The 57,671-nt window shown below is 38.3% G+C and carries 54 protein-coding genes; 34 read left to right on the forward strand and 20 right to left on the reverse strand.

Annotated elements, in window-relative coordinates; translation table 11 throughout:
* Nucleotides 1–542: 542 nt before the first annotated feature.
* The 10 genes from HDE68_RS18985 to HDE68_RS19030 all read right to left on the reverse strand — a co-directional run bounded on the left by HDE68_RS18985 (nt 543) and on the right by HDE68_RS19030 (nt 7,640).
* Nucleotides 543–965, reverse strand: a complete 423-nt coding sequence (locus tag HDE68_RS18985) for a virulence RhuM family protein (RefSeq protein WP_221300815.1) — start codon at nt 963–965, stop codon at nt 543–545.
* A 496-nt stretch (nt 966–1,461) separates the two neighbouring features.
* Complete coding sequence (locus tag HDE68_RS18990; RefSeq protein ID WP_221300816.1) at nt 1,462–1,899, reverse strand: GNAT family N-acetyltransferase; 438 nt, start codon at nt 1,897–1,899, stop codon at nt 1,462–1,464.
* A 312-nt stretch (nt 1,900–2,211) separates the two neighbouring features.
* Entirely contained in the window at nt 2,212–2,871 is a 660-nt protein-coding gene (locus HDE68_RS18995) for an NAD(P)-dependent oxidoreductase (RefSeq protein ID WP_183883816.1), read from the reverse strand.
* Between the two features lie 8 nt (nt 2,872–2,879).
* The gene (locus HDE68_RS19000; RefSeq protein ID WP_183883817.1) at nt 2,880–3,710 is read right to left on the reverse strand and encodes an SDR family NAD(P)-dependent oxidoreductase; all 831 of its coding nucleotides are present in this window, start codon (nt 3,708–3,710) and stop codon (nt 2,880–2,882) included.
* A gap of 97 nt (nt 3,711–3,807) precedes the next feature.
* Entirely contained in the window at nt 3,808–4,734 is a 927-nt protein-coding gene (locus HDE68_RS19005; protein WP_183883818.1) for a helix-turn-helix transcriptional regulator, read from the reverse strand.
* A 150-nt stretch (nt 4,735–4,884) separates the two neighbouring features.
* Nucleotides 4,885–5,073, reverse strand: a complete 189-nt coding sequence (locus HDE68_RS19010) for a hypothetical protein (RefSeq protein WP_183883819.1) — start codon at nt 5,071–5,073, stop codon at nt 4,885–4,887.
* A gap of 64 nt (nt 5,074–5,137) precedes the next feature.
* Entirely contained in the window at nt 5,138–5,545 is a 408-nt protein-coding gene (locus HDE68_RS19015; RefSeq protein ID WP_183883820.1) for a DoxX family protein, read from the reverse strand.
* A 60-nt stretch (nt 5,546–5,605) separates the two neighbouring features.
* Complete coding sequence (locus HDE68_RS19020; RefSeq protein ID WP_183883821.1) at nt 5,606–6,601, reverse strand: helix-turn-helix transcriptional regulator; 996 nt, start codon at nt 6,599–6,601, stop codon at nt 5,606–5,608.
* A gap of 39 nt (nt 6,602–6,640) precedes the next feature.
* Nucleotides 6,641–6,994 (reverse strand): DUF6122 family protein, encoded by a 354-nt coding sequence (locus HDE68_RS19025; protein WP_183883822.1) that lies wholly within the window; start codon nt 6,992–6,994, stop codon nt 6,641–6,643.
* Nucleotides 6,984–7,640, reverse strand: a complete 657-nt coding sequence (locus HDE68_RS19030; protein WP_183883823.1) for a competence protein — start codon at nt 7,638–7,640, stop codon at nt 6,984–6,986. Before HDE68_RS19030 ends, HDE68_RS19025 begins: the two co-directional genes overlap by 11 nt.
* 502 nt (nt 7,641–8,142) lie before the next feature.
* On the opposite strand from HDE68_RS19030, the gene HDE68_RS19035 reads away from it, so the two are divergent.
* From HDE68_RS19035 to HDE68_RS19090, 12 genes are all read left to right on the forward strand, one after another.
* On the forward strand, nt 8,143–9,402 hold the full coding sequence (locus tag HDE68_RS19035) for an imelysin family protein (RefSeq protein WP_183883824.1): 1,260 nt from the start codon (nt 8,143–8,145) through the stop codon (nt 9,400–9,402).
* A 98-nt stretch (nt 9,403–9,500) separates the two neighbouring features.
* Nucleotides 9,501–10,970, forward strand: coding sequence for a di-heme oxidoredictase family protein (locus tag HDE68_RS19040; RefSeq protein WP_183883825.1), 1,470 nt, complete (start codon nt 9,501–9,503; stop codon nt 10,968–10,970).
* Nucleotides 10,971–10,979: 9 nt separating this feature from the next.
* Nucleotides 10,980–12,083, forward strand: coding sequence for an imelysin family protein (locus tag HDE68_RS19045; RefSeq protein WP_183883826.1), 1,104 nt, complete (start codon nt 10,980–10,982; stop codon nt 12,081–12,083).
* A gap of 9 nt (nt 12,084–12,092) precedes the next feature.
* Nucleotides 12,093–13,463, forward strand: a complete 1,371-nt coding sequence (locus HDE68_RS19050) for an HTTM domain-containing protein (RefSeq protein WP_183883827.1) — start codon at nt 12,093–12,095, stop codon at nt 13,461–13,463.
* The gene (locus tag HDE68_RS19055; RefSeq protein ID WP_183883828.1) at nt 13,464–15,869 is read left to right on the forward strand and encodes a TonB-dependent receptor domain-containing protein; all 2,406 of its coding nucleotides are present in this window, start codon (nt 13,464–13,466) and stop codon (nt 15,867–15,869) included. It begins immediately after the preceding gene.
* Between the two features lie 79 nt (nt 15,870–15,948).
* Nucleotides 15,949–16,257 (forward strand): hypothetical protein, encoded by a 309-nt coding sequence (locus HDE68_RS19060; RefSeq protein ID WP_183883829.1) that lies wholly within the window; start codon nt 15,949–15,951, stop codon nt 16,255–16,257.
* Nucleotides 16,258–16,418: 161 nt separating this feature from the next.
* Complete coding sequence (locus HDE68_RS19065) at nt 16,419–16,766, forward strand: YciI family protein (RefSeq protein ID WP_183883830.1); 348 nt, start codon at nt 16,419–16,421, stop codon at nt 16,764–16,766.
* 4 nt (nt 16,767–16,770) lie between these two features.
* Nucleotides 16,771–18,027 (forward strand): RNA polymerase sigma factor, encoded by a 1,257-nt coding sequence (locus HDE68_RS19070; protein ID WP_183883831.1) that lies wholly within the window; start codon nt 16,771–16,773, stop codon nt 18,025–18,027.
* On the forward strand, nt 18,017–18,403 hold the full coding sequence (locus tag HDE68_RS19075; RefSeq protein WP_183883832.1) for a DoxX family protein: 387 nt from the start codon (nt 18,017–18,019) through the stop codon (nt 18,401–18,403). The genes HDE68_RS19070 and HDE68_RS19075 overlap by 11 nt, the downstream gene beginning before the upstream one ends.
* A gap of 538 nt (nt 18,404–18,941) precedes the next feature.
* Nucleotides 18,942–19,892, forward strand: coding sequence for a helix-turn-helix transcriptional regulator (locus tag HDE68_RS19080; protein ID WP_183883833.1), 951 nt, complete (start codon nt 18,942–18,944; stop codon nt 19,890–19,892).
* A 66-nt stretch (nt 19,893–19,958) separates the two neighbouring features.
* A complete protein-coding gene (locus HDE68_RS19085) occupies nt 19,959–20,885 on the forward strand; it encodes an alpha/beta fold hydrolase (RefSeq protein WP_183883834.1) in 927 nt (308 codons plus the stop codon).
* Nucleotides 20,886–20,971: 86 nt separating this feature from the next.
* Nucleotides 20,972–22,183, forward strand: a complete 1,212-nt coding sequence (locus HDE68_RS19090; RefSeq protein WP_183883835.1) for a TCR/Tet family MFS transporter — start codon at nt 20,972–20,974, stop codon at nt 22,181–22,183.
* A gap of 20 nt (nt 22,184–22,203) precedes the next feature.
* Here HDE68_RS19090 and HDE68_RS19095 read toward each other — a convergent pair whose 3' ends face one another.
* The 5 genes from HDE68_RS19095 to HDE68_RS19115 all read right to left on the reverse strand — a co-directional run bounded on the left by HDE68_RS19095 (nt 22,204) and on the right by HDE68_RS19115 (nt 25,017).
* On the reverse strand, nt 22,204–23,052 hold the full coding sequence (locus HDE68_RS19095; protein WP_183883836.1) for a VOC family protein: 849 nt from the start codon (nt 23,050–23,052) through the stop codon (nt 22,204–22,206).
* On the reverse strand, nt 23,049–23,465 hold the full coding sequence (locus tag HDE68_RS19100) for a VOC family protein (RefSeq protein ID WP_183883837.1): 417 nt from the start codon (nt 23,463–23,465) through the stop codon (nt 23,049–23,051). Before HDE68_RS19100 ends, HDE68_RS19095 begins: the two co-directional genes overlap by 4 nt.
* Before the next feature lie 74 nt (nt 23,466–23,539).
* Complete coding sequence (locus tag HDE68_RS19105; RefSeq protein ID WP_183883838.1) at nt 23,540–24,115, reverse strand: Crp/Fnr family transcriptional regulator; 576 nt, start codon at nt 24,113–24,115, stop codon at nt 23,540–23,542.
* 63 nt (nt 24,116–24,178) lie between these two features.
* A complete protein-coding gene (locus HDE68_RS19110) occupies nt 24,179–24,544 on the reverse strand; it encodes a DUF2784 domain-containing protein (RefSeq protein ID WP_183883839.1) in 366 nt (121 codons plus the stop codon).
* A gap of 11 nt (nt 24,545–24,555) precedes the next feature.
* Nucleotides 24,556–25,017, reverse strand: coding sequence for a GNAT family N-acetyltransferase (locus HDE68_RS19115; RefSeq protein ID WP_183883840.1), 462 nt, complete (start codon nt 25,015–25,017; stop codon nt 24,556–24,558).
* Between the two features lie 78 nt (nt 25,018–25,095).
* Here HDE68_RS19115 and HDE68_RS19120 point away from each other — a divergent pair, with 78 nt between their 5' ends.
* On the forward strand, nt 25,096–26,001 hold the full coding sequence (locus tag HDE68_RS19120; protein WP_183883841.1) for an AraC family transcriptional regulator: 906 nt from the start codon (nt 25,096–25,098) through the stop codon (nt 25,999–26,001).
* 140 nt (nt 26,002–26,141) lie between these two features.
* On the opposite strand, the gene aqpZ is transcribed toward HDE68_RS19120, so the two are convergent.
* Both aqpZ and HDE68_RS19130 read right to left on the reverse strand, forming a co-directional pair.
* Nucleotides 26,142–26,843 (reverse strand): aquaporin Z, encoded by a 702-nt coding sequence (aqpZ, locus tag HDE68_RS19125; RefSeq protein WP_183883842.1) that lies wholly within the window; start codon nt 26,841–26,843, stop codon nt 26,142–26,144.
* Between the two features lie 148 nt (nt 26,844–26,991).
* Nucleotides 26,992–27,450, reverse strand: a complete 459-nt coding sequence (locus HDE68_RS19130; protein ID WP_183883843.1) for a GNAT family N-acetyltransferase — start codon at nt 27,448–27,450, stop codon at nt 26,992–26,994.
* 154 nt (nt 27,451–27,604) lie between these two features.
* On the opposite strand from HDE68_RS19130, the gene modA reads away from it, so the two are divergent.
* The 7 genes from modA to HDE68_RS19165 all read left to right on the forward strand — a co-directional run bounded on the left by modA (nt 27,605) and on the right by HDE68_RS19165 (nt 35,858).
* Nucleotides 27,605–28,417: a molybdate ABC transporter substrate-binding protein gene (modA, locus tag HDE68_RS19135; protein WP_221300817.1), complete on the forward strand. Its 813-nt coding sequence runs from the start codon at nt 27,605–27,607 to the stop codon at nt 28,415–28,417.
* 15 nt (nt 28,418–28,432) lie between these two features.
* A complete protein-coding gene (modB, locus tag HDE68_RS19140) occupies nt 28,433–29,104 on the forward strand; it encodes a molybdate ABC transporter permease subunit (protein ID WP_183883844.1) in 672 nt (223 codons plus the stop codon).
* Nucleotides 29,101–29,727, forward strand: a complete 627-nt coding sequence (locus HDE68_RS19145) for an ATP-binding cassette domain-containing protein (protein ID WP_183883845.1) — start codon at nt 29,101–29,103, stop codon at nt 29,725–29,727. The genes modB and HDE68_RS19145 overlap by 4 nt, the downstream gene beginning before the upstream one ends.
* A gap of 11 nt (nt 29,728–29,738) precedes the next feature.
* On the forward strand, nt 29,739–30,539 hold the full coding sequence (gene map, locus HDE68_RS19150; protein WP_183883846.1) for a type I methionyl aminopeptidase: 801 nt from the start codon (nt 29,739–29,741) through the stop codon (nt 30,537–30,539).
* 92 nt (nt 30,540–30,631) lie between these two features.
* Nucleotides 30,632–33,226, forward strand: coding sequence for a phosphatidylglycerol lysyltransferase domain-containing protein (locus HDE68_RS19155; RefSeq protein ID WP_183883847.1), 2,595 nt, complete (start codon nt 30,632–30,634; stop codon nt 33,224–33,226).
* Nucleotides 33,227–33,234: 8 nt separating this feature from the next.
* A complete protein-coding gene (locus HDE68_RS19160) occupies nt 33,235–34,668 on the forward strand; it encodes an AcvB/VirJ family lysyl-phosphatidylglycerol hydrolase (protein ID WP_183883848.1) in 1,434 nt (477 codons plus the stop codon).
* Nucleotides 34,668–35,858, forward strand: a complete 1,191-nt coding sequence (locus HDE68_RS19165; RefSeq protein WP_183883849.1) for an anhydro-N-acetylmuramic acid kinase — start codon at nt 34,668–34,670, stop codon at nt 35,856–35,858. Before HDE68_RS19160 ends, HDE68_RS19165 begins: the two co-directional genes overlap by 1 nt.
* Before the next feature lie 21 nt (nt 35,859–35,879).
* On the opposite strand, the gene HDE68_RS19170 is transcribed toward HDE68_RS19165, so the two are convergent.
* Nucleotides 35,880–36,908 (reverse strand): hypothetical protein, encoded by a 1,029-nt coding sequence (locus tag HDE68_RS19170; protein ID WP_183883850.1) that lies wholly within the window; start codon nt 36,906–36,908, stop codon nt 35,880–35,882.
* Between the two features lie 222 nt (nt 36,909–37,130).
* On the opposite strand from HDE68_RS19170, the gene HDE68_RS19175 reads away from it, so the two are divergent.
* From HDE68_RS19175 to HDE68_RS19195, 5 genes are all read left to right on the forward strand, one after another.
* A complete protein-coding gene (locus HDE68_RS19175) occupies nt 37,131–38,567 on the forward strand; it encodes a hypothetical protein (protein WP_183883851.1) in 1,437 nt (478 codons plus the stop codon).
* 85 nt (nt 38,568–38,652) lie between these two features.
* Nucleotides 38,653–39,936, forward strand: a complete 1,284-nt coding sequence (locus tag HDE68_RS19180; RefSeq protein WP_183883852.1) for an NAD(P)/FAD-dependent oxidoreductase — start codon at nt 38,653–38,655, stop codon at nt 39,934–39,936.
* A 16-nt stretch (nt 39,937–39,952) separates the two neighbouring features.
* Nucleotides 39,953–40,627 carry a response regulator transcription factor gene (locus tag HDE68_RS19185; RefSeq protein WP_183883853.1) on the forward strand — a complete coding sequence of 225 codons (675 nt, stop codon included), beginning with the start codon at nt 39,953–39,955 and terminating at the stop codon, nt 40,625–40,627.
* Nucleotides 40,627–41,880 (forward strand): sensor histidine kinase, encoded by a 1,254-nt coding sequence (locus tag HDE68_RS19190; RefSeq protein WP_183883854.1) that lies wholly within the window; start codon nt 40,627–40,629, stop codon nt 41,878–41,880. Before HDE68_RS19185 ends, HDE68_RS19190 begins: the two co-directional genes overlap by 1 nt.
* A 111-nt stretch (nt 41,881–41,991) precedes the next feature.
* The gene (locus tag HDE68_RS19195; protein WP_183883855.1) at nt 41,992–43,176 is read left to right on the forward strand and encodes an aspartate aminotransferase family protein; all 1,185 of its coding nucleotides are present in this window, start codon (nt 41,992–41,994) and stop codon (nt 43,174–43,176) included.
* Nucleotides 43,177–43,182: 6 nt separating this feature from the next.
* Here HDE68_RS19195 and HDE68_RS19200 read toward each other — a convergent pair whose 3' ends face one another.
* The gene (locus HDE68_RS19200) at nt 43,183–43,548 is read right to left on the reverse strand and encodes a PleD family two-component system response regulator (protein ID WP_183883856.1); all 366 of its coding nucleotides are present in this window, start codon (nt 43,546–43,548) and stop codon (nt 43,183–43,185) included.
* Nucleotides 43,549–43,837: 289 nt separating this feature from the next.
* Here HDE68_RS19200 and cls point away from each other — a divergent pair, with 289 nt between their 5' ends.
* A complete protein-coding gene (gene cls / locus HDE68_RS19205) occupies nt 43,838–45,298 on the forward strand; it encodes a cardiolipin synthase (protein ID WP_183883857.1) in 1,461 nt (486 codons plus the stop codon).
* 15 nt (nt 45,299–45,313) lie between these two features.
* Here the strand turns inward: cls and HDE68_RS19210 are convergent, their stop codons facing one another.
* On the reverse strand, nt 45,314–45,517 hold the full coding sequence (locus tag HDE68_RS19210) for a DUF3606 domain-containing protein (protein ID WP_183883858.1): 204 nt from the start codon (nt 45,515–45,517) through the stop codon (nt 45,314–45,316).
* A gap of 220 nt (nt 45,518–45,737) precedes the next feature.
* On the opposite strand from HDE68_RS19210, the gene HDE68_RS19215 reads away from it, so the two are divergent.
* From HDE68_RS19215 to HDE68_RS19250, 8 genes are all read left to right on the forward strand, one after another.
* Nucleotides 45,738–47,330, forward strand: coding sequence for a tetratricopeptide repeat protein (locus HDE68_RS19215; protein ID WP_183883859.1), 1,593 nt, complete (start codon nt 45,738–45,740; stop codon nt 47,328–47,330).
* 251 nt (nt 47,331–47,581) lie between these two features.
* Nucleotides 47,582–50,341 carry a TonB-dependent receptor gene (locus HDE68_RS19220; RefSeq protein ID WP_183883860.1) on the forward strand — a complete coding sequence of 920 codons (2,760 nt, stop codon included), beginning with the start codon at nt 47,582–47,584 and terminating at the stop codon, nt 50,339–50,341.
* A 46-nt stretch (nt 50,342–50,387) separates the two neighbouring features.
* Nucleotides 50,388–51,650: a right-handed parallel beta-helix repeat-containing protein gene (locus HDE68_RS19225; protein ID WP_183883861.1), complete on the forward strand. Its 1,263-nt coding sequence runs from the start codon at nt 50,388–50,390 to the stop codon at nt 51,648–51,650.
* A gap of 25 nt (nt 51,651–51,675) precedes the next feature.
* A complete protein-coding gene (locus HDE68_RS19230; RefSeq protein ID WP_183883862.1) occupies nt 51,676–52,770 on the forward strand; it encodes a phytase in 1,095 nt (364 codons plus the stop codon).
* Nucleotide 52,771: 1 nt separating this feature from the next.
* Nucleotides 52,772–54,163 carry a purple acid phosphatase family protein gene (locus HDE68_RS19235; RefSeq protein WP_221300818.1) on the forward strand — a complete coding sequence of 464 codons (1,392 nt, stop codon included), beginning with the start codon at nt 52,772–52,774 and terminating at the stop codon, nt 54,161–54,163.
* The gene (locus tag HDE68_RS19240; RefSeq protein WP_221300819.1) at nt 54,150–56,024 is read left to right on the forward strand and encodes a cytochrome c peroxidase; all 1,875 of its coding nucleotides are present in this window, start codon (nt 54,150–54,152) and stop codon (nt 56,022–56,024) included. Before HDE68_RS19235 ends, HDE68_RS19240 begins: the two co-directional genes overlap by 14 nt.
* Before the next feature lie 65 nt (nt 56,025–56,089).
* The gene (locus HDE68_RS19245) at nt 56,090–56,884 is read left to right on the forward strand and encodes a M12 family metallopeptidase (RefSeq protein ID WP_183883863.1); all 795 of its coding nucleotides are present in this window, start codon (nt 56,090–56,092) and stop codon (nt 56,882–56,884) included.
* Nucleotides 56,885–57,072: 188 nt separating this feature from the next.
* The gene (locus HDE68_RS19250; protein ID WP_183883864.1) at nt 57,073–57,630 is read left to right on the forward strand and encodes a TetR/AcrR family transcriptional regulator; all 558 of its coding nucleotides are present in this window, start codon (nt 57,073–57,075) and stop codon (nt 57,628–57,630) included.
* Nucleotides 57,631–57,671: the final 41 nt, after the last annotated feature.

A 57,671-nucleotide genomic window follows, 5' to 3' on the forward strand; every position in this document is an offset into this window, starting at 1 on the left:
TAGCATTGCTCTTACCCTAACGAGTACCCGAACAGTACCCGGGCAGTACCCGGCCGATATAGATTGATTATTTAGCTATTTTGAATTTATTTACTGACAGCCCGGCCTTGTTTTGCCTGAGTCATTCCCATGCAAATTGAAAGCTTTCAGCGCAACTTCCACAGGCATAAGCGCATCCGTGATAGCAAAGACTTTCTGTTTAGCGTGTCAAAAATTTATCCTTAAAAAAGAGCCTGCTCCACAAGTTTATGACTTGATCCTTCATTCCTGTGTTATGATCTATATAAACAACAGGAAGCCTATCATAAATTGGAGACATCTTTGGGGACCATTAAACTTGGTTATCATACCTAACTGAGATTGTGTAATCCAGATGGTATGTGTAAATTGCAATATAATTTAGGAGCGATATGAAAAAAGAAACTAAAGACAATCTTAACGAACTTCCAAAAACATGCGTTGCCGAATTATCTGATAATGAGCGTCTAAATAAAGATATATTTCGCTCTGATTTTGATAAACTTAAACTCTTTACCAAAATGTTACGCACAAATAATCTTTTCAAAAACGAAATAGTTACCTCCACCAGCCTGCTTCAATAATTCGTCATTCATTGTAAATCCTTTCACAATATATTCCTTGAGTCTGGCAGTAGCCCATTGACGGAATTTTGTCCCCTGCAGGCTTTTAACCCGGTAACCCACAGATATAATTACATCTAAATTATAGTAATTGGTGGGTTTAGTAGAAAAATCGGAAATTCCGATTTTTCTACTAGAATCGTCCTTAATAAGCTCAAACTCCTTATAGATATTCAGGATATGTTCATTTATTGTTGAACGGGACTTACTGAAAAGTTCAGCCATCTGATCAATTGTAAGCCAAACGCTTTCATCCTCTAAACGGGTTTCTATTTTTGTAGTACCATCTTCAGTTTGATATATAATTATACTTGAATCTTCCATTAACTTACTGTGATAAATGATTTAGCTACTGAGAGCGAAGCAATTACTTACGTAATAAGCTTTGCCTTTAAAGGCGCATACAAATTTACGCTTAATTGTTTTCATCAAGTTAATATTTTAATGTCTATATCTTTTGGAGAAAATATTTTATTACCTTTATGATGAAGCATTTGCAGCTAAAGCGTACCAAACAAAAAGTGAGCGATTCGGTGAGTATCAAATCCCAAACACTCCTCATACTGAATAAACCCTGATTTTCACAAAGGTGTGAATCACAGGCGGGGCACCAGCAAAATAAGACGCTTATAAATTAATCTATACAGTTCGTTATTGATTCTGTGACTTTTAAACAGTCACCTATAAAAGAGTTCGACATTGGTACCATAGGGATCACTTCATACCTCAATGCAAATTGAGGCTTTTCCTTAAAAATATTAGAACTCAATAGGAGATAGGCTACAGTCACATAAGACCGTCTAATACTGCTTCACTCAGATTACAATTTTAGTTTCATTCCTTCGTGGCTGGCTTTGAAACCCAGTTTCTCGTAGAATCTAATGGCGTTCTTCCGTGTTTTATCGGATGTTAATTGAATGACATGGCAGTTTTTACTTTTCGCTCTCTTTATGCCATATTCAATAAGTTTAGTTCCGATGCCCAGGCCTCTGTATTTGGAATTTGTTCTTACAGCTTCGATTTGAGCTCTTAAACCTCCCTGGAAATTAAGATATTGAATAAATGTAAGTTGAAATGTACCAACTATTTCCTCATTGACGATGGCAACAGTCAATTCCTGATTAGAATCGGCCATTATATTTTCAAATGCCAAAAGGTATTTATCTGAGATAATTTCTGAAACGATTTCCCTTTCATTGCCCAGTGGGTCATCCGCCATCATTTTAATTATATCATGTAGATCTTCCTTGTTTGCCAACCGAAATGTTATAGTATTCAAATCCGTAATTTGTCAAAAATATTTATGTTCCTTATTAGCAAATATAAAAACATCAGTATAATAATTTAGCCGAAATCCGTTATCCAAAAAAACTATTATCAATTTTTACATTATTGAGTTTAGCCTCGGAAGCTATACTATATGACTATATAACAGGTTTAAAGCAATATCTATTGTATTATAAGTCTTTAAACCACAGAAAAGATCTTCGCAGCCCTTTTTCATATTCAGATGACAGGTATTCGTGTAAAAGGTCGCGCGCACTAATGAGCTCTAAATAGCGGGTGTTAATTATCTCTCTGATAACATAGGCATTTTGTGAATAAAATCCCCGCTGTATAAATTATCAATAAAGAATTTTGCCAGCAGTTTGCGGCTTATCCGGAAAGGCTTTGGTGTATGGTCATAAGTTATTGCTAACGTTCCGGTTGTATCGTTCTCATTCAGTCCGGCAGGTCTGGCAATAGTCCAGTTGGTCTTAGATGCACTAATTAAATCTTCCTGAGCATTATGGTCGGCAAATATAACTTTGAAATTAGTGAGCCTGATCAGTAGTTTCACGTACCATGGCGTATATTTCCAGGAATTCCCCACGCCAACAGAAGATAAAATTAATAGACGTTTAATCTGATATTCATTCATCACCTGCAACACATTAGTCATGCTTCTTTCAAGAACACGCGGAGCATTTATTTTTCGGAAAGAAATGGCTTCCCCTCTGGTTAAAGGGCTTAACAAACTCAGAACTGCATCACAGCCTTCCATAGCTTTGCGGATATCATTGATGTCTGTAGGAAGGCCTTTTAAAATGGTTAGTCCATCATGTTTAACATTGATTTTTGATGGATTTCTAGCCAATGCAACCACCTGGCAACCTTTTTCCAATGCAAATGGTATAGCGTATTTACCAGTTCTACCGGTAGCACCCAATATTAATATTCTTTTTGACATAGTCTTTTCTATAAATTCAAATGTCCGAGCTTTATGCTCTCATCCCAAAGCTTTGATGCAACATCGGCAGCCAGGTTTATTTTTTCTTTAGTGGCTGGCCTTGCAACCTTTGGATAAAAGTACCCTGAGTGCTGATCATTGGTTTCTACAAGTGCCATTACATTTACAATGGCTTTTTCAATACTGTTACTAACAATTGGGCCCAGAATAAGGAATACAAGCTTCATGGCGCCTTTTACATTTCTGTCGATACCAGTTTTTACAACTCCGGCATTCACAACATTTATAGCTAAAGAACTGCCATATCGTTTACTAAACTCCTGAACATGCATATGAATAGCGAGCATGTTTTGCCCAATGCTTTTCATAAGAGAGTAATTCGTTTTCATGTGCAGATCATCAAAGTTGATAACTGCCTGGTTCCTAAGCGGGCCACCAACAATAATTATCTTTCCTTGCCCGCTTTTCAATTCATCCAATAGGAGATAATCCAGCATGAATTTACAAAAGTAGTTTACAGCAAAACTCTCATATAACCCATCTTTCGTCTCCCGTCTTTCAGAATTGAGTGTGCCCGTAGCTTGAATCAATATATCAATTTTATTTGTCAATTTTTTGATAGCTATAGCAAGGTCTTTCATTCCTGCGATAGAAGAAACATCGGCAGCAATAAATCTTGCAGTAGTGCCATTAATTTTTGAAAGTTCTTCAGCGATCTGCTGACCTTTAACAGTATCACGCCCTTGAAATATAATATCGTTCCCCTGTTTAGCCAGTGCTATGGCAATAGCATATCCAATGCCACCAGTTCCACCAGTAATCACAATTGTTTTGTTCATCCGATAAAGGTAGACCTTACTCAGTGCGATAAATAGCCAGTACAGGTTAAAGAATGGCCCGATCGGGTAATAAAGTTTGATGTGGCAAGTAACCAAACTACCTTTTATAAGCCTGAGAAAACTTACTCAGATTGCTATAACCTATTTTTAAACCTATCTCTCCAATAGTAAATTTCCGTCCTTCTATTAAATTCCGTGCATACTCCAGGCGGTGATACTGATAGAATTCAAAAACAGGCATGCCGAAAACTGAATGGAACAAGGTTTTTAGTTTAGAAGCACTCATTCCGGCTTGTTTTGCTAAAACACCTATCGTTGGATAATTCATGTCATCCATATCAAGCAATTGTTCCCTTATCCTAAAAACAGCTTCGACATCACTCTGATGTTTAAATGCAGATAAATTTGAATTAGCCTGTATATCAAAAGCTGAAAAAAGATGACTTAGTATATCATAGGCAATTGCCTTCATTCGTAAATTGAGCGGGCCTGCATCTATTTTAAGGGTAAACATATTTAGTGCGGATTGTAAAATCGCAGGTTTAATATGCTCGAACTTAAAAAGCGGGAGCTCAAATAATCGCTTGTCAGAAAATATGGAATCAGCATCGAATGTTTTTTTGAGCCAATCAGCATGTATTATAAATGAAACTATTTTAAATCGTTGCCGGATCTTGAATAATGACTTTAATTCTACGTGAAAGTTATATAAAAGAACGCCTGGAGTTGAAATTTGATAATACTCTAAATCGTATTTTACCATAGTATCCAAATGGCAATCTGGCAGGTATAGTTTAATGAACAGGTAGTCCGGAGGAATGTTTAGTTCCAACTTCGAAATACTTGAATTTGATTTTATCTCGGTTAAAGCCATGATCAGGCCTTCTTCCAGAACAAATATTCTGATTGATCCTTCATCCGCAGAACCGTTCAGGATTAAGCTGTTATTTTCAACAATACCACCAGTTTGCGCAGCGATATCTGTCAAATATTGAATGGGATCAACTCCTTGAGAATAAATCATAATCAAAGGTACATTATTATAAAAAAAGGTTTAGACCAAAACGTATACCCCCTGCAAAAAATCCAACACCTCTTGGTAACTCACTGACTTCAGAAAATATTTTAGACATTAAAGTATTCGTCTGCGCTGTTTGTCCAGGCATTTTGATAGCTATTGTGCAATCTTTTCAAGCACTTCCGATCGTAAATTTTTATCTTTTCTCCATGAAGTTTCCAGGAATGCATGCTTTACAGCAAATATACATGCACCGGCCTCCATTAAACCACCTTTTGCATACTGTCCTATGATTTTACAGGTGGCAGGATTTATAGAATCCGGAATTTTCCGGTTTGAACCCATTCGCCGTTAATCCAGTGACTGTCAATATGCTCTTTATTTGTTGTTATTCATAATTAACCCTGATTTAAACCAGCCATTTGCTGGTTAGTGTTGCGATTCTATATTTTCCTGGCCCAATGAATAAGATCGCTATTGCAGCGAAAAGGTAAAGGAAATTCAGTTCTCCGTTCAAACCGCCCATCTGATTGAATTCAAATGAAGAAAAGCCCATGGCCAGGTAAATAGTCATCAGCATCATAAATACAATCAGTGTTGATGAAATACGCGTGAAAATGCCCAGAAGTAAGAATACCGGTGCAATAATTTCTGCAAAAGGAACACCAATCCAAAAGAAAGCCGGAAGTCCTTTGGCTGTTAAAAGATGAATAACCCCATCAAAACCATGAACTAATTTGTGATAACCATGAAGGATCAGAAGTCCTCCGAGTGATAACCTAAGTGAAAATTTTCCTAAATCAGAATTTAAATGCATAACCTTATTTTTAGTCATCAAATCTCTCTAATGCTAAAAACTAAAAACAGCTATTGAAGACTAATAAATAGTCCTATCCGACAAACTGTATTTCTTAGGTTTTATGCCGTGATACTTTTCAAATAATCTGCTAAAGTGACTCAGGTTAGAAAAACCCAATTGATAGCCTGTCTGAGATACTGATAATCTGCGCTGTTTTAACAGGAAAGCAGCTTGTTCCATTCTTGCTTTTTGGTAATAATTGTATATACTGTCGCCGAATACCTGTTTAAAAAGACTTTTCATTTTTGTTTCACTCATTCCGGATCGTTCTGACAGATCGGGTAAATGGGGATTCAAACTTAAATCTGCAAGAATTGATGTTCTGATCATAAAAAGCTGATCAATATCTGCCTGGTTAATCTGATTGTGACGAATAGCTTCCCGCTGGAGTAACTTTTCAAATAGAAAAAAAACAATTTCGGATGCTTTATGACGATAAAATAGGTTTTTTAATTTGCTGTCCTGTTCATATTCCGTTAACCCTTTCAGCGTTTTTTGTATATCCAGCGTCATGCTTTCATAATATAAAAAACCTGAATTTTTATTTAAAATATGCTGAACAATACCGCCTGGTTCCAGGATGCTTAATAAAGAATTGAGGCTAGACTTTTCAATATTGATCACTGCGAAGCAAATTTCCGTATTTGCAGGAAAACGAATCAATGAAGCCAGATCACTCGAGGCGATCTGAATAGCTGAGGCATTATTCCGGGAGAATTCGATCTCATTATTTCCATTTGATAACAAACTGACAGGAGTGTCATTATTATTAAAAATAATGGTCAGCATATCATTAGGCGTCTCTGAACCTAACCGTTTAAGGATAAAATCCTGATTGAGTTTATACTGATGTATAATTAATTTAAAATTTGGTTCCAGGTGTATTCTTTTGATACTGCCCCGGCCAAAAACTTCTGGTATTTTCAGCTCATTATTCTCAATCTTAACTGCAAATTTCCCGGCGAAACTAGTTAAGAAATCGAAAGAATCATTGACAGTGAATTCAAAATACATGAGTGATTTGTTTTATGCTGATCTATTGCGTCGAATTTACTAACCTTTGATGTGCATCAAAATTGCGGACCAATGGCAGTCCTGCCAGTCAGTAAACATATGAAAGAGTAATCCAACTGCAATGATCCTGGTTTTAGGGAACAGCAGTAATATAAAATAAAATGCAATTGCATAATAAGAATGTAGTGGATGGTAACCTATACTGCATCTTCCCGGGTCGAAAATTGGTGTTGCCAATAAATGATCAGCATCTACCAGCATCGTACAGACCATAATGAGCCATGCCTGCTTCCAGTTTTTTCTGAAAAATATAAATGCAATAGCTCCAGGTACCAAAAAATGGAAGCTGTAGTGAACAATGGGCTGTAAAATCTTAATAAAGTTATCGGACATATTGTTCAATAAAGGATTTTCTGGTCATCATATGCAAATAGGGATAATCTCCGGATAACTGTCTGCGCTGCTTCAGCTGATAAATAAAATGTCCTCCCAGATCAACAACAATTGGGTTTTTTGCCTGATACCATACCCGGTGAGGATGTTTCCAGCAGAATGAGTAATAGCAGGAGGTGATAGGAAGTTTTCTCAGCTCTGGATGATGAAAGCTTAAAACCCTTGGACTTCCCCGAAGAAAATCAGGCTTTCTGATCATCGAAAGGTGATCGGTATGGCAGAAATCATAAGCATCAAGTGCGGGATCATTCACGTCCGGTAAATTCTTCAACACCCGGAAGCCTTTAAATTTTTTTCCATTCAGGATCCAGATCAGCTTTGGATAAAAGGCTTCTCTGCTTTTTAGCTCTTCCAGGCAAATAGGAGAGTTCTGAAATTCTAGCGTAGTCCCGCAGGGGGTATGTACATCTGCGCGATGAATCTCTCCCAATGTAATATCAGAAAAACTTACCTCTCTGAAGGCAGGAGGGAAGGCTGCTTTCCAATTGCGATGCCATTCCGTTTCTCCATGATAATTATTTAAAGCCCTCTTTATTCCTTTAGAGGGTTGCTTATGGTCTATGAATAGAGAAGAATCAGGCTCCATATAATAATACTGCAGGAATATACAATTATACAAATCTATACTAATATTTTTAGTGAACCAATATTTTGAAAAAACAAAAAAGATTTTAGCTGTAAATATTATTTATACTGTTTTATACCAGTTAAAAACTATTAAAAATCTAATAATCTTAACTCAGTTGTCTATAAAAATATAGAAAAAAGGTATTAGTGTATTCATCAGATTCCATATCAAACTTATAAAACCTCATCAGAACTTTATGCAGGAATGTAATTTAATTATTAAGATATAATTAGAGCTGATATTATACTAATGTAAGCTCATTTTCAGATAATTTAATACCTATAATTCCTGCTGAAAATCTTTAAAATAAAAACATAACTATCTGAATATAAATAGTTTTCTTTAATCTCATTTTAATTTAGAACTATTATAAATAATACTTGGATCTATTCTAAATAATGATTTGTTTTGCCTCATCTTATCAATACATCTATTGTTCAATATTTAATTTTTCATCCATATGAGGAGATCATTATTACTCACATTAGGGCTGGCACTTTCAATGGCCGCCTGTAAAAAAACTGATAAAACCACTCCTGATTCGCCAGTTGATCAGCAATCTCAGATTGTAGATAACTATGCTAATATTTTAGAGGCAGGATATCAGGACTCTTATACAACTGCACTTACCCTGCAGGCTAAAATAAATGCTTTTGTAGCTAATCCAACTGCACAAGCTTTAACTGATGCCCAGAATGCCTGGTTAGCTGCCCGCGAACCTTATATGCAAACTGAAATGGGACGTTTCTACGGTGGTCCTATTGATGGGGATAGTGGCGATGGATTATTAAACTCATGGCCATTGGATGAAGGTTACGTAGATTATCTGGCAGGTGATTCACATGGATATGCCGCTTATTCAAGTCCTGATTTTACTACAGGTATTATTAATATGCCTGCTAAATTCCCAACGATTAATGAGAGTCTGTTAGTGACTAATAATCAGCCGGATGGTGGCACAACGAATGCAAACGGTGATAATGTAGAAGTTTCGGCAGGTTACCATGCCATAGAGTTTTTATTATGGGGCCAGGATGATACACCTGCACAAAACAAAATTCCCGGACAGCGTTCTTATAAAGATTATCTGACCACTGCTGATGCTACTGCTCCAAATGGTACCCGCAGGGCACAATATCTGCAAACCGTTACACAATTATTGGTAGAGAACCTCAAAACAATGGTTGATGCCTGGGCACCTAATGCCAATAATTACCGTAAAACTTTTGAAGCGAACACCTCAGCAGCTATTGCCAATATGTTTAACGGAATTGGGCGTTTGGCAAAAGGAGAGATGGCAGGAGAAAGAATGGGCGTTCCTTTAGCGCTACACGCACAGGAGCAGGAACATTCTTGTTTCAGCGATAATACACATCGTGATTTATTCCTGGATATGCAGGGTATCGCAAATGTGTATAATGGTAAATACACCAGCATCAATGGTACATTAACCAGCGGACCTGGCTTAAGTGCTTATGTGAAGTCTCTTAATTCGGCTGATGATACAAAAATGCAAACCTTACTAACCAATGCACAGACAAGTTTACAAAACATTATCACCAACAAACCTTTTGACTGGTTAATTGACGGAAGTAACCCCTCTGGTAATCAGATCGTTCAAAAAGGAGTGACAGATGTAAGTGCAGTTGCTGACTGGGTTTCTCAAATAGCTCATGATCTGAATCTTAGCCAGGTAAACATTCCTGCGGAGAACGATTAGAGAAAACGGCGTTATTTTCTGATCAGGAAATTTAAAGATTATTTGTTTTCTCATTGACAAAACAAATAATCTTTTGTGATTTAAATAGATAATAAATAATGAAAGTAAAATCGCGTTATCAAAAGCCTTTTGTAATGGGTGTCATTTGCCTGTTCATTGGACTGATTTTATATATGGAGGGCTGTTCTAAAAATAATATGACGCCCACCGCTGATAATACTGGTGATACAGTTCAGTTGACTGATGAAGAACTGCAAGGAGGGGTAAACGGTACAATTAACCTGCAGACCGGTGATGCATTTGCGCAGCCCATTCCACCAATGCTAACCGCCGATGTGATTAATTTCAAGGTTGGACGTTCCTTTTTTCATACCAACTGGGTCACAGCGCCAGCATCCACACAGGCAGTAGATGGCCTGGGTCCAATTTTTAATACCAGTTCCTGCAATAGCTGTCATGTGGAAGATGGGCGCGGCCGTACTCCTTTTTCTCCAACAGAACAATTGAGTTCGGTACTGATGCGTTTGAGTATTCCCGGACAAGATCCGCATGGCGGACCAAATCCTGAGCCTGATCTGGGATTGCAGTTCAGGAATAATGCTATTTTACAGGCTAACCCTGACGGGCAGGTTTATGTAGTTTATACAAACTCTACGGTCACGTATCCTGATGGCTCTACGACAATCTTAAGAGTGCCTGCATATCAATTTAAAAACCTGCGTAACGGTCATCCCGTTAATTTCATGAGTTCTCCGCGTATAGCACCTCAATTAATTGGTATGGGACTTTTACAAGCTGTTCCAGAAGCTACAATTCTTTCTTTTATTGCAGCGAATAACGCTAAAAACGATGGGATTAAAGGCAAGGCGAACTATGTATGGAACGTAGAAAAACAGCAGGTTATGCTGGGGCGTTTCGGCTGGAAGGCGAATGAACCTGATATCCGTCAGCAGGTTGCCGGTGCATTAAGCGGAGATATTGGCATTACTACACCTATATTTCCTGCTGCAAGCCTTTATGGAATAGAACTTACTTTATTTGGTTCTTTGCCCGATGGAAGTAATAAACCCGGAGAAGCCGAGCTGCCAGAACCATTTTTCACCAATACGGTTTTTTATACCGAAGCATTAGCTGTCCCGCAGAGAAGAAACTGGAAAGATGCGACAGTTGTACATGGTAAAGCTCTTTTTGTTCAGGTAGCCTGTGCAAGATGCCATAATCCTGAAATGAAAACCGGTAATTTTTCTGATGTCCCTTTATTGTCTAACCAGACAATTCATCCATATACAGACCTCTTATTGCATGATATGGGGCCTGATCTGGCAGACGGACGTGGTGATTACCTGGCTTCGGGCAGTGAATGGCGTACACAGCCACTCTGGGGAATTGGGCTGGTTAACCTTGTCAACAATAACAACGGTATGTTTTTGATGCACGACGGACGTGCCCGCACCATTGAAGAAGCTATTTTATGGCATGGCGGTGAAGCTTCTAATTCAAAACAGGCTTTCATGAAGTTATCAAAAGCCGACCGTGACGCACTCATTAAATTTGTAAACGACCTATAATTTGATATTATGTATTTAAATAAAAAAATAATTGCTGCAGCAATGCTGGCTTTAGTTGCATCAGCCTGCTCTAAAAGTGCTGATTCAGGTAATTCATCGTCGTTATTTGGTGGCTATGATCAAACTGCTATGCTGAATAATATTGGTAATAATATACTGCTGGCAGGAATAAATAACCTTTCCTCAAGTGCTGCTGCAGCCACAACCGCAATTAATGCTTTTACTGCTAATCCGACTGCAAACACGCTGACTGCCGCTCAGAATGCCTGGGCTGCACTAGCACAGAACTGGGGTTCTTCGGCTTCTTTTAGTTTTGGTCCGCTGAATGATAATTTAATAGCAGCAAATGTAGATACCTGGCCTGCAAATCCGGCCAAAATAGAAGCTGCTGTCAATTCAAACGCCAATGCGGCAAGTATAGGGGCAGATACTAAAGGCTTAAAAGGACTGGAATATTTACTATTTGACCAAAACGGTAATGCAGCAGTCTTAGCAAAATATACTGGTATAGGAGCAGTAAACAGAAGTGCTTTTTTGAACTCTGTAACACAGGAACTCACCTCACAACTAACCAGTTTGCAAAGTAAATGGAATAGTGGTTACCTCAATGCTTTTGAAAATGCCAAAGGAAATGATGTAAGCAGTTCAACCAGCCAGGTTGTCAATGCGATTTCTCTTTACCTGGATGAAGTTAAGAACATGAAAATCGGCAATCCGATTGGTATGGGGGTTAAAGTGAATGATAATCAGCCACATCCCGATCTGATTGAATATAAACTGGCTGAACAGTCATTACCGGTCATGAAAGCGAATGTACAGGCAATGAAAGCGGCATTTGACGGTGGGACAGGACAGGGGCTGGATGATTTACTGAACTATACGAAAGCACAAAAAAACGGTACAAATCTTTCTACTCTGGTTGATAATCAGTTTGATGATGTGATCAGTAAAATAAATTTAGTGAATGCCCCGTATGCTACTGCAGTTGGTACTCAGAAACAGCAATTGCAAAGTGTGTTTAGTTCATTAAAAACGTTGATTGCTTATTTTAAGGTAGATGTTGCAAATAACCTTGGGGTGACTATTACATTTTCAGATACTGATGGTGATTAAATTTTAAACATGTACCGGCAGAGATTTTCAAGCTTTCAACTGAACCGTAAACTGAATGAGCCTGTAGATGCAGCTTCGCTGGCATTTTTCAGGATCGTCTTCGGGTGTATTATGTTGTTCAGTCAGCTGCGGTTTTTATCGAAAGGCTGGGTATATTTATTGTATATCAAGCCGAAGTTCTTCTTTAAATACTATGGTTTTCATTGGGTACCAGTATTATCAGGAAACTGGATGTATGTACCCTGGATAGTAATGATTTTCTGCCTGGTGCTGATTATTATTGGTAAGTACTACCGTGTGGCCATCACTTTGTTTTTTCTTTTATTCTCTTATACGGAATTATTAGATATCACCAATTACTTAAATCATTATTATCTGATCACTGTCTTATCATTTCTAATGATTTTCCTGCCGATGAATGCGGCCTTCAGTCTGGATTCCCGGAATTGGAAACAACCAGCAATGGTCCCCCGCTGGACACTCACCGTACTGCGTTTACAGGTTGGCCTTGTTTATTTTTTTGCAGGTTTGTCCAAGATCAAATATGACTGGCTGATGAGTGCAGAACCGATGAAAACATGGCTTGCGGCCTGCTGGAATATCCCTGTTATTGGTACATGGCTGGCAATGCCGGTTACTGCCTACATATTTAGCTGGGTTGGAATGTTATTCGATTTGACCGCTGTTTTTCTTTTATTGAATAAGAAGACAAGGCCCTATGAATATATAGTGATTGTGATTTTTCACCTGATGACGTTCTGGCTTTTTTACATTGGCATTTTTCCACTGGTCATGATGGGGATAGCACTGGTTTTTTTCTCTCCGGCATTTCATCGCCGTATTTTAAACAAATGCCTGTACTGGATGAATAAAAAGACTGGTGAAAACTATGCTGATATCCCATTAAGTTTTTCTTTTACTGTTAACCAAAGTGCATATGCATTCTTTTTCGGATTGTATCTTTTGATACAATTGATATTGCCGCTGCGGTATCTCTTTTATAAAGGGAATGTTTTATGGACAGAGCAGGGGTATCGCTACGCCTGGAATGTGATGCTGATAGAGAAAGATGGTTATGTTGAATTTTATGTACAGGATAAAGCCACAGGAGAAAGATTTATAGAATACCCTAAAAAATATCTTACCCCGCTGCAAGAAAAAATGATGAGCACACAGCCGGATATGATCCTGCAGTATGCTGCTTTTCTGGCCGGTAAATATCAAATTAAACTGAAACATGAGGTCGCAGTATATGCTGATACCTACGTGTCACTGAATAAAAGACCGGGTCAGCTTTATATTGACCCAAAAGTTGACTTGTCAAAAGAGCAGGACAGCTTTGCACAGAAAAAATGGATTTTATCCGAAAAAAAACTATAGATGGCTAAGAGATTTACTTTTTTGTTTTTTGCTTTGATTTCTTCAATAGCAGTTCAGGCGCAGAAAATAAACATTTCAGGTTTTGTAAAAGATCAGACAACAAATACTGGTGTTCCCTATGCCAGCCTGTTTTTTACAAAAAACACGGGTTGTACGGGTGATAGCCTGGGACATTTCAATTATATACTGAAAGCAGGAAAATACAATGTGATTATCAAAGCTGTTGGTTATGAAAGCAGAGCTTTTGAATGGAAAGTTGATGCATCTGGAAATCAGAAGTCTTTTGAATTGAAATCCATTGCTAATCAATTGGGTACAGTTAGTATCATAGGCGCACAGCAACAGCTTTCGGATGTAAAGCTGCAGACACAAACTGCAGGTACTACAATCTATGCAGGTAAGAAGAATGAAATCATAGATTTAAATACAATATCGGCCAATACTGCAATTAACAGTACCCGGCAGGTATATGCTAAAATACCAGGTGTAAACATCATTGAAAATGATGAAGCAGGGGTACAGTTAAGTATCGCTACCCGCGGATTAAATCCTAACCGGACTACCGAGTTTAACTCCAGACAAAATGGATATGATATCAGTGCTGATCCGATTGGTTATCCTGAAAACTATTATACGCCCCCAACTGATGGACTGGATAATATTGAAATTATCCGGGGGGCAGCGTCTCTTCAATACGGCACACAGTTTGGCGGCTTGTTAAACTTTAAGATGAAACAGGGTCCTGTAGATAAAACATTTGAACTGGTAAGCAAGCAAACCGCAGGCAGTTATGGTTTTTTCAATTCGTTTAACAGTATCGGCGGACAAGATAAAAAACTAAATTACTATGCTTTTTATAATTTTAAACGCGGCGATGGCTGGCGCCAGAACACGGGTTTTAATGTACATAACGCTTACCTTTCTTTAAAATATGCTTTTACACCAAAACTGACATTGGGTTTTGAGTATACTTTTATGGATTACCGTTTACAACAACCCGGTGGGCTTACCGATCAGGAGTTTAAAGAAAATCCAAGACAATCGTTGCGCAACAGGAACTGGTTTGCAGCTACCTGGAATATTCCTGCACTGACGTTGAAATATGATATTGACAGTAATAATCTGCTTTCCGTAAAAGTATATTCCTTAATTGCTGACAGGAAAAACGTAGGTGATCTTAATTCTATTATTTATCCTGATGATCCCTCAAAGCCGCGTACCGTCATGAATGATCAGTACCGCAATTATTATATGGAAACAAGATATATTCATCATTATGAGCTGGTTAATGGAATTAAATCATCTTTCTTAGCGGGTGTGCGTGCTTATCATGGAGATACACACCGCATACAGGGATATAATTATACGGGCTCAGATGCTAATTTTTCAGTCCGTGATAATGATAATCTGCAAATTGATTATCGTTTTCCATCTTATAATGCTGCGGCATTTGCAGAAAATGTATTTCAATTAACCAATAAGTTATCTGTGATTCCGGGCGCAAGATTTGAATATATCAGGACCAATGCAAATGGTTATACCATACCTGATACGACAACGAATATCAAGACTCCCGGTCATGAATCGCATACACGTAAATTTGTATTATTAGGAATGGGGCTAGACTATAAAATAAGTCGCAAAACTGATTTTTATGCCAATTTTTCTCAGAATTACAGCCCTGTTTCTTTTACTGATATTATCATTTCACAACCCACACTGAAGGTTGACCCTGATTTGAAAGATGTAAAAGGTTATAATTTTGACCTGGGTTACCGCGGACAGATCAGCAACCTGGTTAACTTCGATTTAAGTGGATTCTATCTGCTTTATAAAAACAGAATTGGTACTTTGCTTCAGACTGATGGTGGGGGAGATGTATATCAGTATGAAACTAATATCAGTGATTCCCGTAGTATTGGCGTTGAAACCTATGCAGAGATAAATCTTTTGCATTTACTGCCACAATACCGGTACAGCGAATATAAGATATCTCTTTTTGGTTCTGTATCTTATACCAATGCAAGTTATATTGATGTACCAGCCGACCGTAAACAATTTGAAGGTAAAAAGGTAGAATATGCGGCGCCCTGGATTGATAGATATGGGATAGATTTTCTATTTAAACACTTTAGCGGCAGTTTGCAATATTCTTATACCGATGCAGAGTTTTCGGATGCCACCAATGCTAAAGCTTCAACTGACGGGAGCATAGGGATTATTCCCGCCTATCATGTAATGGATTTTACAATAGGATATACGCTTAAAAGATGTAAATTGTCTTTCTCAGTGAATAATCTTGGGAATGAAATGTATTTTACAAGACGTACCACAGGATTTCCGGGGCCTGGAATTATACCTTCGGAAGGAAGAGCTTTTTATAGTACATTGAAGTTTAATCTGTAGTTATATAATTGCTACATCTACACCTGATGCGAAATTATCGGTTAATGGAACTATCCATATCAAAGAGTTAAGGGTTGATATGACAGGGTTTCCGGATTATGTTTTTAACCCTGCATATTACCTTCGGCCTCTTATTGAAGTTCAAAACTATATTCAGGAAAATCATCACTTACCTGAAATGCCAACAGCACAGAATGTCTCTAAAGATGGAATTAATCTTGGCGAATTAAATAAATTGCTGGTTAAAAAGATCGAAGAGCTGACACTTTATCTTATCCAGCAAAAACAAGAGGCTGACAAACAAAAAGAAGAAAACCTTAAGCAAAATAAAGTATTGCAGCAACAAATAAATGAATTGAAAAGTCAGCTCATAAAAAAAGTACAATAGAATAAAATCTATTGTATCTAATAAATGTACAATCAGCTTCAAGAAAAAAATCATTAAAACCTATTTGCTAATCCTGATTAAACAAAAATCAACAAGAAATAATATTCTTGTCCCCCTTTTGTAATTTCGATCGTTATTCGGGAAAAAACAAGTATTAAGTAATGAAAGAATTTGTATTAATCTTCAGACACAGTAGTAATGGGCACATGGCACCTACCGCTGAACAGTTACAGGAAAGAATGAACTGGCTTGCCAGTATTGCGGCCCAAAATAAACTGGCTGACAAAGGAAAAGCGCTTTCCGCCAATCTCGCTAAGACAGTCAGGCCCGATGGTGTGATTACAGATGGCCCTTACACCGAGATCAAGGAATTTATTAACGGGTTCATTATCGTCCGGACAGAAACAATTGACGAAGCGGTTGCATTTGCCCAGAGTAATCCGATTTTAAAAGCAGGGGGGAATGTCGAAGTAAGAGCCATCTTAACTCCTGGTGAAAAAGACCATTAAGCAGATGCAGAGAAGAGCGGAGATACAAGATGATCTTCTGCGAAAACTTTTCAGGCTTGAGCAGGCTAAAATGACGGCGGTATTGTTCCGGCATTTTGGTCTGCAGCATATGGAAGTTGCCGAAGACATTGTCAGTGAAACATTTTTGAAAGCGACTGAATCCTGGCGTATGACCGGCATTCCGGAAAACCCGGAAGCGTGGCTATACGTGGTGGGTAAAAATAAAGCTAAAGATTATCTCAAAAGAGTGGCACTGTTTGAATCGCAAATCAAAGAACAGTTAACATCAGGCAGGTCTGAGCAAGCAGAGGAACCCGACTTCGATCAGCAGACCATTACTGACAGTCAGCTGGCCATGATCTTTACCGTATGTAATCCGGTCAATTCGCAGGAGGCACAGATCTGCCTCGCACTTCAAATCCTTTGTGGTTTCAGCATTGCCGAAATTGCTGCTGCCTTTTTAACGCAAACAGAAACTATCAAAAAACGGTTGCTGCGGGCCAGGAACAAACTCAGGGGTGAAGGTTTCCAGATCAGTCAATTATCCGATTCTGCACTGGTTTTGCGATTGGATACTGTTTTAAGAACACTATACCTCTTGTTTAACGAAGGTTATTTTTCTTCCTCAGGGAAACAATTGATCAGGAGTGAGCTTTGTGCAGAAGCGATAAGACTCACGCTGCTACTGGTTGAAAATCCGCAGACCAGTACAGACCAATGTAACGCGCTCCTTGCTTTAATGTGTTTTCAAAGTTCAAGATTTGAAGCCCGGATCAATAAAGCCGGGGAAAACATATTATTTGAACAACAGGATAAGCAATTGTGGAACAGGGAATTGATAGAAAGAGGGAATTTCTACCTCGTCAATGCCTGCTCCGGAAATAGTGTTTCCAAATATCATTTGGAAGCGGGTATTGCCTATTGGCATACCGTTCCTGATACCGGTAACAAATGGAATACTATCCTGCAGCTTTACAATCAACTCTTGCTGATCGAATATACGCCACTCACAGCGCTTAACCGGACATTTGCTTTTTCCAGGGTTTATGGAAAGGAACAGGCTATTTGCGAAGCCGAAAAGCTAGGGTTAGAGGAGCTGAATGACTACCATGCTTTATTGGGGTATCTGTATGCAGACATAGAAATTTCCAGCGCCATAATACATTATCAAAAAGCGATCAAACTGACCAGCTCTAACATTGAAAAGTCTGCATTAACTAAAGAATTAGAAAGATTAAAAAGAATAACAAATGAAAAATAAACAATTATACTATTGGATATTAACAGGTCTGCTATCATTTTATATGCTGTTCGCTGCCTGGTTTGCTGAAACACATCAGGCCGAATTTACTGGCCGTATGGGGTTCCCGGCCTATTTCCGGGTTGAACTGACCATTGCTAAGATAATCGGTGCTATAGTGCTGTTAATCCCCCAAACCTCTCAAAGAATCAGAGAATGGGTTTATGTTGGCTTTTGTATTTGCATGATTTCTGCATTTATTGCCAAATGCAGCAGTGGTTACGGTTTTATGGAGGCTGCACAACCTGCATTTTCATTGGTTTTTTTCTTACTGGTGATATTCCTTCTCCAAAAAGTGAATAACCAGCCTTATAAGCTATCAGAAAAGCAGAGCTGATCCTGATACAAAAGACATCATTAAAAACTTGCGGTTGACAGGTTGTTCCCTAGTCAAATAGGGGTTGAAAACCCCTTTTAAATACACTATTTGACAAGGGTCCAAGGTTAAGTTAACAGGTTATGTCATATTTTTTAATAAAGCGATTTCACCTCCAATACCTGCAATTTATTCGCAGTCGATTTTCAAAACACAGAAAATAAAGACTTATGGTTTTTTTGATTATGCAATCAATGAAGCATTGATCCTTTCAGCCAGGATGTGATTATAGCTCATCCCGATGTACTGCTGTCTTATTGCAACCGGTATCAAAACAGACAGTTCATCACCCGAAGGGTAAACAGCAATGAAATGCTGACTAAGGTTGAAAGAACTTTCTGTAAGTCAGATTGCTTATAAATTAGGTTTTGAGTATTCTCAATTCTTCAATAAGCTGTTTAAAAACAAGACCAGCAAAACTTCTGTAAAATACAGACGATTTTTTACAATTGCGGCTTACTCCTGATGACCGATAGTGATAAATGTCTTAAATTGCCGGATGAATCGAATAGACCGGCTTTCTTCCATTATTATTCAGCTGCAATCACGCAGGACTGTGAAAGCGAAAGATATTGCAGAACGGTATTCCATTAGTTTGAGAACTGTTTACAGAGATATCAGCTCATTGGAAGAAGCAGGAATTCCTATTATAGGAGAATCAGGGATTGGTTATTCTTTACAGGAAGGTTATAGGTTACCTCCGGTGATGTTTACACGTGAAGAAGCAACGGCCCTGATCACTGCAGAAAAGTTAGTGGCTCAGTTAACTGACGCAAGTAATGGGAATTTATTTTCCAATGCACTGGATAAAATACGTTCTGTAATGGAAATAGGGGAAAAGGATTACCTCAGCCGCATGGAAGGTAAAATCGAAGTGGTCAGGAATTCTATTGTTCAGGATTTGACCCAGGATAATATTTTACAGCTCATCTTAGCCGGGCTGGGAGGGCACCTGGTGATGAAGCTGCATTATGCTGCACCCTATACACCGCAGGAAACAAAGCGGGTAATTGAACCTGTAGGTGTGTTTTATGTAAACCGGTACTGGCACCTGATTGCTTTCTGCCGGGAGAAAAATGACTACCGGGATTTTAGGTTCGACCGTATTAAACAATTATCTGCAACGGATGTTAAATTCAAAACCAAACATCCTGTATTAAAGAGTTTCTTAAATAATCAGTATAAGGATATAAAACTGGAAGAAATTACCTTATTGGTTGACAACAAGGGAGCTCAGCAAATTGGTGATTCAAAATATTATTATGGTTATATCTCAGAACGGAGTACAGTGGCTGGCATAGAAATGGAATTTCTGACGATGTCTGTTGATGGATTTGCACGCTGGTATATCTCTATTGCTGATCATGCAACGATAATTCATTCAGCACTGTTAAAAACAACAGTGAAATCACTATTCACTTCATTTTCCAGCACCATAGAAAATATTTAAAATCTTGCTGACACAAGGCTGTCACAACCCTGATGTTTCTTTGCTGTACAAATTAAAAGAAACAAAATGGAAAGAGCAATTGATGCTAATTACAGTAAGGACGCACTCAAAGATGAGGAGCTGGTTAAATTATTACCAGGATTTACAAATAAAAATGCAGTTGTTAACGGAGTTAATATTCATTACGTTGAAGGTGGACAGGGAGAACCCCTGATCTTAATTCCGGGATGGCCGCAAACCTGGTGGGCATTTCATCAAATGATGCCGCTGTTAGCCGAAAAATTTCATGTTATCGTAGTTGATATGAGAGGAATGGGTACCAGTGACAAACCGGAAACCGGTTATGATAAGAAAACTATGGCTAAAGATATCTTCGAACTGATTCATCATATCGGATACGGTAAAGTTAATATTGCGGGACATGATATCGGTGCGCAGGTAGCGTTTAGCTTTGCGATGAATCATTCCGAAGCTACTGCTAAACTGATCATCCTTGATACACCTCACCCTAATGCAGGTATGTATTATATCCCGCTGATCGCAGCCGGCAATAATTCGTTGAGTAGTGAGCAGCCTCAAAACCATATGTGGTGGATGGCGTTTAACCAGGTAAAAGGATTACCTGAGCAGCTTTTAACCGGCAGATCAAACTTAGTACATGATTATGTTTTTAAATATGCATCTGTAAATGAAGAAAGTATCAGTGAATTTGACCGTGCGGTATATCTTGCTGCTTACGATAATGCTGATGGTATACGTGCCGGTAATGGATGGTACCAGACTTTTGCACAGGATATAGAAGATAGTCAGTCATATGGTCAGCTAAATATTCCGGTACTGGGTATTGGAGGTAGTGGTTATGAGTTGCTTCAAAGAGAATTGCCTCCTTATGCTGCTGATTTAAAAGTAGTGAAAATTGAAGAGAGCGGGCATTTTATTCTGGAAGAAAAACCTCAGGAAACAGCCAGTCTGATGATAGAATTTCTAAAATAGCATTTTATGGATAACCCCTTCTTTTTATCAGGAGGGGATTATCTGCTGCTGTACGCAAAAATAAATTACAAACAATTTCCAATCAAATGACTGAAAAGAAAAATACCGCGATGGTATTTATCCTGGTAACGCTATTTATAGATTTTACCGGGTTCGGAATTATTATTCCGGTTTTACCAAAACTGATTCAAAGCTTCACTGGCGGTAATATTAGTGTCGCTGCAAATTATGGCGGATATCTGATGGCCGCTTTTGCATTAGCCCAATTTGTGTTTTCGCCGGTTATGGGTGGCCTGAGTGATCAATTTGGAAGAAGACCTGTATTATTGATCTCTTTATTTGGCCTGGGTATAGATTATATTTTCTTAGCTTTTGCACCCTCTGTATTTTGGTTGTTTATTGGGCGCATTATCGCAGGAATAACGGGGGCAAGCGTGAGTACAGCATTAGCTTATATTGCAGACATTTCTAAGCCAGAACAAAAATCCAGAAACTTTGGCCTGGTTGGTGCCGTCTTTGGGCTTGGTTTTATTCTTGGACCAGCTATTGGTGGACTTTTCAGCACATTTGGCCTTCGGGTTCCTTTTATGATTTCTGCCGGCTTAGCTTTGGCTAACTGGTTATACGGCTATTTTTTATTGCCAGAATCTTTGGCAGAAGTAAATAAAAGGAAGTTTTCGTGGAGAAGGGCGAACCCAGTCGGCGCATTTATAAATATTTCTAAATACCCGGCAATCATTGGATTACTGGCTGCTTTATTTTTACTTTATATCGCTAACCAATCAGTAAATACCAACTGGTCCTATTATGTGATCGAAAAATTCCATTGGGATTCTACGATGATCGGTTATTCATTAGGACTGGTGGGCTTAGTTCTTGCAGTTGTTCAGGGAGGATTACTCAGATTTATTACCACCAATAACCATCAAAAGCTGGCAATTTACTACGGGCTTATCTTATATATCATCGGGTTTATTTGTTTTGCATTTGCAGCAAATGGAACCTGGATGCTATTGTTTATTTTACCTTATGGTCTGGCAGGAATTGGCGGTCCGGCAATGCAGAGTCTGATTTCAAATCATGTTGCTCCAAATTCGCAGGGAGAGTTACAGGGAATTACCACCGGTCTGCAAAGTCTGGCTGCAATTATAGGCCCCTGGCTTGTAAGTAAGGGTTTTGTTTATTTCACTGGGCCTTCTGCACCAGTGTATTTTCCAGGTGCCCCGTTTATTTTTAGTGCTGTTTTGACCCTGGTTGGTTTAATCATTGCATTTAAAACAATAAATAAATATCAGTAGGCTAGATAGCCTACTGATTGTTACTCTGCTGCTTTTTTAAGTTCTTCGATATCAAACTTCTTCATTTTCATAAAAGCATTCATAACTTTTGGTGCTTTCTCAGGATCAGTCATCAGGCTGCCAAGAATAGAAGGGACGATCTGCCACCAAACGCCGAAAGCATCCTGACACCAGCCGCACATCGCTTCTTTGCCGCCCTCTGTCAGGTTAAGCCAGAAGAAATCAATCTCTGCCTGCGTATCACAATTGACGACCAGGCTAACCCCCTGATCAAAACCAAAGTGATGTGGCCCGGAGCTATCCATTGCCGAAATTCTGTAGTCGTTTATCTTAAACTGTCCGTATTTTATATTTCCTGCTGTATCGTGTTCTCCAGCTTCATAACGGGCCATAATCTCTGTTGAAGAGTTCTCAAATAATGAAGTGTAAAAGCTGATCGCTTTTTCTGCTTTCCCGTTTTGCTCTCCTGTAAACATCAGACTTGGAAAAATGTCACGCTGCTGCTGTTCACCTGGCATACCGAGGGAAAGCTGCCAGGATACCCCATATTTATCTTGTACCCAGCCATACTTGTTGCTCCAGGGATAGCTGTTCAGGGGCATCATAATATTTCCGCCTTCGGTTAAGATTTTCCATGCCTGATCAATTTCTTCTGCAGTTTCGCAAATGGTGAAGAACGATATCGAAGGATTTGGTTTATAATCCGGGCCTCCATTTAAGCCCATGAATTGTTTGCCGTGGATATGAAAAGTAACCACTACAGGAGTACATACTTTGACTTCAGCATCCGGAAAAGCCAGACAATAGTAGTCCGCGGCTTCTTTGGCATTGCCATTAAACCAGATGCAGGGATAGATTAAGTGTTTCATTTTTTGCTAAAGTTAATCATCCAGTAAACACCATATTTGTCTTTAAATGAGCCAAAATAATCGCCCCAGAACATGTCTTCCATTGGCATTTGAACTGTTCCTCCTGCAGAGAGCCCATTAAAAATCCGGGTGGCTTCATCACGGCTGTCAGGTGAAATAGAGATATAATTGTTGTTACCTGGCTGCAGTACATGCCCCATTGATTTAACACAGTCTGATGCCATGAGGGATTGTCCGTCGCCTAAGGGCAAAGAAACATGCATCGTTAGATTTTTTTCCTCGTCAGGGAGGTTTTCCGTGCCTGGTGCATCACTCATTTTCTGGATAAACAATTCACCACCGAAAACAGATTGATAGAATTTGAAAGCTTCTGCTGCATTACCATCAAAATTTAAATAAGGGTTAAGTTTCATAGTTTGGTTGTTTTGTGTATATCAAAGCTAAAATAAGGGGGTTGAAATCTACTTGCCATAGGACAAGAAATAAACTATCTTTCTTTAACAATTTCCTTCCTGATCCTGCTTAAAGAGGTATCTGTAATACCCAGATAAGTGGCTATAAATTTTAAGGGTGCCTGTTGCAAAATCTGAGGGTGCTGCTCCTGTAATTTTTTATACCGGTCAATAGCAGAGTCGGTTATCATTGATACCGTACGTTGTTTAAGCTGGAACAGGCTTTCAGACATCCACAATCTGCCCCATTCATTGAAACCTTTGATCGCATGGTATAAAACCTGGAATTGATCAAGACCAATTACATAACATTTACAGTCTGTTAATGCCTGGATATACTCAACAGTAGGGATTTGATGAAAAAGAGAAATAACGTCTATAGCAATTTCATCTTTTCCGATAAACCCGGTAGTGATGTCATTTCCATTGAAGTCATAAACATAAGACCTGACCATGCCCTGCACAATGCAGGAATATGAGTTGGCTACCTGTCCTTTTTTGAGCAGATAATCACCCTTGTTTAGATTTACTGGCTGATGAGCTTCAAAAATAGTTTCAAGCTCAGATAGTGTTAATAACGGATGCTGATATATGGTTTGCAATGCTGGCATGAAAAAAATATAAAACAGGTTATTTCCTATATAAAGAGAAGTAAAAATTCTTATAACATGAAATTAACGGCTTTTTTTTATAAAATTCACATAGACTGTGATCATGATGGCAGTTGCAAAGCTGATTCCTGTAATCGCGTCAATCAGTGCAGAAGAGATAGGCTGTCCGGATATTTTGTCTGCATAATATTTGACGAAAGAATTTGGGAGATCGGTTTCGCCCAGGCTTTCTTTAATCTGCCATTGCCAGTCTGTAACCGGACAATAGCCCAGGCCATACCAGATACCCAGGATTAACCAGCAGCCTAAAGTCAATGCGACCACAATAAGATGTAGTTTTCTGGTGGAAGGCCATATCCAGCCCAATAGGTTAAACCCTATAATGACAAGATGCAGGAGCGTAAAAAAACAATCAAGCAGGTGGTACATTATTTAGCAGATTAGAAGAGACGTATCATCTCTTTTTGAAAACAAACACTGGTTTCGATCTCAGCATATTGCCCATAATTCGGTATCAGCACGTATCCGTTTTTTTTATAGAGTTTGATGGCATCCAACCGCTCTGTTCCTGTTTCCAGGATGCACTTTTGATAAGCCAGCTCAGTGGCCCATATTTCCAGTTCTGTTAAAATATTGCTGGCAATACCCTTACCCCGGTGGTTAGGTGAGGTATACATGCGCTTGATTTCCATCGTATTTGTGGCGTATTGCTTTATGGCACCGCAACCTATCGGCTGATCATCTTTGTAGACTACAACAACATGTTTTATCTTATCAATCTTATTGAATTGATCATAAAAAGAATGTGTTGAACTATTCTTTTCGGCAAGGTATTCATCAAGATGTTTCACCAGGTTAATGAAATCCTGGTTTTCAGAGTCGGTTCTTACTAGCTTGATCATTTTCAAATTCTTTGAAGAGGTGAATTTAAGAAAAGATTTTAATTATCTTTGTTCTTTGAAATATTCAATTCTTTTGTTATGTCGTCAGTAGAAACTCTTGGTGAGTATTATAAAAGAACAAATCAGATAGTTCCCTCAGATTTGTTAAATCCTAAAGGAAATTATAGTCACTTTAATGTTCAGCCAAGGCACTATTGTAATAAAGTAACACCGTATAACAGAAGAGATCATTATAAGATCTGCCTGAATATCGGGGCTGGCAGACTACGCTTTGCTGATAAAACCATAGAAATAGACCAGCCGGCACTTGTCTTATCGAACCCTTCGGTACTTTATTCCTGGGAATCTATTGTTGAAGAACAAAAAGGCTATTTGTGCCTGTTTAATGACTCTTTTATTTCAGCAGAATTAAAAAAAGGATTTGAACTGACCTGCCCGTTATTTAATCCTCTGCTGAGCCCTGTTTGTTTTTTAAATCAGGAGCAGACTGCACTGGTAAGCGGATATTATCAGCAAATGATCGATGAATTAAAAAGCGACTATGAATACAAATTTGACGTTATCAGAAGCTTACTTAAATTAATTATCCATCAGGGGATAAAGATTCAATCCGAATATAATGAGATTGCTCAAAAAGATGCTTCTGACCGGATAACACCAATGTTTATGGAATTGCTGGAACGTCAGTTTCCTGTAGATTCTCCTGGAAACCCCTTGAAAATAAAGAGCGCCTCAGAATTTGCAAGTCAATTGAATATCCATGTGAACCACCTCAATTATGTGGTCAAATCACATACTGGTAAAACGACCACACAAATGATCAGTAACAGGATTGTTGACGAGGCAAAGACATTGCTGAAAAATACAGATTGGGATGTTGCTGAAATTGGCTATTGTCTTGGATTTGACTATCCGGCGCATTTTAATAATTACTTCAAAAAACATACAGGGATAACACCTTCAATCTTTAAGTATAATTCGTAGCTATATTTGATTTACGTAATCTTTTCTTTAAAATTAGTTTCATCAGGTTAGAAATAAAAAAAAGCCTCATCGCTGAGGCTTTTTCAATTTAAAACTACGTACAAGGATGGCGTTAACTTATAATAACGCTGCAAATCTATCTAATTTCTTTCCAGCAGAAAACGCCAAACCACAGCACTCAGTATAGCGCCCAGAACGGGGGCAACAATGAATAACCACAATTGACTGACTGCTGTCCCGCCAACAATTAATGCAGGGCCGATACTTCTTGCCGGATTTACAGATACACCGGTTACTTTGATACCAACGATATGGATTAAAACTAAACTTAATCCGATGGCTAAACCAGCGAAACCACCGTTTATATTTTTTGTAGAAGTAGATCCAAAAATAACCATCAGGAATATAAAGGTGAATACAGTTTCTGCAACAAAACCAGAAATCACATTATAGTGACCTGGTGAGGCAGCATCATAACCATTTTGTCCTAACCCACTAAATACATAACCATCCTTACCTGAGGCAATAAGATATAAAATTCCAGCACCTGCTATCGCGCCCAGTACCTGAGCGATAATGTAAATAACAGCTTCACCGGCTTTCATACGGCCTGCGATTACCATACCAATGGAAATTGCCGGATTGATATGACAGCCTGAAATGTGACCAATGGCATAAGCCATTGCGACAACCGATAAACCAAAGGCAAAAGAGATACCAAGCAGACCAACACCGCTTGTACCATTATCACCGGCAATTACAGCACTGCCGCAGCCCATCAGGACCAGAACCAGTGTGCCGAAAAACTCGGCAGAGAATTTAGAAAAAGTAGTTGTTTCCATGTGAGGTTTAATTTAATTATAATTAACAGATGAATGATTTGGGTAGGTTAAAGAATATACCTATATAATATTAAGTATATTTTTCTGAAAATCAGACAAATAAATGACAATTTAAATGGAATCAACTCATGAATTAATCTATTTCCGGTTAAGGCGTATGTACGGGCCTGATCATGTCTACATGTAAAATGTTATCTTCTAAATATTCTTCTCCAACTACCACAAAACCAAATGATTCGTAAAATGACTTCAGGTATAACTGCGCACCGATTTTAATGGGTTTGTTTCCGTATAAACGGATACAGTTTGAAATCGCCAATAAAACCAGTTGTTTTCCGAAACCCTTTCCTCTGGCTGCAGCACTTGTCACTATTCTCCCTATCGATGGTTCTGTAAAAGATAAACCTGCAGGGACTATTCTGGCATAAGCCATCAGTTCTTTATTTTGATAAAGCATCAAATGCTGGCAGGACAGGTCTTTATTATCGGCATCCAGAAAAACACATTCCTGTTCAACCACAAAAATCTCACTTCTCAATCTTAGTATTGCGTAAAGTTCTTTCACTGTAAGCGATTCAAAAGGCTTACATATTTCAGTATATTCCATATTGTTTGATTAAAAAATAAGGGGGTCTATGATTAAAATTAAACAGGCCCTAAATAACGATTTTTATTTCTATTTGATTACTGGTTTAAACATGTTAATTTTGATTATCCGCCTTAACTGATAAATGGTTAGGGTATTACAGATCAAATAAGCCTTGAACTACAAGTCGTTAGCCACAATCAGCCACAATCAGTTTATCTTCAAATTCAGCTATCCCATAAAAAAAATCGTTTTACTAATTTTAGCAGTATGGGCTGTACTTCCTGCAATTGCACAGCCTGTCAGGGTTGCTGTTGCAGCGAATGCCCATTTTGTTCTTCGGAAATTAGCGGATGATTTTAAGAAAAAGACGGGGGTAGAAGTCGAAATCATTAGCGGATCATCCGGGAAATTGACTGCTCAGATCAAAAATGGCGCTCCATATGATGTGTTTTTATCAGCCGATATGGATTTTGCACAAAGTGTTTATACGGATGGTTTTGCCCTGTCAAAACCGCGGGTTTATGCCTTAGGCAGTTTGATTGTCTGCTCCACAACAGGGGCGGCTGTAGAAAACTGGAAAACTTTAATCCGGGATCAGAAAACAGGGAAAATTGCTATTGGTAACCCCACTTTAGCCCCTTATGGTAAAGCAGCAGCGCAGGCTTTGAATTATTATGGATTATATCATGAATTATCGTCCCGCCTGGTATTTGGAGAGAGTATCAGCCAGGTAAATACTTATGTGCTTAAAAAGGTTGTCAATATTGGGTTTACTACAGAATCTTTAGTTTATGAACTTTCTCCTGCAGATCAGTTCAAGTGGCAGAAAATAGATGTGAAAGCCTATGCGCCAATCCAGCAGGGAGCTGTATTATTGAAGTACGCGAAAAATAAGAATTTTGTGAATAATAAGAGATTTTATGATTATCTTTTCTCTGCTGGTGCGAAAGCTATTTTCGGTCAGTTTGGCTACAGAACCCTATAAAATTTAAAAGGATTAATGGAATGGACTCCAATATGGCTGAGCCTCAAACTCGCAGCCTGTACAACACTTATACTTTTTTTGATCGGTATTCCATTAGCTTACTGGCTTTCCAGGCGTCATTCGCTTGCAAAAGTAGTCATAGAGGCGATGCTAACTATGCCACTGGTTTTACCGCCATCGGTTTTAGGTTTTTATCTGCTGCTTACTTTTAGTCCGAACAGCTTATTAGGAAGCTGGCTGCATACGCATTTCAATATAAGCCTGGTTTTTTCTTTTGAAGGCCTGGTTGTAGCCTCTGTAATTTATAGTCTGCCTTTTATGGTGAGCCCGGTAAAATCTGCTTTGGCTCATTTACCAGTTTCACTTGCAGAAGCATCTTACACTATGGGTAAATCTAAACTGGAAACTTTTTACAGCATACAGCTCCCTAATATCAAATCGTCTTTATGGACAGCAACAGTATTGACTTTTGCCCATACATTGGGAGAGTTTGGTGTCGTTTTAATGATAGGAGGGAAACTTGACGGGGTGACTAAAGTAGCTTCTATTGCAATTTATGATGCGGTTGATAATAACCAGTATCACGAGGCTAACCTGTATTCTCTGGTTTTATTTGCGATCACTTTTGTCATTGTAATCCTGGTATTCATTTTTAACAGAAATTCAGCAAGAGGGCCATTAGAATGATTGAAGCTTCAATATATAAAAAGATAAAAACATATAAGGGAAATAGTCAGCTCATTGTGGATGCTCAGTTTCCAGCAGGATCAATAACCAGGCTTTATGGTTCTTCTGGTTCAGGAAAAACTACTTTTCTGAAAATACTGGCAGGGTTAATTACGCCCGAGAAAGGAGAAATCCATGTGAAAGGGGTTTGCTGGCTGGATACCCATAAGAAGATCAACTGGAAACCTCAGCAGCGCCGTGTAGGTTTTGTTTTTCAGGATTATGCTTTGTTTCCGAATATGACCGTGCAGGCGCATTTAGCTTATGCGACTACAGACCAGCAGCTGATTGAAAGATTGTTGCTTATTGGCAAAATGGAATCTTTCAGGCAGCATAAACCAGCGCATTTATCGGGTGGACAGCAGCAAAGACTTGCTATTCTGCGGGCAATGGCACTCAGACCGGAATTATTAATATTAGACGAAGCTTTTTCTGCGCTGGATGATGATCTGCGGGAAGCATTGATTATTGAACTAAAGATTATTTTAAAAGAATTCAGGACCACCACGATTATAGTCAGTCACCATTTACAGGAAACTGCCGGTTTTGCAGAGCGTACATTACAAATTGAACAGGAACATTAACCCAAAAGGAGATGATTGTATATAAAACAAATGAAGAAGTAGAGTTAATCCGTATAAGCGCTACGTTAATCAGCTCAGCCTTAGCCGAAATCGCTAAAGTGCTGAAACCAGGTATGACCACAATGGAGCTTGATAAACTCGCTGCCGAATATATTGCAGATCATGGGGCTATCCCTTCATTTCTTAATTATGAAGGTTATCCGCATCATATCTGTACCTCTGTAAATGATGTCGTTGTTCATGGTATGCCAAATGATAAACCATTGCGTGACGGAGATATTGTCACGGTAGATATAGGGGTCATCAAAAATGAATTTCATGGGGACCATGCCTATACTTTTATTTTAGGTGATGCACCGCAGGAAGTGATCGATCTGGTCAGGGTGACTAAAGAATGTCTTTATGAAGGTATTAATCATGCAGTGGCAGACAGTTATTTAAGTAATATCTCCAGTGCTATACAAAGACATGCAGAAAATAATGGTTATGGTGTAGTCAGAGAATATGTAGGACATGGCCTGGGCCGCTCTATGCACGAACATCCGCAGGTACCAAATTTTGGAAGAAGGAATGAGGGGATACTCATGAAAGAAAACCTGGTACTGGCCATTGAGCCTATGATAAACCTGGGGACGAAAGAGATCAAAGTATCTAAAGATGGCTGGATAATCAGTACGGCAGATGGAAAACCATCAGTACATTTTGAACATGATGTTTGTATTAAGCCCGGACATGCGCTGATTTTATCAAACTATGCACTGATAGAAATTGTTGAAAAAGCAAACATTAACCTCAATTCGACTTATTATTAAGCGATTAAGGTAATTCGGACTGTAAGTTCTTTAATCCATAGAAATGTCATACTTTTGCTACGTTCTTAGAAATCGAAAAAGAGTTAAGCTAAATGAAATTACCTGCACAATATAACCCGGTCCCTTTTATAAAGGATAATTATAAAATCATTGCCAGTTATATTTTTACGCTGTTTTTTATAGGTCTGGGCATCTGGTTTATTCAACATGAAAAAGCAGAGCTTCAACAGGTAAAACACCTGGTTCTTACCTCAAAATGGGATTGGATATCGCTGGGTATTTTACTCAGTGTGGTTTATATTTTTATGCATGGACTCATGTATAAATACTCCTTTAAGGCGGTGGGTAGCGAAGTTAATCTGTTAGATTCTACGATGTTATATTTGAAAAGGAATTTTGTCAGTGTGTTTTTGCCTGCTGGTGGAGTTTCTTCTCTTGCTTTTTTTAGTGGTTCTATTGAACAAAAAGGGGTTGCTAAATCCCAGATTAATTTTGCCTCCTCTATTTATGGATTTGTAGGCATCCTGTCGGTAGTGGTCATCGCTATCCCGGTATTTATTTATGCAATTTTCAAGGGCAGTATAGGCGCCGGAGAATGGATAGGGCTTATAGCTATTTTTGCATTAATAGGAGGTATCTATTTGATTTATAGATCTATTGCAAATAATGGTAAGTTTTATCAATTACTGGTGAAGTATATTCCTTCTGTAGAGGTATTCCTTTCTGAATTCAGAAATAATCAGATTGAACGTAAAAGTTTTATCTGGACCTTTATTTATAGTATGCTGATCGAAATCATAGGTGTGGTTCATATCTATATCGCAATGGTAGCGCTGAATATAGAACCATCTCTGATTATTGCTACGATCAGTTATGTAGTAGGTGTTGTATTTCTGATTATTTCTCCATTTTTAAGAGGATTAGGTGCTGTAGAAGCATCAATGACCTTTATGCTGATCCGTTTAGGGTATTCAGAAGCTGCTGCAGTATCCGTTACTTTCCTATACAGGTTTATGGAATTCTGGATTCCTATGTTATTAGGGGCATTGAGCTTCCTGGTCAGGATCAACAAATTACTGATGCGTATTGTGCCTGCACTGATGATCCTTGCTTTGGGTATTGTGAATATTGTATCTGTGCTTACCCCTGCAATTCACGAGAGGCTTGTATTCCTGAAAAATTTCCTGCCTATTTCTGCTATTGCAGCTTCAAATTATTTTGTACTGGTTGCAGGTTTATTTTTATTGGTTACCGCTGCATTCATGCTTAGAGGGCTGAAAATGGCCTGGTATTTTGCATTGGCACTCTGCGTTTTTTCTCTTTTTGGAAACCTGACCAAAGCATTTGATTACGAAGAAGCGCTTTATTCTGTCATTGTAATTATCGGATTAATTGCTTCCAGAAAGGAATATTATGTGAAGCATAATTCGCGTCTTCGTTTTATAGGTATCCAGACTACGCTGCTAAGTGTGGCAGCTGTAGTTTTATATGGTACGATTGGTTTCTATTTTCTGGATGCCAAACATTTCAATGTCGATTTTGGGATTTTTCAATCTATCAAATATACTTTAGAGAATTTTGTACTGATTGACAGTACAGATCTGGTTCCTCAGGATGCTTTTGCAAGAGGCTTTTTATATTCTATCAATATCAGTGGATTCTTGTCTGTAGCCTTCCTGGTGTATACTTTGATTCGTCCTTATATTATCAAAGATACTACTGATGAAGAAGAGTTTAAATGGGCAAGGACGCAGCTTGATCAATACGGTAATTCAGCAATGGATTATTTCAAGACTTACCAGGATAAGCTGATTTATCGTTCTCCTGAGCTGGAAGGCTTTATCTCTTACCGTATTGCAGGAAACTTTGCGGTTGTACTTGAATCGCCGGTAACGGCTCCTGAAAACTTAAAGGCATTTATTAAGTCATTTGATAAATACTGCTTTGAAAGCGGAATGAAAAGCTTTTATTACCGTGTAGCCGAAGAAAACCTGGAACCTTTTATTAAAAGTGGTAAAAAGAGATTGTTTTTAGGTCAGGAGGGAGTGGTTAATCTGACTACTTTCACTTTGGATGGAGGAAATAGAAAATCAATCCGCAATGCACTGAAAAAAGTAGGGGAAAAAGGATTTCACAGCAAAATATATGAAGCGCCGGTTAAGGATGGTTTATTACAGAAAATAAAATCTGTTTCTGATGAATGGCTGGAAGAAACAGAACGTGAAGAAATTGTTTTCTCTCAGGGGATGTTTGACTGGGAAGAGTTGAAAAACCAGACCATTATTACTGTTGAAAATTCTGAAGAGAAGATTGTTGCTTTCCTGAATGTAATTCCTGATTATGCCAAAGGTGAAGGGACTTATGATCTGATCAGAAAGACCAGTGATGCACCGAATGGTGTGATTGACTTTATTCTGGTTGAGCTGTTTAAATACCTGAAAGAGAAAGGCTACACTTCGGTTAACATAGGTTTTGCCCCTTTATCGGGTTTGAATGATCCAAAGAACCTTCCGGAACGCTCGCTGAAATTTGCCTATGAAAAAATTAAATCCTTTTCTCATTATAAAGGTCTGAGAGATGCAAAAGATAAATTCTCTCCGGTATGGCACAATAAATATCTTGTTTATGGTCAGGATTATGATCTGATCCAGGTTCCGGCAGTATTGGCAAAAGTTATTAAACCTTGATTAAGCAAATGAAAAGATTGATTCTGTTGATCGCAATGTTATTTTGTTTAGGCAAACCATCGTTTGCGGTAAATGTAGAAGCGTCTCTTCGTTACGGCCCTTTTGGTAAAATTACAGTCTATCAGCCTGTGAAGAAACCAATCTCAGTCGTACTTTTTGTTTCTGGTGATGGGGGATGGAAAGATGGCGTTATTGAGATGGCTCATATGCTGACCGGACAGGGCGCATTGGTATTAGGTATCGATGCGAGAGATTACAGGAAAGGTCTGGCCAAAAGAAAAACAGATTGTTATTATCCTGCTGCTGATTTTGAGCAGCTGAGTTTAATGATACAGAAGAAATACAAATTCAGTGATTATACTAAACCCATTCTTGTTGGTTATTCTTATGGGGCAACGCTGATCTATGGAATTTTGGCGCAGGCACCGGCCAATACCTTTAAAGGAGCGCTTGCATTGGGTTTTTGTCCTGATATTGAGTCGAAAAAGCCATTCTGTAAAGGAAGTGGATTAACACAGCATGTGTTGAAACCAGGTGTCTCTTTCTGGCTGGAAAGAAATGAGCATCTTACTGCGCCTTTTATCGTTCTAAACGGATTTAAGGATGAAGCCTGCCCTTATGCAGCTACGGCATCTTTCCTGAAAGATATGCCCATGGCCGAGCTGATCGATTTACCAAAAGTAGGTCACGGTTTTGCTGTCATTGCTGAATGGTCACCGCAGTTTATCGCTGCTTATCAGAAAATAATGGGTACACCTTCTTTTGCTGAACGTAAACAAGGTGAAAATAAAGAGTTGAAAACACAGGCGATTAAACTTTATGGTGAAGACCTGCCTTTAACGATCATTCCTGCAACTAAGAAAAATGATCTTCCTTTGGTATTGATGATTTCCGGAGATGGTGGATGGACAAGCTTTGATCAGTCTCTTGCCGAATCTCTTGCTGCAAGAGGTTTATCTGTAGTAGGCCTTGATGCGCAGAAATACTTTTGGGATGCCAGGACACCTGAAAAAACTACATCCGATTTAAGCAAGGCCATACTGCATTACAGGACTCAGCTGAATAAAGATAAATTTATATTAGCGGGTTATTCTTTTGGTGCATCTGTTGTTCCATTTGTCGCTAACAGATTGGAACCGGCCTTAAAATCACATCTTTCTGCTGTACTTTCACTATCTCCTGATGTCACAGCTGATTTTGAAATTCATGTCATGGATATGTTGAGTCTTGGTAATACGGAAGAGACTTATAATGTTCAGGCTGAAATGAAAAAGATAAAGAATGTACCGGTAATCAGCTTTTTTGGGAGTCAGGAAGATGGGGGTATTGCTGCAAAATTTATTAAAGCAGGTTTAAAGACAGAAATTATTCCAGGTGACCACCATTTTGGTGATAATTTCCAGGGACTGTCAATGGATCTTTTAAAAAGTATCCCGCAATAATGAATGCACAACTTGCCAGTTTAACCAGAATTGCCGCTGCACCATCCAGAATTATCATTGGATTAATGTCGGGTACCTCATTGGATGGTCTGGATATTGCACTTTGTGAATTCTCCGGTGCAGGTCTGGAAACTCAGGTTAAAGTACTGCATTTTGTGACCATGCCTTATACAGAGGATTTTAAGGAGGACCTGAAATCTGTGTCTTTCAAAACACAGGTGTCTTTGCAAAAAGTAACTTTATTAAATGCAGTTATAGGATCTTATTCGGCAGAATTAATTCTAAATGCGCTTAAAGAATGGGGGTATCCGGCAGCCTCAGTTGATCTGATTGCAAGTCATGGACAGACTATTTTTCATGCGCCAGTTTCTCTTCATCAGCAAAATGTGTATCCGAATGCTACGCTTCAAATCGGTGACGGTGATCATATTGCTGTGCAAACAGGAATTATAACGCTGAGTGATTTCAGGCAAAAACATATAGCTGCTGGTGGCGAAGGTGCTCCTTTAGCTGTTTACGGAGATTATTTATTATTCTCCAGTCCTGATGAAAACCGTATCCTGCTTAATATAGGTGGGATATCAAACTTTACTTATTTACCGGGAGGAAGAAATCCTGATCAGGTATTTTCAACAGATATCGGGCCTGGAAATACTTTGATGGATCAGTTTGTACAAAGAAATTATCCGGGTAAATATTACGATCAGGATGCCGCGATTGCAAAAGCTGGTAAGCCCAGCCGGGCTTTGGTAAAGGCTTTAGCGGATCATCCTTTTTTTAAACAACCTTTCCCGAGAACTACAGGTCCTGAATTGTTTAATCTTGACTATTTACAGCAGGCTCAGCTCAATTCTGGTCAGGAATCACTTTCAAAAGAAGATATTCTTGCCTCTTTAAATGAATTTACTGCTTATAGTATTGTGACTGCAATTCAGCAATCAATTCATGACCAGTCTTTCCAGGTCTATTTAAGCGGAGGAGGAATGCATAACCCACTTCTTGTACAAAAAATCAGTGAAGGGTTAGGTTTTCCGCTAAAAAATACGGAGGAATTGGGAATAGACCCTGACGCTAAAGAAGCCGTACTTTTTGCCCTGCTTGCAAATGAATGTGTTGCTGGCGGACAAACTGATTTTGGGCGGCGCAGGGGAGTACCCAGCGTAACTATGGGAAAAATCAGTCTGCCTTAATATCAGGGTATTTACAGGTGCTTATTTAAGGTTGTATAATTCACTTTGATTGAGCTCAATACAATATTGGGTAATCCAGCTTCCTGCATCATCAACATATAAAATATTAGGTTTATTTTTAGCGTTTATCGTTTGATCCTCTATCCATTTATTCACTTGTGTTTTTAGTACTTTATTGGCGTTTCTGGCATGAGTAATTATACTTTTATGACGGGACAATACATTGGCTAAAAAGACTGCTCCATCAAAAACAGGACTGTTCTGATCAGATTCAAAAGCGTTACAGACCATTGCTGCTTCTTTGGCGCTTTGTGTAAGCTGCCAGTCTAAACGAATCAGGTCATTTGCCGCTACATCAATTTTTAAAGTATTAAAAAACAGTGTTTCTGCCTGAATTAATTTTTTAAGGTTGTTGGTCGCTGCATATTCCCTGCGGAAGTTGAGCATTTCGTTTGATGCCCCTATCATAGTATTAAAGACAATCGCAGGATTATCGAACCTGGCTGTTTCAAAGGCCAGCAGGATTTTTCCTTTGAGATCGGCTATTTTGATGTCGCCCAGTTTTTTATTTCCGGCATAATAAATATGGTCTTTTCCAATGATGCCTGTAATTTTCTCTGCTAATTTAGCAACAGGTATTTCTTTAGGACAAAAGTGGCTGAAAGTGAAGATCAGAAATTCAGATTTGTTTTTCTCCACGAATTTCTTTGCAGCAAGAAGCGCTGGTTCCAGTCTTTCTCCATAGCCTCCGCCTACAGCATCTTCCATACAGTCAGATGAACTGTGTTTAAAGTAGAGCGTGTCTTTTAAAACACCCGGGCGCAGGTCAAACATTCTGATACCTGTGATCAATTGTGTTTCTATATTTAAGGATTGAGTTAATGTATTACAATCATTGATCGTGCTTTTCTGACTTCCGCCGGTAGCTGTTAATACAGACATACCGGCATCATGCGAACCAGGAATAACGATATCTTTAAGGGTATAATGCTGTTTGGTGGCACCAAACAGATCGCCCATCCAGTGTGACATATCCGTATTGGTACCCATGATGGTGTTTTTTTGAGGATTTTGAGCTTGCAGGGAATTAAAGCAGGTGATCAGACTTAAAATTGAATAGCAAAAAATGTTTTTGAAGATCTTTTTATAGGGGTTTAATCGTGTAGCGGATGTCATTTATTTCTTGTGCGGGTTTATAGAATATAATTTGAAATAAAGATAGGGATTCCTGATAGTATTTGTATTTTCATGACTTTAATATTAGCTCTTATAATGAAGAAACAGACAGCCTTGTTTTTATGTGTTTTGCTTAGTTCCATGCCAGCATTGCTGAAAGCGCAGGATTCTCATTATTGGACATCAAGTTTTTCGCCTGCAGGTTTTTTAACACCGGGTGCGGCTATAGCAAATACAAGAGACAGCGGTATAGTCTATCTGAATCCTGCGGTAATGGCATGGTCAGATAAAACGGCAACTTCCATATCTTCCAATATTTACCATTATGATCATTTCAGATTGAAAAACGGAGTAGGTGCCGGAAAAGATCTGGTTTCAAACAGTACCCGGATTATCCCGCAGCTGATCTCTAAAACTTTCAAATTAAATAAAGAAGATCCTTTAACCATAGGTTTTGCACTTGTTCAAAACCCTTTGCAGGATTTTAGCACTTCACAAAGATTGGATAAAAAGGCTAATGTGCTGGATGATAGTTACAGTCCCGGGAATGAGGTTTATGTAGGTCAATATGATGGGGAATCACAGGTAACTGAGACTTATGCACAATTTAGTGTAGGAAAGAGGATCAGTCAGAAACTTGCAGCAGGGATAACTGTAGAGGGTACTTTAAGGAATGCAAGTGTAAGTCAGAATATAACTTCCAGAGCATTATATAATACGCCCAATGATCCTGACAATATTTTTCCACCAGTTGCAGGAAATCAGATTATTTCTAAAACGGATTATACTTATGCAGGGATCAGGCTAAAGTTTGGTATTGCCTATGATTCGGGGAACCATCACTGGGGCTTGTTATTAAGCAGCCCTTTAGGGAAATTATATAGCCGTGGTACTTTTATTGCTGATATTAGTTCAACTAACCTGATTGACCCTGAGTCGGGGCTGGTTACAAATTTGCTGGCAAGTACAAGACAAACTAATCTCCGGGCTAAATGGAGAATGCCATTTAGTCTTGCAGGTGGATATGCCTACGATTACGGGCAGGGACAAGTATATCTTTCTGCCGAATATTTCGCATCTGTAGATTCCTATACAATCCTAAAACCAGATGCCAGTTCATTTATCAGAACAGGAAATGGTTCTGCTTTGCAGTTTGATGGGTTATTGAATTTACTTGATGGCAGAAAGAGTGTATTGAATGTGGGGATGGGGTACAGCCGCCAGATCAATGATGTTTTTACATTAATGTCTTCTTTGCGGACTGATTTTAATTATCTCAATGAAAAGACCGATGAACAGGGGCACATCGCATTATGGGATAATTACCATGCACAACTGGGAGGGAATTTCAAAAGACGTAAATTTAATCTGCGTGCAGGTTTGCTGTTAAGTTTTGGTTATCGGAACAATTATCCGCAACCAGTGAATTTTGATACGGCCAGTGATAAGAATCAATTGATAGGAGATTCATTAACAGTTCCTGCAAAATACTTCTCCGCCGGTTTACTGTTATCTTATATTCATAATTTCTAAAACAATGATGCTGATCATCAATTTTACATTCAGGTTTTAAAACATTATTTACTTTTATCTGTCATTAGTCAGGAAACAATAAATTATGCAGAAACGAATAGTTATCATTGGTGGAGGTTTTGCAGGCATTAACTTAGCCCTGGAACTCGGAAAAAAGAAACACTACCAGGTTACCCTGGTTGATAAAAACAATTATAACTTCTTTCCACCATTGATTTACCAGGTGGCTACAGCCTTTCTGGAACCTTCCAGCATCAGTTATCCTATCCGTAAACTTTTCAGGAATAAAAGTAATCTGCATTTCAGACTGGGCGAGCTGGTTAAGGTTATACCTGAATCTCATCAGCTTGAACTTAGCAATGGTATTATTGAATATGATGAACTTGTATTTGCTACAGGGGCGGAGACGAATTATTTCGGAATGGAGAACGTTAAGAAAAATGCCATCCCGATGAAAACGCTGAGTGATGCAATACAGATGCGTAATAAATTACTCACTCATTTTGAGGAAGCAACCATTGCAAAAGACAAAGCTGAGATTGCAAAGAGCCTGACTATTGTGATAGCAGGCGGAGGACCGACAGGGGTAGAGATCTCTGGTATGTTTGCTGAGATGCGCCATAATATCATGCATAAGGATTATCCTGAATTAAAAGATACAGGCGCACAGATTTACCTGGTTGATGGCGGTGCTGCACTGCTCAAACCCATGAGCGTAAAATCGCAGGTCAATACCTATGAATCACTAACTAAGCTGGGCGTAAAAATCCTGCTTAACAGTCATGTGAATGATTTTGTGAACGATAAAGTTATTCTTTCTGATGGGACAGAGATCGCTACTAAAAACCTGATCTGGGCCGCCGGGGTCAGTGCGATGAGTTTTGAAGGGATACCGGTGACCAGTTATGGACGAGGAAAAAGGATGGCAGTAGATGGCTTTCATAAACTGGTAGGTTTTGAAGATATTTATGCAATTGGCGATACCGCGATCCAGTCCGGTGATCCTGGTTATCCGGAAGGTCATCCCCAGGTAGCTCAGGTAGCTATTCAACAAGGCGTAAGTCTTGCTGCTAACTTTACACGGATTGCAGAACGTAAGGCTCCAAAGAGCTTTGTTTATAAGGACAGGGGAAGTATGGCGATCATAGGAAGCAATAAAGCTGTGGTAGATTTACCTAAACCAAAAATTCATCTGAATGGGTTTATTGCATGGCTTGCCTGGTTATTTATCCACCTGATGTCGCTGATTTCTTACCGCAACAGGTTCAGGACATTTTATAACTGGACTGTTGCCTATTTTTCAAAAGATCAATCTTTAAGAATGATAATCAGACCGGTAGATACGACCGAAAATAAAGACAACGTATAATTGGATTAAAGCCGTTATGAAAATATTATTAATTGAAGATGAAGCTGCTCTGCGTGATGGTATTATTGCCTATTTCACAGAAGAAGGTAATATCTGTGAAACCGCTGATGATTATGCAAGTGCATTGACAAAAATCAATATATATAATTATGACTGCATAGTTCTTGATCTTACTTTACCTGATGGAGATGGAATGGAGATTCTGCGTGAGTTGAAACGGCTGCATAAAAATGATGGTGTACTCATTATTTCGGCAAGACATTCTCTGGATGATAAACTATCCGGGCTTAATTTAGGTGCAGATGATTACCTTGTTAAACCCTTTCATTTGTCTGAATTAAAGGCCAGAGTATCAGCCATAGTAAGAAGGAAAAATTTTGATGGAAATAATCTGATTGTTTTTCGTGAGATTAGTATAGATACGCTTGCCATGAAAACAGTAGTTGGAAATGATAATGTTAATCTGACTAAGAAAGAATATGATTTACTGGTATATTTCATAGCCAATCAAAATAAAGTTATCACCAAAAGTGCTTTGGCAGAACATCTGTGGGGAGATGAAATTGATCTTTCTGATCACTTCGACTTTATTTATACACATATTAAGAACCTGAGGAAAAAACTGGTAGAGGCCGGATGTAATGACTATATAAAATCCATGTATGGAGTTGGTTATAAATTTAGCAGCTGATGAAGCTGGCGCAAAAATATAATAGGGTAAACCTGATTACCTCTTTAATCATACTGGTACTGAGTGGGGCCATATATTATCTTGCAATACATTATATATTAACTAATAAGCTGGATAATGATCTTAAAATTGAAGAGGAAGAGATCATAGCCAGCGTCCTTAAATATAAAAAGCTTCCTTTGCCCAGTGATTTTAAGGATCAGAAAGTAACCTATGAGGAGCTGAAAAATAAGGAGCCTGCGGAAAGGAGTTTTAGCAATACTTCGTACTATAATCCTGAAGAAAAAGAAATTGAACCAGGCAGAAGCTTGCTTACAAATGTCAGGATAGGTAAACAGGATTATAAGGTTACCATCACAAAATCCAGTCTTGAAGCTGAAGATCTGGTCAGACTTATTTTTCTGATCACTTTAGGGGTTATTGCTATACTGTTAATTAGTTTGACAATAGTCAATAGATTTATTCTGAGTAGTTTGTGGAGGCCATTTTATGAAACACTGAAACAACTTAAAGCCTTTAATCTGGCAGATAAAAATGAATTTTCTGTGCAGTATACACAGATTGATGAGTTTCAGGAGCTTAATCAATCTGTGATTTCTATGTCAGACAGAGTCAGACAGGATTATAAAGAACTCAAAAGTTTCACTGACAATGCTTCTCATGAAATGATGACGCCACTGGCAGTAATTAATGCTAAATTAGATACGCTGATTCAGACAGAGGCATTATCGGACCAGCAGGGAGAACTGATTGAAGATGTTTATCTCGCTGTAAACAAATTATCCAGGTTAAATCAGTCTCTTTTATTATTAGCCAAAATAGAAAATAACCTGATTAAGGATGAAGAAGATATCGCTTTGGATATTTTAATCGCTCAAAAAATCAGACAATTTAAAGAATTATTTACTGCCGGTGATATCCGGATTGAGCAACATCTTGATAACCAGCATTTATTGATGAGTAAGTACCTGGCAGATATACTGCTTAATAATTTGATTAACAATGCAATAAGACATAATGTTCAGGGTGGGGGAATTAAGATCAGCTTATTGGATGGGAGGTTAAGTATTGCTAATACAGGATCTGGAAAAGCTTTGGATGGTAGCAGGGCATTTGAACGTTTCTATAAAGATTCGTCTTCCGAAGGAACAGGTCTTGGTTTAGCAATAACCAGTCAGATATGTAATCTGTACCGCTACAAACTGACATATAATTATGAAACAGGCTGGCATATATTTACTATACAATTCTAGAAGAGGCTCCGCTCAACTCAGAAATCCTCTCCATAGATTCTTACATAAATAATGATTTTGGCACTCAAAAGATCTTTTTTTGCTTAGTTTTGCAGGAAATTCAGAAATCCGATGATCAGTCATAAAGAACTTTTTTTACTTAATAACGCACAAACCTCTACTAGTCCTAATATGCTTGAAGTAGATCATGCAGAAGGTATGTATTTGTACGATAAAAGTGGAAAGAGCTATATGGATCTGGTTTCTGGCTTTGCTGTAAGTAATATCGGGCACCGGAATCCAAGAGTACTTGATGCAATCAGGGCACAATTGGATAAATATCTTCATTTGACTGTATATGGTGAATTTGTACAATCACCCATGGTCTTATTTGCTGAAAAACTAATCAGTGTACTGCCAGCGCAGCTTAATAATGTATATTTTGTGAATTCAGGAACTGAAGCAACAGAAGGCGCACTTAAATTAGCTAAACGATATACCGGGAGATCAGGTATTATTTCCTGCCATCATGCTTATCATGGAAGTACACATGGGGCATTAAGTGTGATGGGGAATGAACACTTCAAACAGAAATATCGCCCTTTACTGCCTGATGTCCGTTTCATAACTTTTGGTAAAGAAGAAGATCTGGAACTGATTACTACTGAAACTGCCTGTGTGATTATGGAAACTATCCAGGGAGAAGCAGGTGTAAGGGTCGCTTCAGAAAGTTATATGCAGCAACTGAGAGATCGTTGTACTGCAATGGGTACTTTACTGATCTTAGATGAAATACAAGCTGCATTTGGCCGTACAGGTAAATTATTCGCTTTTGAACATTACAATATAGTACCTGATATTCTGCTGCTGGCAAAAGCACTGGGTGGTGGAATGCCAATAGGAGCATTTATAGCAAATAGAGAGGTGATGGGTGTTTTGAAAGAAAACCCTATACTTGGTCATATTACAACTTTTGGTGGTCATCCTGTATCGAGTGTTGCCGGACTGGCAAGTCTGGAAGTTATACTGGATGAAAACCTGGTTGAAGGTGTTGATGCAAAGGGAGAATTATTCAAAACATTACTGGTTCATCCACTGATCCGTGAGGTTAGAGGGAAGGGTTTAATGAGGAGTATTCAGCTGGATAGTTTTGAGCAAGTAGAAAAAGTAAGTCAGCTTTGTGCCGCTGACGGGATAATTATAGACTGGTTTTTACATTGTGAAACGGCTTTAAGAGTTGCTCCTCCATTAATTATCACAGAGGAAGAAATCAGAAAAGCCTGTTCCGTAATTTTAAAAGCGCTGGATCAGCTGTAAAGAAAATCAGCTGGCCAGCTGGAAATATACTTTATCAATCAGCTCACCTATATTAAATGGTTTTGGCAGGAAATCATCCGGGCCAAATTCTGTGCCTACCATCGTTTCTGTGTGCATTTGCCCTGAAATAAGAATAATAGGAGTATTTTGTAAGAGACGATCTTCTTTAATGGATCTGCAAATTTGTCTGCCATCAAAGCCGTCCAGTTCTACATCCATTAAAATCAGGTCAGGTTTTTCTCTTTGGATCTGCAGCAGTGCATTCTTTCCTGTCGAAAATGTCAGCAGATCCCAGTCTGCAAAATCGAGTAAAGACTCCAGAGCGGTTAGCACCTCCTGATCATCGTCAAATATTAAAATTTTCTTGTTCATTGGTTGTGAGTTTCGTTAATTGAAAATTAAGCCTCCAATTTTGTGCCAGTATTTCAAGGTTTTTACGCTAAAGATTAAATAATCAATTTGCTGATACTGAATAAGTAGTATTTATTTTTTTAAGAGTTTATAAAACGTTTTCGCACAGGGTAAAATTGAATCTTTGGTTACATTTGGGGAATATGCTTTACATCATCTCAAAGACAGCGCATTGCTAAATTAATTAATACCATAACAAAACTGGCTGCTATCTGTTATTTCAGCTTAGAGGATATATTTTTAAAATCATATGCAGGAAATTAGCTGGATACTTTTATTGGAGATCGCTTATACGCTGGTTGTTATAGCGACTTGTCTGCGCATTATTTATGATACGAATTCAACCAGTAAAACGCTTGCCTATTTAATGCTGACAGTCTTTTTTCCAATATTGGGAATTATTATTTATTTCTGTGTTGGCACCAATTACCGGAAACGGAAATTATACAGTAAAAAAATAGTCAATAATGAACTGATGCAGCGCCATATCAAAAAACAGATTTTCAGGGAGTCTGAAAAAACATGGAATACAGTGCCTGCTGAACTCCTTAAATATCAAAAACTAGTAAAGTTACTGCTTAATGATGGCATGAGTAATCTTAGTGGAAACAATAAGATTGAAATCCTTAAAAATGGAGAGGAGAAATTTCCTGCTGTCCTGGAAGCAATAAGACAGGCAAAACATCATATCCATATCGAATATTATATCTATGAGGATGACGAAATAGGCAATCAGATTAAAGCTGTTTTGATGGAAAAGGCCCGGGCGGGCGTACAGGTCCGTTTAATCTATGATGATTTTGGCAGCAGAAGTATCCGGAAAAAAGTGGTTCCTGAGTTAATCAGTGCTGGGGTACAGGCTTATCCGTTCTATAAAATCCTTTTTATTGCACTGGCTAACAGGATTAATTATAGAAATCACCGTAAAATCATTGTAATTGATGGATGTATTGCATTTACTGGTGGTATTAATGTAAGTGACAGATACATCAATAGTTCAAAACGTCCGGGCCAGCTTTACTGGCGTGATACACATGTCAAAATAACAGGGCCTGGAATTTTTTACCTCCAATACTTATTTATATGTGACTGGAATTTTTGTGCTGATGAAGAGCTTATTCCGCAGCGTGACTTCTTTCTGGCGGATCAAAAGCAGCAGGGGAATGCGGTGATGCAAATTGCTGCCAGTGGTCCGGATTCTGATAATCCAACCATCTTATTTTCTTTAATTCAGGCTATAGGAATGGCAGAAAAAGAGATACTGATTACTACACCCTATTTTATTCCCGGAGAGACTTTACTGGATGCGCTTGTGGTTGCAGCATTGAGTGGTATCAAAGTTGTGCTTTTATTGCCTGGGAAATCAGATTCCAGAATGGTTTCTGCAGCAGGAAAATCATATTATGGTGATTTAATGAGTGCAGGAGTCGAGATTTACGAATATCAGAAAGGATTTATTCATGCGAAAACTATGGTTTCAGATGAGCAATTATCTGTAATTGGTACAGCAAATATGGATAATAGAAGTTTCGAGCTGAACTTTGAGGTAAACAGCGTAATTTATGATAGTCATACTGCTCAGCAGATGACAAAGACTTTCTATCAGGACCTGGAAGATGCCCAGAAGATTGATCCTAAAGAATGGGAAAAAAGACCGCTTTACAAACAGTTTCCTGAAAAGTTAAGCCGGCTGTTCTCGCCTTTATTATAATTTGAATACTGTTTCTTAGCGTGCGAATTTAGTTTTTATATATTTTTCTACTTCGTCAGCTACAGTACTGTCTGACTCTATGACTGCGCGTTTTAATAGTTCTGGTTTAACACCAAATCTTTTAGACCAGTATTCAACCTCGTAGTACTCTTGTAAGTCGATTAACTTGTTCTCTGGCATGTTTGTCTCATTTTGATCGTAATAGGTATGTCTGAGCATATAATTATGGTTAAATAGTTTTAGTAGCGAATGTATATCAATACCTATGCCTAATTTAATTCTTTTATTCCTTATTTTGTACAATTAATGTTATCTTCTTATTAAACAAAAATAAGAATTCCAGTATTCGTTACCTCTGGCTTAACATTGTATTAATATTAGAAGGCTTCCTTTGTTGTGGCCGGATATTCAAACAGACGGCTGTTTAATTGCTCAACTCATGCCCGTCAACTGTAAATTCTATCTTAAAGCCGCTTTCCTGTTTTTAATATATTTAGCTCACCCTGAAAAAACTGAGGCAAGAGAAACTCCCGGACAAGAGCTGAAACGTACGTTAGAATTAAGTAACCGTTTTCCTGATTCTGCATTTGTATTGCTCAAGAAATTGCATCATAAAGCATTGGCTAACAACGACAAGAGAACGATAGGGGTGTGTTTGCAGCAGATGGGGAAAATTTGTTACGCACAGGGGCATTATGCCCAATCTCTGGATTATCACCAACAGGCAGATAAATTGTTCAGGCAGCTGGATGAAAAGAATTTACTGGCAGACAATTTTAATGATATGGGAGTTGTCTATTATCAGAACTTCAATAAGAAATCTTCCAGAAAACAATATGATGAAGCTTTAAAATTGTATAAAAGTACCAATAATATGATAGGACTTGGAGAAACTTATGGTCATATTGGTCATTTATATGAAAAACAACAGCGTTATGATAGTGCTTTTTATTATCAGCGGCATGCTTTGAGTGAATATCAAAAGGCAGGATATAAACAGGGGGTGGCGAAAATCTATGAAAACCTGGGCAGTATTCATGAAGATCTTGTACGTTATGATTCTGCGAGGTTTTATTTTAATGAATCACTGCTTTTATATAAGGCCGTAAATAATGAAGTTTCCAGTATTGAAGTGGTTAATAATCTGGGCGATATCCTTCGGAAAACAGGGAATTATAAGGAAGGATTAAAAATGACCAGAAAAGCACTTAGTTTATCTATAGCTACAAAAAATGAGTATCAGCAAGCCTCAGCTTATAGAGATATTGCTAAGTCATATAATTTGATGGGTCAGAATGACAGTGCTTACCATTATATGGAATTAAGCCGTAAACATTTACTTCACCTGTATTCTGATGAAAATAATAAACAAATGTCTTTTTTACAGATCGTATATAATATTGATAAGAAAAATGATGAGATCGCTGCGCTTGAAAACAGTCGTAAGTTAAACCTGATTATCAGTATTGCTGTTGTTGTGGTTATTCTGCTCTTAGTTGTCATGGGGCTGCTGACCATTTCCAGACAACGTTTAAAATTAAGAGAGAATATAGCTATTGCTGAAAAGAATGAGCAGCTCAGCCGGGCACAGCAAGAACAACTGGAACATAAAAGCCGGGAGTTAACCACCCATACTTTACAGGTCATTCAACATAACAACTTTCTGGACAGTATGCGCAATAAGCTGGAGGAGATGATTAAAGAAGATAAGCGGGATCAGAAAAAGCAATTGTTACAAGTGGTGAGACAGATTAATCAGAACATCAACCACGATCAGCAGTGGAAAGACTTTACGCAGGTTTTTGAACAGCTGCATCAGTCTTTTTTTGATAGCTTAAAAGCGCATTGTGAAGACCTTACCGTAAATGATATTCGTCTGATTGCATTGCTTAAAATGAATATGAGCTCTAAGGATATGGCAGTCATCTTTGGTATCTCTCAGGATAGTCTGCGGGTAGCCAGATACAGACTGCGGAAGAAACTAAATATTAGCCAGGGTGATAATCTGAGCAATTTCATTCAGACGATCTGATTGATCAAAACCGCCATTAACAATTTCTTAATGTTACGCTAACTGAATGATAACGGCGGTTTTTGTTCTATTTATATTGTTGATTATCAGTTATTTAATTTATCCGTGTATACGTTGTATGCGCTTTGTATACAGTCCGGTTAACGGTGTTTACATTTTGTACACGGTAGTTTCTGGTCAATGAGAAAATGTTACCACACTTTTGAGCCAGCGAAAAAAAAACACACGCTCACAAACAAACAATTTGAACAATGAAATTAATTTTACAAACGATTCTCTGCTTATTCTTAAGCATTGCGGTGGCAAAAGCCGGTAACATTAAAGGACACGTGTATGATACCCGGACCGGAGAAGCCCTGATCGGTGCTTCGGTAAAACTGGAAAACACAGCACAAACTACCATGACAGGTTTGGATGGTTCCTTCGAGTTTAAACATGTTAAAGCCGGTACTTTTACTATTAAAGTTTCTTATATCACTTATAAGACCTTTACTAAACAGATTATTGTAGAAAAGGAGAATAACCCTTCGCTTAATGTATATCTGAGTGAAGATAATAGTAATGACCTGAGTGAAATTGTCATTGCGGCTAAACAGGAAGGTTCAACAGAACGTACAGCCAGAAAGATTGAACAGAAATCTATGCAGGTGATGAATGTGGTATCTGGAAGGGCTATGGAGATTTCACCTGATTTAACGGTTGCTAATGCAATTCAAAGGGTTTCGGGAGTGACTATTGAAAGAAGCAGCAATGGAGACGGACAGTATGCTATATTAAGAGGGATGGATAAAAGGTATAATTATACTTTGGTGAATGGGATTAAAATACCAAGTCCTGATAACAAGTTCAGATATGTACCACTGGATATCTTCCCTTCAGAATTACTGGAGCGTTTAGAGGTTTACAAATCGCTTACACCTAATATGGAAGGCGATGCTGTTGGTGGTGTAGTTAATATGGTTATGAAAGATGCTCCATCTAAATTACAGATCAATGCAAATTTGGCAACGGGTTATAGTCAAATGCTTTTTGACCGTAAATTCCTTGCTTTTGATGCGGGTTCCATTAATTCTAAATCTCCTTATGAGATTAATGGAAGAAACTATGAGGCTAAATCAGCAGATTTCTCTAAAGGAACAATAGACTATAAAGCCAAACAGGCAGATCCTAATTTAGTAGGTGGTATTTCTATTGGTCAGCGTTTTCTGAATAACAAACTGGGTGTATTAATTGCAGGTAGTTATCAGAATACTTATCGCGGAACGAATAGTACTTTTTTCAATTCTGCGGTTGTGGATTTAGATAAATATTCAAGGATTACGTCAATGGCTGACAGACAGTTCAGCGAACAACAAAAACGATATGGTTTACATGGAAAGATTGACTATACTTTTAATGACAGAAACAAATTGTCACTGGTTAATTCTTATGTAAACCTTACCAGTATACAAACACGTGATCAGATTACTACAAATTTTGCAACTGCAGAATACAATGGAGCGGCAGGAAATGCAGAAATCTCTTATGCAACCCGTTCGAGATTTACAGAACAGCAGATTTATAACAGCACTTTACATGGTGAACATACGCTGATCCCGAAAAAGCTAAAAATACAATGGTCTGCAGTTTATTCTACAGCCAAAAACGATGTTCCTGATGAAACAACAATCACTTTAAACGGAACCCGTAATAATTTTATTGAAAACCGTACTACGGCTAAAGAAACTACCCATAGATGGTCAAGAAATACGGACGAGGATAAGGCTGGTTATCTGGATATTACTTATACAGCTGATATTGCAGGTACGAAAGTTGATTTTACAGGTGGTGGTTTGTACAGGGATAAACAGAGAAGCAGTTTCTATAATAATTATGTACTAAATCCATTAAACAGGACTGGATTATATGGTAAAGATTTTATGAGTTATCCCGATATAATCTGGGAAGTTCAAAATCCAAAAGGCGCAGTAGCTAACCCGTTGACTTATGACGCTTCTGAAAAAACTACCGCCGGATATGGAATGTTCAATTTCAGGATCGCTAAACTGGAAGTAATCGGTGGGGCAAGAGTAGAGCATACAAACCAGGGATATAATCTTTTATTTCCTATGGGAGAATTAAGACCTTTTGGAAAGCAGGTATATACTGATTTCCTTCCAAGTTTAAACTTAAAGTATGGCTTGAGTAAAAACGAAAATCTGAGAGCAACTTATTTCCGTTCCCTGAACCGTCCTGGTTTTTATGAAATTGTTCCTTCAAAAACTGTGAATGAAGAATATCAGGAACGCGGTAATCCAGATTTGAAACGGGCTATTGCAGACAATTTTGATTTACGTTACGAGTTTTTCCCGAACAGTACTGATCAGTTACTGGTAGGCGCATTCTATAAAAAAATTAAAGACCCTATTGAATATACAATACAAGCAGATCCGGTAAGAGGACAGGATCAATTTTATACACCAGGTAATTTTGGAACCGCTAAAAATTATGGTTTAGAAGTAGATTATATCAAATTCTTCAATAAGATAGGGATTAAAGCTAATTATACTTACACACATTCCAGAATCACAACAGATAAAAGTACCAGGATCAGAGAGAACAATGATCTTAAGTTAATTAATGTCTTACAAACCAGGCCTTTGTTTGGTCAGTCAGCACATACAGGGAATTTATCATTAATCTACAAAGACAGCAAACATGGATGGGATGCACAATTGGCAGGATCTTATACTGGTGAGCGTATCAACACAATTTCGCAGTTTGTGGATAATGATTTATGGCAAAAGGGTTTTGTACAAATGGACGCTTCTGTAGAAAAGAAGTTTAAAAATAATATTGGTGTTTTTATTAAGGCCGGAAATTTATTGAATACTCCTAATCAGTTGTTTATTAAAGGTACGAACGACGAGAATAAAGGTTTGCCAAAACAAAAGGAAGGTAGCAATGAAACACTTATCCGTAAAGATTTTTATGAACAAACTTACCTGATAGGATTACGCTACAAACTATAATTATTTTAATTATCAAAGAATCGTCTGATAAAAAAACAATAAAGAAATGAAACTAAATAGATTTTTAATAGCTGCAGTCTTAATGACTGCACTTTTTGCCAGCTGTAAGAAAGCGAATTCGGATGTAGATACCACCCCGATTGTTCAAAATGGCAATGGTATTTCGGGTGAGGTATTTGGGATCTGGACCAAAGGAAGTGTGGTCCGCGTGACAGGAGATATCATTGTTCCGGCAACAAAATCATTGGTTATTGAAGAAGGTGTGACTGTGATTATGGATACTATTGCAAAACCTGAATTCATTGTTTTAGGGAACTTATATTCCATGGGAACTGCTGCAAGCCCTGTGAAAATCACTATAGAAGAAAATTACAGGACTGCTGCCAATAAATTTGGTAAACTCTGGGGAGGGATACTCGCTGCAACAACCTGCACAGAGCTGGTACTGGATAATACGATTCTGGAATACGGTGGTGGTACAACTACAGAGGCATCAACTTCTGTGAAAATGGGGTTATATAAAGCTAAAAGTGGAGAAAATACTCCGGCATTATGGTTTTCGAATGTAAAAGGTAAGCTGGCAGTGACTAACAGTACCTTCAGATATTTCAGAGATGATTGTACTTACATTGAAGGAGGAAAGAGTATTTTCTCCAATAATAAATTTTACAGCACTGGTTTAGTAGGTGGTGAAGCTATTAATATTAAATCAGGATGTCTTGCTGATGTGAGTTATAACCTGTTTTATGGAACAAATACCAATGCGCTTAAACTTTCGAACGTTGGAGACCGCACACCACAGGCACATATTGTTGCCTATAACAATACCATATTGAATACGGGCTGGAGAAGGCCAACTGCAAAAGGCGGTTCGGTATGGCTGGAATCTTCAGTGTATGCAGAATTATATAATAACCTGTTTGCTAATGCCCGTTTTGGAATTAAAAGAGATCTTAAACTTACGGAAGATAAACGTTCTGTATTTAAGAATTCTTTATATTATGGGTACAACCAGGCTACTGTAGATCAGTTCCAGCCAAAAACTGATATTATTGCCGGAACTAACGATGTAATCAGTAAAGTGGCAGGAGATAATGACCCTAAATTTGTTAATTATCCGCTTAATACTGCAACAGATAACGCTGTATTAAATGAAAGCTGGGATTTTCATTTATTACCAGGTTCGGCTGCAATAAATAAAGGTACAACAGCTTTTGTCCGTAATTTTCCAGATGGATTGACTATAAATGGTATTTTATATGCTTCACCCGCACCATCTGTCAATATTGGCGCATTCGGGGTAAAATAATCAATACACATCATTCTAAATATTTATGTTAAAATACCACTCGAAATATCTTTTTATAGTATTACCCTTTTTGTTTGCAGGCTGCAGCGAAAAACTGACTCAGGCCAATACGGCCGCTGTTGTTGCTGATTCAACTGTTATTAAGCCTGTAATCGTTTCTGAAAAAGTACAATTCGATTCTGATGATCCTGCAATCTGGGTTAATCCTGCAGATCCTTCAAAAAGTCTGGTGATTGGTACTGATAAGGCATCAGATGGTGCGTTATATGTTTTTGATTTACAAGGTAAAATTCAACGTGATCTGGTTGTTAAAGGGCTTAAAAGGCCAAATAACGTAGATGTTGCTTATGGTTTAATACTGAATGGGAAAGCGACCGATATCGCTATAACTACAGAACGTTTTACGCATAAACTCAGGATTTTTTCTTTACCTGACATGAAACCTGTTGATCAGGGAGGTCTGCCTGTTTTTGAAGGGGAAACAGAGAAAGAATTCAGAGATCTGATGGGTATTTCTATTTATACCAGCAAAACAGGTAAAATGTATGCCATTGCCGGACGTAAAACAGGTCCTAAAGATGGTTCTTATTTATGGCAATATTTGCTGTCTGACGATGGAACAGGGCATGTGAAAGCAGAATTAGTAAGGAAGTTTGGAAATTATAGCGGCAAAAAGGAAATTGAAGCCATTGCAGTAGATAATGAACTGGGTTATATTTATTACTCAGATGAACAATTTGGCGTACGTCAGTATTATGCTGATCCTGAAAAAGGAAATGAAGAATTGGCTTTATTTGCTACTACTGGTTTTAAGGAAGACCATGAAGGGATTTCTATCTACAAAACTTCAGCTACTGAAGGATACATCCTGGTTTCAGATCAGGGAGCTAACCGCTTCCAGATTTTTAATAGAGCTGGCACTGCAAAAAATCCTTTTGATCATCAGTTATTGAAAATTGTGAATGTAAGTGCTGGTCATAGTGATGGATCTGATGTAGTGAATGTACCGCTAAATGATACTTTCAAACACGGCCTGTTTGTCGTGATGAGTGATGATAAAACTTTTCACTATTACCGCTGGGAAGATATAGCTGGTAAAGACCTTAAGCTTAAAAAATAAGATGATAAAGAAATCAATATTGTTATTCTTTTCTTGTGCGATGACGCTGATGTTGTCTGCACAGGAAAACCAGAAAGGGGCCGAAAGTGAGCCTGTCAGACTTATTCGCGGACCTTATCTGCAGGTAGCAAGCAGTACAGGGATACTGATCCGCTGGAGAACAGATGTCTCCTCCAGAAGTAAAGTGAAATATGGTACAACTTTAGGTAAACTTGATCAGACAACCGAAGATCTTGCATTGTTAACTGAACATAAAATACAGTTAAAAGGGCTTTTACCGGCTACTAAATACTATTATGCGATAGGAGGGTTGAAAGATACACTTCAGGGTAATCAGGACAATTATTTCGTGACCTTACCAGAGCCTGGAAAAATTGGACGTTACCGGATTGCAGCGCTTGGTGATTGCGGGGATAATTCAATCAATCAGCGCAGGGTAAAAGAGCAGGTATTGAAATATATAGGTAAAAATGACCTGACAGCATGGATCCTGTTAGGTGATAATGCTTATTCTGATGGAACTGATTCTGAGTTTCAAAGTAAATTCTTTAATATCTATAAGGATGATCTGTTAAAAAAGTATCCTTTATTTCCTGCTCCCGGAAATCACGATTATCATGATACGGATCTTTCATCAAAACGTGCGCAGGAAACTCATGAAACTGCTTATTATCAGAATTTTTCTATGCCTGTAAATGGTGAGTCGGGTGGCACACCTTCTCATACCCAGGCTTTTTATTCTTTTGATATTGGAAATATACATTTCATCTCGCTCGACTCTTATGGTAAAGAAGATCAGACCTACCGGTTATATGATACTTTAGGCCCGCAGGTCAACTGGATCAAGAAAGATCTGGCAGAAAATAAGAACAAGGGATGGGTTATTGCTTTCTGGCATCACCCTCCTTATACGATGGGTTCACATAATTCTGATCAGGAAGAAGAGCTGGTTAAAATCAGAGAGAATTTTATCCGTATTATTGAGCGTGAAGGAGTAGACCTGGTTTTAAACGGGCATAGCCATGATTATGAACGAAGCAGAATGATGAAAGGCCATTATGGACCTGCTAATACTTTTGATGCTAAAAAACACAACCTGAGTACTTCTTCTGGCAGGAATGATGGCAGCAAAGATTCGGCTCCTTATCAGAAAGACCCTGCGCATAACCAGGGTACAGTCTATGTAGTTAGTGGCTCTGCCGGGAAATTGGGTGGGAAACAATTGACTTATCCGCATCATGCAATGTATTTTTCTGATGCTGAACATGGTGGTGCAAGTGTGCTGGAAGTAGAAGGCAATCGTCTGGATTTAAAATGGGTATGTGCTGATGGAGAAATCCGGGATCAGTTTACCATTGTAAAAAAAGCTGCTAAAGTACATGTACCAAAATAAACTGAAAATTATTATCCAGTTTTTATTATTCATAACCTGCCTGTCTGTTGTTTTAGGTTTAAAAGAATCAACAGACAGGATTGGTCTGAAGCCTCTGACGGATGAAATGAAAACCAGTTTCATCCTGTTTGAGCAAAGTACAAGAGAATTGCAAAATGCGGTGTCACTGCTTGAGGAAAATTCTTCAGGCAAGGGGAAGAAAGAAATTAGCATCACTCAAAAAGAGTTGAGCGGCGCCAGGATCAATGCTGCTAAAGAAGCCCTTAAAAATAGCCGGATGGCTTATAAAAGGATAGAATTTTTTATGGACTATTTCTTTCAGAGTTCTTCTCTTATTTATAACCGGCCAGCAAAAGTAGAGGTCGAAGAACCTTATATGGAATACCAGGAGCCCTCCGGATTTCAGGTGATAGAAGCGATGTTATTTGATGCTGACCCATTAGTGCATCAGAAAGAATTAGCAGATCAGGCTGAGTTACTGGTTTCCTCAGCAGCCGACTTACCTGCTTTGCTTTATGGTTTCGATGCAAGCGATAATCAGGTATTGGAAAGTGTACGTTTAGAATTAGTTAAGGTTATTACTTTAAGTATTACAGGATATGATGCGCCAGAACTAAAGAGTGGAATAGAAGAATCTTATCAAAGTATATTCACTGTTCAAAAGGTATTATTACCCTATATCAAAAAAGATCTGCCAGGATCGGCTTTGCTGAATCAGCAGTTGGGAGCCACTGTTGATTATTTACATCAGCATCCCGATTTCGACAGTTTTGACCGGATGGAATTTTTAAGGCATTATGCCTTGCCTTTACAGGAACAGCTTAGAAATTTTATTCAATCTTCAAAATCTGAACTCCAGCAGAAGAGTGTGTTAAATTATGAGGCTAAAAATATTTTTAGTCCTGATGCAATTCCTTCAAATGTATTTCCGGATGCAGCAAACAGAAATCTGAAAATGGTTGCTTTAGGTAAAAAGCTTTTTCTGGAAAAAGCATTGTCAGGAAATTTAAAAAGAAGCTGCGCCAGTTGCCATCATCCTGATCAGTATTTTAGTGAGCAATTAAAAACCAGTACTGCTTTTGACGGGAAAAGCTCAGTTTCCAGAAATGCACCATCTCTATTATATGCAGGCTTTCAATATAGTCAGTTCTGGGATGGACGTGCAAAAAGTTTACAGGAGCAAATTAAGACTGTAATTTCTAATCCGTTTGAAATGAATGGAGATCATCAGGTGATTGTTGCTGAACTGAATAAATCTGCTGATTATAGGCGTGATTTTGCGGCTGCATTTCCAGAGATGGCTGTAAACGCCATTAATATAAAGACTGTAGCAGATGCGCTGGCCGCTTATTTAGGTGAGCTTAATCCCAGGAACTCGGCCTTTGACAGGTATATGAACGGAGATTCAAAAGCGCTTAAAAGCGAGGCCCTTAAAGGCTTTAACTTATTTATGGGAAAGGCACAGTGTGGAAGTTGTCACTTTGCTCCGCTTTTTAATGGTTTGATTCCACCATATTATAAATTAACTGAATACGAGATATTAGGTACTCCTGCGAATGCCGATTTCAAAAACGCGAAAAAAGATAAGGACAGGGGCAGGCATGATTTCTTTCCGATCAGCTATTACGAAGCTGCATTTAAGACACCCACAGTTCGCAATGTTGAAATGACAGCTCCTTATATGCATAATGGAGTCTTTAAAGATTTATACCAGGTAGTAGATTTTTACAATAAAGGTGGAGGTGCTGGTTTAGGATTGGATTTACCCGGACAGACCTTATCTGCTAAGCCTTTAAACTTATCAGAAAAAGAGATGCGCGAGATTGTTGATTTTATGAAATCATTAACTGATAATCTATAATAATATATAACAATAGAAATATTTTTTTTATAAATTGCTTTACATCTATTTAAAAAATCTATTTTATGAAAAACAAATTTCTATTTTTCAGTACTGCCGTACTGTTCTGCCTGACCAGCTGTAAGAAAAATGCAGATAATTCTGCGCCTGTAAACAATGATCAAAAAGTTCAGGAAACCGGTTTACATACTGAATTTGTCTGTGAAATGAAGCAGCCAGAAGCAGGTGGCCCTGCCACTGAGTCGAATGGCCCATCCAACAAACTTTGGGCAAATGGAAGTACAATTAAAGTACGTTTCATAGGTGGTTCTGCACTTGTACGTGAAAAAGTTAAACAGTATGCTAAAAGCTGGGAAGCTTCAGCAAATGTTACTTTTTCTTTTGTGGCAGATAATGCTGCCGCTGATATTAAAGTCGGTTTTACAAGTGGAGCAGGATCATGGTCTTATATTGGAACGACATCAAAACAGTATTCGCCATCTATGAACTATGGCTGGTTTACTGACAATACCAGTGATGTGGAATTCAGAAGGACCATTACCCATGAGTTTGGCCACGCCTTAGGACTTAATCATGAGCAGTCACACCCTGACGCTAATATTCCATGGAATACCCAGGCTGTATATGATTACTATATGGGACCTCCTAATAACTGGTCTAAAGCTCAAATTGACTTTAATGTGTTGCGTGTAGAGTCCAGAACAGGCTTAAATTATACGGCTTACGATTCTTCTTCTATTATGCATTATGCAGTTCAAGCCCGTTTTACTACGAATAATACAACTATCGCAGCTAATAATACCACCATTTCTGCTAAGGATGTTTTATATATGAAAACATATTATCCGGGAAGAAGCTAAAGCTGATCCATTTCATGAAAAGAGCCTGCGTCGTAAATATTTATGATGCAGGCTTTTTTTTTGCAGCTTCTTAACGCAGTCTGCATTATTTTCTGACTATCAAAAAGTCTCCTTTTTGTGATTTGTCATTTTTTGGCAATCATTAAAAATCAATTAGACTAGTCTGTCTAAAATAAATACTTTTGTTTATGAAATCATCAGCAGTAAAAGATAAAGTTTTGGAAACAGCTACTCGTTTATTTTATGGACAGGGTTACAATTTGACAGGAATAAACCAGGTAATCGATGAAGCTGGGGTAGCTCGTGGTTCATTATATTACAATTTTGAATCAAAAACAGATCTTTTATTGACTTATCTGGATAAGTGCAGCCGATTTTGGTTTGAAGAAATCGACAAATTTCTATTGCCAATAGAATCACCAAGAGAGAAATTATTGGGGCTTTTTGATTTTGAAGTGCTTTTTCAGGAGCGTTTAAATTTTGGGGGCTGTCCTTTTATTAAAATTACAAGCGAAGTAGGAAGTCAATATGAAAGCGTATCTGCCGAAGTAAAGCAGTTCAAGCTGACATTTAAACAATACATATCGGATCTGGTTAAAGATGCTCATATTCAGGGTTTTCTGTCTGATGAAGAACTGACTGATATGATATTCTTTCTTTTAGATGGAGTGGATGTCAGCAGCACTATATTCAGTAGTACCGAGCAAATACTTAAAGCAAGGAAAATAGTTAACAAGCTCCTCTAGCTTGTTCTTTCCGGGCAAAAAAAGACATTTTGTCTTTGTCA

Source organism: Pedobacter cryoconitis (assembly GCF_014200605.1).
Taxonomy (GTDB): Bacteria; Bacteroidota; Bacteroidia; order Sphingobacteriales; family Sphingobacteriaceae; genus Pedobacter; species Pedobacter cryoconitis_B.

Excerpts from the sequence above, each read along its gene's own strand:
- HDE68_RS18985 (WP_221300815.1), bottom strand. The coding sequence starts at position 965 with ATGGAAGATTCAAGTATAATTATATATCAAACTGAAGATGGTACTACA.
- HDE68_RS18995 (WP_183883816.1), bottom strand. The coding sequence starts at position 2,871 with ATGTCAAAAAGAATATTAATATTGGGTGCTACCGGTAGAACTGGTAAA.
- HDE68_RS19000 (WP_183883817.1), bottom strand. The coding sequence starts at position 3,710 with ATGAACAAAACAATTGTGATTACTGGTGGAACTGGTGGCATTGGATAT.
- HDE68_RS19005 (WP_183883818.1), bottom strand. The coding sequence starts at position 4,734 with ATGATTTATTCTCAAGGAGTTGATCCCATTCAATATTTGACAGATATC.
- HDE68_RS19010 (WP_183883819.1), bottom strand. The coding sequence starts at position 5,073 with ATGGGTTCAAACCGGAAAATTCCGGATTCTATAAATCCTGCCACCTGT.
- HDE68_RS19015 (WP_183883820.1), bottom strand. The coding sequence starts at position 5,545 with ATGCATTTAAATTCTGATTTAGGAAAATTTTCACTTAGGTTATCACTC.
- HDE68_RS19020 (WP_183883821.1), bottom strand. The coding sequence starts at position 6,601 with ATGTATTTTGAATTCACTGTCAATGATTCTTTCGATTTCTTAACTAGT.
- HDE68_RS19025 (WP_183883822.1), bottom strand. The coding sequence starts at position 6,994 with ATGTCCGATAACTTTATTAAGATTTTACAGCCCATTGTTCACTACAGC.
- HDE68_RS19030 (WP_183883823.1), bottom strand. The coding sequence starts at position 7,640 with ATGGAGCCTGATTCTTCTCTATTCATAGACCATAAGCAACCCTCTAAA.
- HDE68_RS19035 (WP_183883824.1), top strand. The coding sequence starts at position 8,143 with ATGAGGAGATCATTATTACTCACATTAGGGCTGGCACTTTCAATGGCC.
- HDE68_RS19040 (WP_183883825.1), top strand. The coding sequence starts at position 9,501 with ATGAAAGTAAAATCGCGTTATCAAAAGCCTTTTGTAATGGGTGTCATT.
- HDE68_RS19045 (WP_183883826.1), top strand. The coding sequence starts at position 10,980 with ATGTATTTAAATAAAAAAATAATTGCTGCAGCAATGCTGGCTTTAGTT.
- HDE68_RS19050 (WP_183883827.1), top strand. The coding sequence starts at position 12,093 with ATGTACCGGCAGAGATTTTCAAGCTTTCAACTGAACCGTAAACTGAAT.
- HDE68_RS19055 (WP_183883828.1), top strand. The coding sequence starts at position 13,464 with ATGGCTAAGAGATTTACTTTTTTGTTTTTTGCTTTGATTTCTTCAATA.
- HDE68_RS19060 (WP_183883829.1), top strand. The coding sequence starts at position 15,949 with ATGACAGGGTTTCCGGATTATGTTTTTAACCCTGCATATTACCTTCGG.
- HDE68_RS19065 (WP_183883830.1), top strand. The coding sequence starts at position 16,419 with ATGAAAGAATTTGTATTAATCTTCAGACACAGTAGTAATGGGCACATG.
- HDE68_RS19070 (WP_183883831.1), top strand. The coding sequence starts at position 16,771 with ATGCAGAGAAGAGCGGAGATACAAGATGATCTTCTGCGAAAACTTTTC.
- HDE68_RS19075 (WP_183883832.1), top strand. The coding sequence starts at position 18,017 with ATGAAAAATAAACAATTATACTATTGGATATTAACAGGTCTGCTATCA.
- HDE68_RS19080 (WP_183883833.1), top strand. The coding sequence starts at position 18,942 with ATGAATCGAATAGACCGGCTTTCTTCCATTATTATTCAGCTGCAATCA.
- HDE68_RS19085 (WP_183883834.1), top strand. The coding sequence starts at position 19,959 with ATGGAAAGAGCAATTGATGCTAATTACAGTAAGGACGCACTCAAAGAT.
- HDE68_RS19090 (WP_183883835.1), top strand. The coding sequence starts at position 20,972 with ATGACTGAAAAGAAAAATACCGCGATGGTATTTATCCTGGTAACGCTA.
- HDE68_RS19095 (WP_183883836.1), bottom strand. The coding sequence starts at position 23,052 with ATGAAACACTTAATCTATCCCTGCATCTGGTTTAATGGCAATGCCAAA.
- HDE68_RS19100 (WP_183883837.1), bottom strand. The coding sequence starts at position 23,465 with ATGAAACTTAACCCTTATTTAAATTTTGATGGTAATGCAGCAGAAGCT.
- HDE68_RS19105 (WP_183883838.1), bottom strand. The coding sequence starts at position 24,115 with ATGCCAGCATTGCAAACCATATATCAGCATCCGTTATTAACACTATCT.
- HDE68_RS19110 (WP_183883839.1), bottom strand. The coding sequence starts at position 24,544 with ATGTACCACCTGCTTGATTGTTTTTTTACGCTCCTGCATCTTGTCATT.
- HDE68_RS19115 (WP_183883840.1), bottom strand. The coding sequence starts at position 25,017 with ATGATCAAGCTAGTAAGAACCGACTCTGAAAACCAGGATTTCATTAAC.
- HDE68_RS19120 (WP_183883841.1), top strand. The coding sequence starts at position 25,096 with ATGTCGTCAGTAGAAACTCTTGGTGAGTATTATAAAAGAACAAATCAG.
- aqpZ (WP_183883842.1), bottom strand. The coding sequence starts at position 26,843 with ATGGAAACAACTACTTTTTCTAAATTCTCTGCCGAGTTTTTCGGCACA.
- HDE68_RS19130 (WP_183883843.1), bottom strand. The coding sequence starts at position 27,450 with ATGGAATATACTGAAATATGTAAGCCTTTTGAATCGCTTACAGTGAAA.
- modB (WP_183883844.1), top strand. The coding sequence starts at position 28,433 with ATGGAATGGACTCCAATATGGCTGAGCCTCAAACTCGCAGCCTGTACA.
- HDE68_RS19145 (WP_183883845.1), top strand. The coding sequence starts at position 29,101 with ATGATTGAAGCTTCAATATATAAAAAGATAAAAACATATAAGGGAAAT.
- map (WP_183883846.1), top strand. The coding sequence starts at position 29,739 with ATGATTGTATATAAAACAAATGAAGAAGTAGAGTTAATCCGTATAAGC.
- HDE68_RS19155 (WP_183883847.1), top strand. The coding sequence starts at position 30,632 with ATGAAATTACCTGCACAATATAACCCGGTCCCTTTTATAAAGGATAAT.
- HDE68_RS19160 (WP_183883848.1), top strand. The coding sequence starts at position 33,235 with ATGAAAAGATTGATTCTGTTGATCGCAATGTTATTTTGTTTAGGCAAA.
- HDE68_RS19165 (WP_183883849.1), top strand. The coding sequence starts at position 34,668 with ATGAATGCACAACTTGCCAGTTTAACCAGAATTGCCGCTGCACCATCC.
- HDE68_RS19170 (WP_183883850.1), bottom strand. The coding sequence starts at position 36,908 with ATGGGTACCAATACGGATATGTCACACTGGATGGGCGATCTGTTTGGT.
- HDE68_RS19175 (WP_183883851.1), top strand. The coding sequence starts at position 37,131 with ATGAAGAAACAGACAGCCTTGTTTTTATGTGTTTTGCTTAGTTCCATG.
- HDE68_RS19180 (WP_183883852.1), top strand. The coding sequence starts at position 38,653 with ATGCAGAAACGAATAGTTATCATTGGTGGAGGTTTTGCAGGCATTAAC.
- HDE68_RS19185 (WP_183883853.1), top strand. The coding sequence starts at position 39,953 with ATGAAAATATTATTAATTGAAGATGAAGCTGCTCTGCGTGATGGTATT.
- HDE68_RS19190 (WP_183883854.1), top strand. The coding sequence starts at position 40,627 with ATGAAGCTGGCGCAAAAATATAATAGGGTAAACCTGATTACCTCTTTA.
- HDE68_RS19195 (WP_183883855.1), top strand. The coding sequence starts at position 41,992 with ATGATCAGTCATAAAGAACTTTTTTTACTTAATAACGCACAAACCTCT.
- HDE68_RS19200 (WP_183883856.1), bottom strand. The coding sequence starts at position 43,548 with ATGAACAAGAAAATTTTAATATTTGACGATGATCAGGAGGTGCTAACC.
- cls (WP_183883857.1), top strand. The coding sequence starts at position 43,838 with ATGCAGGAAATTAGCTGGATACTTTTATTGGAGATCGCTTATACGCTG.
- HDE68_RS19210 (WP_183883858.1), bottom strand. The coding sequence starts at position 45,517 with ATGCTCAGACATACCTATTACGATCAAAATGAGACAAACATGCCAGAG.
- HDE68_RS19215 (WP_183883859.1), top strand. The coding sequence starts at position 45,738 with ATGCCCGTCAACTGTAAATTCTATCTTAAAGCCGCTTTCCTGTTTTTA.
- HDE68_RS19220 (WP_183883860.1), top strand. The coding sequence starts at position 47,582 with ATGAAATTAATTTTACAAACGATTCTCTGCTTATTCTTAAGCATTGCG.
- HDE68_RS19225 (WP_183883861.1), top strand. The coding sequence starts at position 50,388 with ATGAAACTAAATAGATTTTTAATAGCTGCAGTCTTAATGACTGCACTT.
- HDE68_RS19230 (WP_183883862.1), top strand. The coding sequence starts at position 51,676 with ATGTTAAAATACCACTCGAAATATCTTTTTATAGTATTACCCTTTTTG.
- HDE68_RS19235 (WP_221300818.1), top strand. The coding sequence starts at position 52,772 with ATGATAAAGAAATCAATATTGTTATTCTTTTCTTGTGCGATGACGCTG.
- HDE68_RS19240 (WP_221300819.1), top strand. The coding sequence starts at position 54,150 with ATGTACCAAAATAAACTGAAAATTATTATCCAGTTTTTATTATTCATA.
- HDE68_RS19245 (WP_183883863.1), top strand. The coding sequence starts at position 56,090 with ATGAAAAACAAATTTCTATTTTTCAGTACTGCCGTACTGTTCTGCCTG.
- HDE68_RS19250 (WP_183883864.1), top strand. The coding sequence starts at position 57,073 with ATGAAATCATCAGCAGTAAAAGATAAAGTTTTGGAAACAGCTACTCGT.